Source organism: Murimonas intestini (assembly GCF_024622195.1).
In the GTDB taxonomy this organism is placed as follows: Bacteria; Bacillota; Clostridia; order Lachnospirales; family Lachnospiraceae; genus Murimonas; species Murimonas intestini.
Genome location: NZ_JANKBI010000009.1, coordinates 1 through 57,671, shown reverse-complemented (window position 1 = coordinate 57,671; position 57,671 = coordinate 1). Strand labels below are relative to the sequence as shown.

The window sequence follows — 57,671 nt, the reverse complement described above, 5'->3', positions numbered from 1 at the left end:
ATTATGCTACCAACTTCAGCGGGGATAAATACCTGAAAAATTTCTATCTGTTTTCCATGATGCAGGACAGATATGAACCTAAGATCTGGCTGGCCTGCGCAGGCGTTGTGCTTATATGCGCGGGATTGGGGGTCAGACAGATCAAGAGATGAGATAGTTAAAGAGAGTGCCTGGAGAGCTGCTGCCCTCCGGGCATTTATTTTTTAGAACTGCCGTTTTTTTCTATCAGACTGCTGATCCCCATGATCTTGGCCAGGTTTGTTATGCCCTTTGTGGCATATGTTATGATTGAGACCTGCATGACAAGTAGCGGGGTGATGCCTGCAGACGATAAGTCGATCATAGAAAATACGTAGGCAAAGCCAATAAATGAACCTGCCACGATCAACGCTTTTAAAATCCCGTTTAACAGTTTTTCTTTACTGAAACGGAAGTTTTCGATTTTTATAGAATTGTATATGCCAAGCAGAATATTTAAGGTGATCACCACTGCAAGAACAGGCATCAGCCGGAATATTTCACTCATTTTTTACCTCCTCTCCAATCAGGTCTTCCTCTACAAGTACAGGAAGCTCCATACATTTCTTAAATTTGGCATCTCCCGTATGGTTGCCGTCCACTCCATTATAGGCGTCATGGAGATTTACAAATTCTTCGAATTCATCTTCAGGGATATACCCTTTTCGCATATAGATCTTATATTTCTGATTGATCCTGTCAGCAAGGGCCTCCCGGTTAGCTGCGCAGAGGCAGTTCAGAGTCCGGTCGATCCTGTTGAAGTTTTCCTCATGCTGAAGGATCATCTCTTTTTCTGTTTTTTCCTCAAGAGAATACCTGGACTGGATGCCGAAGCGCGTCAGTATCCAGTCAATCAGCCGGATAATCTCCTGAAAGGCGAACAGCACGCCCAGGAGGATCATGATGACTGATGGGAGTCCAAGGTTCAGGAGTTCTTTGATGTGGTCCATGGGTCACCGTCCTTTAGGCCTTACGTTTCCAGATATAGCAGGTCTGGTAAGGCGGCAGGATACTCTGGGCAGCGCTTAGCTGAGAATTAGTGCCAGGAGCAGAACTGCCAGTATTAAACGCGGTGCTGTTATTTGTAGTAAGACCGACGCTGTTAGTTCCGGGAGCAGTGTTTCCTGTATTTCCCGAAAACGCAGATGTTCCAGGCGCTGAACCGTCTGTATTAAGTGCAGTAGCTGACGTACCTGGAGCTACTGAAGACGTATAATCAAATGCTCCGGCCCTGGACGCCGCTGATTTTACATCCCAGTAGCCAACAGTACCATTTTGGTTCAGCTGGCCATTAGGAGCATCACATCTAAAGTAAAAATAAGATGAATTAGATCCCATAGTCTGAAGGTGTTTATGACTATTAACTGTATGGCTGTGTCCCTGGACATAATGAGTATGATTATTTACTGTATGACTGTGTGAACCCATAGAATGCCCGTGATTATTTACTGTATGGCTATGCCCGTTTATAGAATGGGCGTGGCCGCCAACAGAATGGGCATGGCTTGTAACCGTATGACTGTGGGAAAGGCTGACAGTCTTGGCACCGCCAGTCTTAGCCGGGGTATTAAATTCTGTCTGGTTTTCATCAACGCCCATAAGAACCTTTCCATTTCCATATCTTTCCCATGTGCCCCCTAATAGAGTGCCTGGATTAGTGTTAGTCACAGTCAGATAAAGACTTCCCACAGGATGGAAACGGTTTAGTGTCTGCTGCATAATTCTGTCTGAGAATTTTTCCAGCAGCTGGGAAATCTGGCCATATTGTGTTGTAGTGCTGTTTTGGACTAAAAATATATCGGAATCGTTAATGGAGGCGGCTTTTGGAAGTTCCGCCAGTGTTTTTACCGGAACAGTATCAGAAGCAGGGGCGGCTGCATGTGATGCTGTATTTTGTGTTTGGCTTAAAAGTATATCGTCAGGCATTTAGATCCTCCTTATAATTGTTAATGTATATCGGTTTTGTTTACACAGGAAAGCCATAGTGCAACCCAGCCATCTTTCAATTTTTCATAAGACTTTAAAAGTCCCCAGAGTTGGCTGCTGGCATCTCTGGCTTCATCTACTATAGTGAATGTCCCAATCCCAGTAAACCCTGTTGGATGATAAGATATCCCAGGGCCTGAGCGTATATAGACATCGGGGGCAGATATTTTCACTGTATAAGGTTTGAAAGAAGTTGGCGGTGATATTTTATCTTCTGTATATGTATGAACAATTTCTCCATCAGATCTATATACGTTATATGAGCTTCCGCATGCAGATGCAAAAGATCTTGCATTATCCAATATGGTAAATGCTCCTTTTTGGTTTACACAGCGGCCATTCTGCCATCCTGTCCCTACACGGTATAGATTATCATATGCAGAGCTGCCAGAGTGGTTATTTTCAAGTCCGGGGGCTGAATCATTGCCTGAGCCAGCATTTGCGTCAGAGGTATTAAGATATGATAATACTTTTTTTAAGAATCCATCCCAGGTAATTTTACCAGTATTATAGACAAATGGGTTTGGACAAATTTTAGCGTTGACGTCATAATGGCGTATAACGTGATCAATATTAATATTTAGCTCGTTCATGAGCTGGGCGGTTAACTTTGCCGAGGATTCGATTGTTGCATCCTCAAAGTACCAGTCTTTGTCAGTAGCATTCATGGTTGCTGTGTTCCTCTTACGGACGCACATCTCTATACTGACGGAATTACTGTTTAATGCTATCTGATACCATGGGTGGGGGCCGGAGCCCTGCAGACCACCGCCGATGGCCCAGGAATAATAGTTATGGTAGTCATTACCCTGCCACACATCCCCGTTAAAGCCAACCCAGAAATCCGCAGAAGCTCCTACATACTGGCTTTTATAGTAGTCAGTGTTTGCTTTTGCATCACCCAGGGCACCTACGTAATGGATGACGATAAACTGGATGTCGGATTTGCTGCGTTTTAAAGGGGTGTGATTGAGGGACATGAGGTTTTTGTTAATAGTCATTATTTGACCTCCTTTGTCTTCAAAATGTTAAATAGTCATTCATTTGCTTATGAAGCAGCAACGACTTTGCGATTATGTTGAACTATGTAAGTATCAGAGAATTTCATTGCTGTTCCAAAAGCCTTTGATTATTATGCATCCGCTCATTTTTCCAACATTTCCATACAGATTCATGTTTCCGTCTGTTCGGATAAAGACTGCGCTGGTTACATCTGTATCGGTACACAAAACGTGTACAAATTCATTTCCATCGTTTGGACGGTAAGGTGAGGGGATGTTGGCAATAACGACCCCTTCTGTTTTGGTACCGGGAATAAATTGAGCGTTGATAAAAACCATATGTCCTAAGCGGCGTAAACAAAAATAAGAAACAGCATTGTTTTCACGAATCGTCCATCCATTACGCATATAACTGCTCTGTCCAACAAGTGAATGGGTTGTAAGATTTGCTATATCTACATTTCCGTCAATATGAAATGCTATAGGGGTTTTGTGGGGATACACCCCGTCTTTGTAGGAATGGAACCATGCATTATCACTGTTATAATGAAGCCGAAACCCTCTTGTTTTTTCTGCATTATAAAAGAAGATGCCACAATCATTTTTTTGGACAGTTAAGTCACCAGTTAATAATCCTCCAGATTTATCTAATTTATTGCTGGATAAGCTGGTGATTGATGCAGACATTGGTGACAATTTATTGTTGATTTCACTTTCTGTAAAATAACGGTCATCATGTGTGTGGGTTGAAGCAGCTTTGCCATTAGATAAATCGTTGATCTGCGTTTGGATGTTTTTATTAACAGAAGATAAGTAGCTAAAAGGACTGATGGTTAACAGCCAGGATTTGATTTTATTTAACAGAAGAGATATGGTGGCTTTCTGAGTTCTGGGAGTACTGCCGGCAGTTTGAACAATAACAAGATCCGATTCATTGATGGCGGAAGAATCAGTTAATTCATTTATTTTTTTTGTTGGTAATTCTGACATTTTAATGTCCTTTCTATATGTGTATCAGACCCCTGATGACTGTTTACAATTTTTCTTCATAGACTATGTGGTTTCCTTCTGTATCTGTAATGATGTACCCATCGGAAGTCATAATATGGATCTTTTCAGGTTTTAAAGATACACTGATGATAAATTTTTCTTCTGCTGCAACAGGATTTCTGCTATAGGAGACATCTTCTATTCTGATATTAGCGGCGGCCATCAGCTGACCACCACCCTTACAGGATCTACCCATGTCTCGTCAGCAACTTCATATATGAATCGGAGCGTATAATCGCCGGTTCCTTTTGGAGCAATAAAGACATCCAGTTCATGGGTATCGATGTGGCAGTTACCGGAAGCCTCCAGCCTTCCGCTGCCGTCAAGGAGTTCATAAGTGGCATTTAGTATTTTAAAGGGCAGGTCTTCACCATCCTTGATTTGTACCTGGGTTCTGACATGCCTTTTTTCCCCTTTGTCAAATTTAATTTTCTGAGCCATAATATTCACCTTCCTTTCAAAATTTAGTGTGTCATGAGGGCATGTTCAGCCATATATGACTGATATGAATCAGACTGAAGTATGGCGGTAAACTCACCTGATTTGAGATAAGCATAGTATTCTGTATACTTGTCCATACTGAGCGATGCCGCATATCCAAACGGGATCAATATTGCCTGCATAGTATGTTTACTCACCATATATAACATTTTAGTAATATAGCTTATATTATCGGCATCATCATGGGCATAAAGTTCCAGGACATATTCCCCCCATGTGTCAGGTGGGACAGTAGCTTCCCACCTGTTTTCACCAGTTTTTTCAAAAACCAGTTCAAATTTATCTGCCTTTCCAATTACTTTAACAACCATTATGTAATCACTCCTTAGGCATCGGTAACATTTACAGTAATTTTGAAAATAGTTCCTGTTGGCACTGGATTTGGAGTAATAACGATATCACCAAAAACAGGCGGTATAGTATCCAGGGTGACTTCTCTGGAGACAACAGTGATTTTTCCGGCTACATCTGTTGCCTGGATCGTAATAGTGTTTTTACCGTCAGCCAGGGTGACTTCTTTACTAAAATTGCCATCTATTACTTCTGCTTCCTGAGCAATACCAGAGTTTACTTTTATAGTAAGAGAAGCAAGTCCACTGGTAACGTCACTTGTGGTACCCGATACGAGGCAGCTGATCTTGTTTGTAATAAATCCTACAGCAGGTGTTGTTACAGAAAGTGTGGGAGGAACAGTATCGATAGTAAAAGTGCTTGATGAGGCAGCGGCGGCATTTCCATCAAAATCTGCAGCGGCAAGTCTGATAGTATGAATTCCGTCATCTAAAGCTGATGTAATTGTATAAGAACAATTGTAGCCGTTTGAGGTGGCTGTTTTGGTGATACCTGATGTCACAGGTGTATTATTATCAATAGTAAGGCTGATAGTATCAGGATTTACACCGGAATCATTGTCTGTAATAGTCCAGGTGATAACAGGAGTACTGTTAGTTATCAGGGCATTAGCAGTAGGTGCGGTCACTGTTGCAACCGGTGCCACCTTCTCTTGGACAATAAGGCGCAGTTTAGCACCAAGTGCGGCGTCGGAAGCATCTTTAACAGTAGAATTGCCGGCATCATCGACAGCTGTTATCTTAACATTATAATAATGGCCATCTAAAGTATAACTGGATTTAGATGGTGCAGTGACAGATGCCTCATATTTTCCGGTAGTGTTATTTAAGGCCAGATCATAGGTCTGCCCGTTAATAGTAGCCTGTACAGTTTTTACACTCATTGTTTTACCTCATTTCTTATATGTTTTTTTAATAGATAATATATAAATGCCTGTAGGGAATATTTAGGTTTAGTGAAGTGGTCCAGATGCATCACATTTTACAATTTAATATTCCATACAGGCAGAAAATAGAAAAAAGCAGCTTACCCATAAGTGAAAGGGAAAGCTGCAGAGACTGAAGCAGTTATGAATCTGGACGATCAGAACCATTTATAGTGAGGTTTATCTCCATGGAAGAACCAATAGCGGAGATAGTCGTCCAGAACGATTGCTCCTAAACAAAGCGGCAGGAATAAAAGCGCAAATGGAAGGCAGACCTGTCCCGCTACATTTGCAGGCATATTGGAGTAGTCCCAGACGTTCCACTTAAGCCATAAATTTACAATGCAGCCGGTAAGGAATTCACCCATGAGGACAAATAGTTCTACCTGTATAACCTGTAATATCAGCGGCTTATCCCAGTTTGTAAATTCGTTTTGGAGACCGGCATACAGAAAGCACAGACCTCCAAGCAGAAACATTGACCAGTGGCTATAGCCCCGGAAGAGTATTTCACCTGTATAATAAAGGGCGCCGCCTATGGCGAAGAGGAATAGATATTTACTGGTCAGCTGTAAAGTCCTTATCATTTTATGCTCCTTTTGACTTGCTGGATAACGGTCTGTCCATTTTCCAGAACAGAATTCATCTCATCAAGATATTTCTTTGGTAAAGTAGTTTTTCCATAAGAGACAGACTTTATAACGTCCAGGTCTGATAAATCTTCAATATATCTATTCAGCGCATTGATATAAGTAGTATGGTAGAGTTTATGATTTTGAAGAGATGTATAAATATGGATAATATCGCTGGAAGGATAGAGTGTACAGCTTTCACCGTCAGCGTGATATGGTATATCAAGTCCTGTGAGGATAGCGATATTGAAGAGTGATTCAAGGTTTCTTTGGTCTTCGGCGGTGTAGCTGAAATGCTGGGAACCAATAGAAGTCTTGATTATAATCCCCTCGTAAATAGATTTTTTACACTCAGCCTGTAAAACAGATTTTTTATAAGTTTTTAATTCAGAGGCAGACATCATATCCATATCTTCTTCTATAGGCAAGTCTGATTCCAGTCTTGAAACTTTTGTGGTTAATGTGTTGATCTGATGTTGTAAAGAGTCGCTTTCAACTAGATTTACCAGAATCTGTTCTTTTTCATTAGAAAGCTTAAGCTGAATATCATAAAGCGAATAATTATTAATCACCCTGACGAGTTCGCCCTCTTCATTTATAAGTTTTATTGAATTAATAGATGAAGGACTGGTGAATGCTGATTTAATGGAATCAAACGAATAATCTTGGAATGTTATTGTGAATCCACGTTTGTTTGTTCCAATTATGGGATCTTCTACTGCTTTTATAACGTAGAATTCTGTTGCATCTGTTAAAATAATTTTTCTCACTTAGTACCCCCTACTTATCTGTCATGAATGATAGTGCTTTTACATCAAGTACTGATAAAATGTCAAGTTTCCGAAATTCTTCAATTGGTATTAATTGAATATCAACTTCCCTCATAATTTCCAGAAGTTCCTGAATAGATGATGCATATTCAGAGAAAAATTCTGGCATTATTTCAACATTTCCGTCTTTCGTTGTGGTGGTTTTACCTGCATCAATAAATTTTTGGCCTATAAGTGCTTGTTTTTGGCGGAACTTATCAGTTACTTTTTTTAATTCATCAAAGTTATCACTGATAATCCAGGAAAGTCTGCCGGGCATAGATAAATCTTTTTTGATTAAATTGTCTAATAATTCCGTCCTTTGTAGTATCTCTTCAATGGACATGTTGATTTTCATATTCTTCTTCTCCTTTTGCTAAATTGCTTAAAATACTAATTAATACAACTGTTTTGCTTTAAGTCAGCTATTTGGGCTTTTAAAGATTCAACTGCAGCTAATAATTCTTGATATTTTAATTCCAGGGAATCCGTTTCACAATATAATTCCTGTATTCCCTTACAAAGAAATGCGTCGATATTATAACCCAGGACACCTTCACCCGATTCGGAAATAAATTTTTCTGAAATAGAGTATCCTCCTCCAATGATAAAACCATAATTTTTCTGATAAATGCCATCCTTTAAATCACATTTTAGATTATAACTGCAGACATCCGTTTTCATGATTTCTTCCCGGGCGGATTTAAGTTTTTCAATATTAGTTTTGAGGTCATAAACTGATGATGTGTCAACACCTTTAAGTGTCCAAACTTTATGGATTCTAAAAGAGGCGCTGCCGTATGAGAAACCAGCATTGTCACCGGCAGGTTGAGTGGGTCGCAGATAACCGGCTCCATCAACCATTATGCTGCCGTAATCAGTATCCACAGGATTAGGGCGTAATATAAGATTATTCATACTACTAATTTGACCACCATTAGAAGCGTTAATCCCTAAACCTTCACTGGTACACATTATGGAACCTGCACTTAAACTATTACAAGTAATAATTGGTGTATTTACGCCACTCAATATAGTAGTATACTTTCTTAGTTCAATATGCCCAGCTTCACTTAGGCCTTCACCAATATAAAGCATATCATAGGTACTAACGGGTACAAGACGTAGCATAGAACTATTTCTTTGGGTATAGTTTGAATACATTGATATTTTATCTTTTATATTTATGGAAGTAGCGTCAATTGTACCTGTAATGGTAGCGTTTGTTGCTATAAGGGTACCTGATTGATTTACAGAAAATCTCCCATTACCCGCCCAAAAAGCCCATCCACCACCATAAGCACCCATTCCAGTGGAGTTATTGTTTTTAGCACCTGTATAAGCAATACCGTTATAGATATGGTCACCATCAATGGTCCAAGTTGCAATTTTTCCACTGCTTGCAGTGATATTTCCAGAAATTGTAGCGTTAGTAGCAGTTAAGACGCCAGCATTTGTTACTTTGAAGGCAGTACCGCAGCTAATGCCATTATTTCCTAAGTACACACTATTATTTGTACCTCCCAGAGAGGTGGTATTTTGGGCTATATAAGTACTGTTAATATTAAAACCAGCTATCTTTCCGGCTGTAGCAGTTACTGTACCATTTATGCTTAACGTACTTCCGTTCCATGATAATTTGCCAGAACCATAGTTAAAAGTTCCGCTATGCAAATTGATCCATCCGTTTGTACCAGCTATATTTCCAGTGGTTATTTGGGCAGCAGTAATGGCGTTAGTTTTTATTCGGTCAGCAGTTATACTGTTAGTTTTTATCCTGTTGGCATCAATGCTTCCTGTTTTTATTGCCCCACCATCTATCACGGTGGAACTTCCACTCTGTGATGCATTCATAAAGGTAGTCAGTGCACTGATCTTAAGATCCCTGGTAGCTACGGCAATCATTTGATCCGTAAGAGCCAGATTGGAGGCACCTGTATTTGATTTAACAACTAAATCTATTCTCTTGGCGGTCTGCTCGATACTTGAAATATGCGAATAAACAGAGGTGCCACTGGTGGGATCCCCCGGATTTCCAATTTTGGAATCTGTTTCTGACACTGTCTGGCTTATCTTTTCAAAATCCTGATGGATCAGTGAACCCAGATTTTTTAGCTCGTGCTTAACGGGATCTCCATTTTCATCATAATAATCAATTGTGGTATTCAGCCATACGGAATTATCGATGGAATTCTGAACCTCATCTACTTTGGTGGAGACTCCGGAAACAGTATTTTTCAGTGTTATCAGTTCGCCTTCAAGCTCAGCCGCATCTGCCAGTTTGCACCAGCTGAATTCTTTTATATATTCAGACGTGCTATCGGAGGAATCTGACGGCCTCACGGGAATAGTCAGTACACCGCTGCTGCCGGTAAGAGATGGAATAACATCTATCTGTAGATATGAGGTCATGCTGTCATTATTCTTTACTGTAACAGTCATGCCGGGAGGAATATTTCCAATTTTGCCCACTGTGCATGCCACGGCTTTAGTTCCTTTATAGCAGCTTATGCTGACTATGATACTGGTTGGAACGGCCAGTCCGTTTGCGGCTGCCAGGAATGAATGGCTGTCTCTTGAGAGGAATACTAAGACAGGTGATTCACCGGGTTTCCCCTGCCTGACACAGTAAATTGTGTGTTCGTCATATAAAGTTTTATCCTGATTTTCACAGCGGATATGCAGTGACTGTTTATTTGTGATAGCAGAGGAGGGAATGGTAATGGAAGATTTGTCTTCAGAAATACCGGATGAAGTTTCTATGCCATCCAGCAGCCATCTGGAGATAACGGCATTATTTCTTGCTATTGCATGTACAGTTATAGATGAAGGGGTGATGATATTATCTGCCTCCGTAAATACCTGGCCTCCGACTATTGTGATAGAGTCTGTCATATATGAAAGGTGTTCTATTTCCTGTTTTTGTGTTTCGTACATAACTGAAAACTCTTGATCGTTAAATTTCATTTTACTGACATCAAATATTGTATTGCCGTCTTCATCAAGCCACTCCCGTATCCCGGTGGTGTCGATATTGCGCTGTTTAATCTCGCCGTCACCTACCATGTCAGATTTTATAAAATCTTTTGGTACTATTGAGTCGTGCAGTCCGGAAGCGTCCAGCATTATATTTCCTGTGGAATCACAGATCAGCAGGCTGGGATGCCCTGCAGCATCATATCCTATCTGAATTCCTACTTTGCCCAGACTGTCATAGAACTGCAGAGTATTACCAGCCAGCTTCATTCCTGCGTCACCTTCATCAGACTGTATGAGCAGATCATTTGAAGTGATTTTAGCTGATGTGAGTACTAAGGCAGTAATTTTGCTGGCTACAAATTCGCGGATAAAGGCTTCATCCAGATGAGCATTTTTGGCGGTAAAATTGAATACATAACCATCTTCTACCAGAATATTCCCTGCAACCATATCCTTAAATTTCGCAATCTCAGCAGAAAGATCCTGGAATACAGCAGAATCCGCTGTAAGGAACTGGGCAGTCAGATATTTAATAAAAGCACTGTCAGCCTCAAGTTTTCCCACCTTGGCGATTTCCGCCGCAAGTTCCTCTGTCTTTAAATAATTTGTCTCGATATTGGCGAATTGGCGGAGGGTATCGGAGTTTATACTGCTGATCTGGGAATTGAGTGCATTTTCACCAGAATACCGGTCAAATACTGTCCGCAGGAATTTTTGTATAGCTGAATCAGTGGCAGTACTGGCTGCGGCCTTTATGGTATTTTTGCCGGAACTGGAGATTTTGTCCACCAGGTTCAGAAAATCACTTTTTTTCCCATAAGAGGTAGTGACTGTGGAGAATTTAATATCCAGGTCTTTGTCCCACTCAAGGATTGAAAATGTCATTTCTGATATCCGGGCTTTTTCATAATAGTCTGGAGCTGTCTCCACATAGATGAAGTTTCCAATGTCCATTTCTTCACGCAGATGGGAGAATTCTTCCATATAAAAGGGATTATCTGTACTGATGGAAAACTGCAGCTGCGGCTGGGATTCAATTTCCAGCTGGTCCTGTGCCGACTGCAGAAGCTCTTTTTGTTTTTCAAGCCTGCCATTCACACCGTCAAAATCAGATAAAATGATATTGCTGTCTGTATAATCCGTATGACGATAAAGTGCTTTGATTGCTGCGAGTTCTTCTTTTGAAAAGCCGTAATCAGGGTGATCAGGACGGCCTTTTTTTGATAAAGTGTCCATTTCACGTTCGCTGGCATCCATAATTGATTTCCAGGAATCCGCCTGTGCCTGGCGGTTCTTAAGCGCAGCCTGCGCCTGTTTCAGGTAATCCTTGTATTTCTTATAGGATTGCTGACGGGATTTCCAGAGGGCTTCTGTACCTGTCCCTGTACCTCCTGGCCAGGGCTTGTCATAGCCATTTTGCTGGTAGGAGGCGATCAGCTGTTCATAGTTACTGATTTTAGCTTCCAATTCATTGACACCGTAGAGATCCCACATGATTTCATAATCAGTTTTTGGGGCTTCCTCCACAGCCCCGGATTCTTTTCTTGTGATCTCCGCCTGAATATCTGGAATAACTACATTTTTAAAACTCAGATACATACCCAGATCAGGGGAATTTGACATGTCCAGGGTTCCGTCCGGCTTCTTGTTCCGCTCCTCAATTTTCACAATAAGCTTTTTATAGATATCCAGTTCCGTGTAGAGCTGGGGAAGGTCATAGGCTGCCCAGTTGTTTGTGACAGCATCTTCAGGCACCCGGTTCAGGATTTCTGACTGTCGTTCAAGTGCATCGGCGTATTTTTTATAGGGTACCAGATACTGGGCGGCGAGAGAGCTGCGGGCAGCCAGATATGCATCATATTTGTCTATTACTGACTGTGGAAACTGCCGGTGGAGGAAATAATTGATATTGACAATATCAGAGCTTCCGAGATTTACAGGATTAATAAGCAGGTCATCCTCCCCTTCTACTGTAAATACAGTATAAATCTCGTCAGAATCTGACTGTATGGAACAGTTATTCAGGATGGTATCATATGTGAGGCAGATGTTTGTATTTTGGCCGTAGGTACTAAGATCGTAAGCATTTACCTCCATGTGTTCGGAATCAAACTGAAAGATACAGCGGAACGCTTTGCTCATTTTCTGAAAAAATGACAGGACATCCACAGAGTCTTCCTCGAAGGAACGCCGCAGAGATCTCAGAGAAGTATCTATGTGGCCAGGTTTCCAGGTACGGCTGACATTGGACAAGACCAGATTGATGAGGCTTAAGGAAGGCTTGTCAGGATTGTACAGGACAATCTGTTCTTTCGGAATTCCATCCACGTCTGTATTTTCCTCATACATCTCAAGGGAGCCTTCTGTACCGCAGTTAATTTTGAAACCAACCAGGTCATCATTTTTTAAGGTATATTCATAGGACATGGCTGTAAGGGATTTTATTTCCTGGCTGGCCTCTTTTTGTATGCGTGGAGGTTCTTCGATATAAAACCAGCCAAATTCCGGGATATAGAGTTCCATAAAGGAGTCTATCTCATCATAAAAATTTGAAACTTCCCCACCCTCTATACGGGCAACTTCCAGCTCCAGGGTGGAGGGTTCGCACATTCTGGGGGTGAGATCGGCGCGCTGCACGCCATTTAATGCTCCCAGGATCCGCTTGCCGGAACGTGCCAGATAAATATCACAAGGCCGGGTCCTGTCCCAGTAATCATATTTTAATTTCATATCAGATACCTACCTTTCGCGGAAATTCACATCGAATCTCCAGGTCAAAATTTCCGGAGAGCAGCAGTTTATTCTTGCCTGGGATAAGCCGGGGCCACGTCAGGTTAAAATATTCAAAGGAATATGGCTTTCCGTTAATATCTGTAAGCTTTTTTCTGCGGCTGTCCAGAGTGATAACGTTATTTGCTATACAATTCAGAGTACATGGGCCTTGAGTGGTATCTGTCTGATTGTCTATGGATATAAGACCGGATGAATGGGGAGTGATCCTCAGAACTGGACTTAATGACATTTCCAATTCATCACTGGTATTATCTATAGTGACAACAGCAGTTGTCTGACAGGCAAAGCTGGCAGTATATGGTTCAAAGGGGTAGGGAGCATTGCAGGTAAAAGTAGCAGTAAATCCACATTTAACCCCGCCATATTCAAAATAACTGAACTCATCATCAAATACCCCGTAATAAACCAGGTTTTCATAGACTTGTTCATCATCCCCGGCCAGGCCTTCTATGGAGAAGGCCCTGGGAAAACTGGGGCTTGTCAGTACAGCAGTGATCTGGCGGATCTCGTCACGTGTAAGGCGTCCGGCATCTGCCTTCATGAAGGAAACAGGAAAACGCAGAACGTCTGTGTATTCCATTCCTTTATAATTCTGATAGGGGCGGTATTGGTTCATCTCACTTGTGATCCCCTGCCGTTTTACTATGGCAGGGGAGTTGTTTTCAGAACCAAAGGCGCACAATACCAGATCTAAATCTTCAGAGGAAAAACCATTATAGATAAAGGAGTTTCCAAAAGCTTGCATGTAATCACCTTCTCTTTCTTTAGCGTTTCAGGCCAGTCAAGGACTGCAGGCCCTGATACATATTTTTTTCAAAGGACTTCAATTTCTGGTCCATTATTTTTTCAAGCCCGGGCAGGGCATCTTTTGTTACGTTGCCTTCTACTGTAATTAAACTGCCGAAGTTCTGGGATATACTGACTGCTTTTTGAGAAGGCAGAGCGGCAGCGGGAAGAGAACTTGCGGCAGCGGACAGGGAGAGGGGAGCACTCAGCTGGCTCAGCTCCCAGAGACGTTTTGTCTGTTCATTGCTGAATATCATTTTTGCATCATCAAGTCTCACAAGCTGTCCGCCTTTAGTAGCAACAAGCTCGTCGCGGCCCCCCTCACCAATGACACCGTAGCCGGTAAGGGAAGAGATATCTCTGGCGCCTCTGGCAAAGTAACCCAGCCAGCGTCCATTTCCGTCAAAACGTGAATTCTTTCCGTCTATGACGGCATTCATATTTGCGTACATGATACCGTCCGGCCCCACATAATACCAGTCTTTTCCATTGGCTCCTTTGATCCACTGGTTTTTCTGGACGGCACCGCTGGCATTGGCGTAGTACCAGGTGGCTCCAAGTTTAAACCATCCTGTCTTCATTTTTCCGCCGGCAGCCAAATAGTAATCTTTACCGTTGGAATTAATCATCCCGTTTTCTACCATTTTGCCGTCGCTGCCCAGATAGTACCAGTCTTTGCCATTAGCGGCTTTGATCCATTTGTTGACTGCCATATCTCCGCCCGGATTCAGATAATACCATGTCTGTCCGTCTTTGACCCAGCCCTTCTGCATGTAACCTTTTCCGTCAAAATGATACCATTTGCCGTCTATCTGTTCCCAGCCGTTTTTTGTATAGGAACCGCCGTCATGTTCATACCACCAGCCTGTGTTGTTCTTTTTCCACTGTCCGCCGGCTTTGGCCGCGGCAGTTTCTTTGGCAGGCGGCACGGATGCAGAATTATTTGTGGCCTGCTTCTGGGCATTTGTATTAATATCAGCCACATTGCTGCCAACGGCTGATTGTCCGGCTGCAGTCTGGGAGGCTGCTGCTGCCGCTTTTTTGTAAGTCTCTATGGCAGTGACAGCGTTTTTCCAGGGATCGGATAATTCAGATGACAGGTGGATCCCGTAGGCTTCCGCCATACTTCCAAGCTCTTCATAGACAGCTGCATAATTATCCTGTGCCCCGGCGAGCATTCCTGCAATGGCTTCTGACTGCGCTGTAAGGTCAGTATCGAGAAGTTCTTTCTCTTTATCTGCTTTTTCCTTTAAAGCATCCAGCTCTTCATCATATGCCTCTTTGAGCATATCGGTTTTATGATCCTTCTGATCTTTAGCCAGTTTATCTTCCAGCTTCAGAAGTTCATCATTCAGAGACTGGCGTTTTGCTTTTGCAGAACCGGAATCATCCCCGGACATGGAAGCCAGCTGTGCCCGGATAGAGTTGATCTGTTTCTGAGTTTCATTAACCCTTTCCAGATAATCTTCGTACCGTTCTTCCTGAGATATGGCCTCCTTCTGGGCCTTGATATATTTTTCCATTGCATCGGTCTGTTTATCGATGCCTTCTTTTACAACATCTATGACTGCCTTTTTATATTTTGACAACTCATTAGATGCCTTTCGCTGCTGTTCTTTATACTCTCCAAGCTCCTCATTATACTGGCTTTGGGAAATTACTCCATTTGCAAGCTCACGGTCCAGGGCCTTAATAGCCATATCATAATCAGCCACTTTAGTCCGTGCGTTAACCATCTGCATGGAGAGCAGAGCAATTTTTGTACTGCCTGCGGATGTGAGTTTGCCGTCCTCCGAGAAGAGAGCAGAATCTTCGATTTTATCGGAAAGAAAATCTAATTCATCATTCAGGTCATCCAGTTTATCGATGCCGTTGTTGAAGCCCTGCCACCGTATATCACGGATTGAGTCATTCAGGTCTTCTATATCAGACCTGGCACTGTTCAGCTCCTTCTGGATGGATTCTATATTTCCTTTCCACTCCCACCAGTCATCTGTATTTTCAACAAGAACACCACTGCTGGTCAGAGAATCAAACTGATTCTGCAGCTCCTGTCGTTTTCCATTCAAGTAAGAAATGATCTGGTTTTGGGCGTCAATCATCCCGTCATAATCAGAGACAGAGGCGGAGCCGCCTTTGGCATCCTGCAGATCAATAAAACTTTTCTGATTGCTGATGAGCTTTTCCTGATAGGAGATGAGGTTGTCAAAATCATCTTCGATATTATCGAGTTTTGATTTATTCAGCTCAATAAGTTCCATCTGCAGATCTCTTGCTTTGTCAGAGCAGTCCTGGGCTTTTTCGTAGAGATCCTGGAATTCCTTTATTTTTTCACGAAGGTCTTCATCCTCTATATCTTCAATGTACAGCTGGCCCTCACGGATTTTCTTCTGCAGACTATTATCGATCCCGACAGCAGATGCTTTTTTTGTATAATACACAGAGGCGTCCCGGAATGTCTTAACGTCTTTATTGCCCTTTGCCAGGGCAGTATCTATAGCTGCGTTTTGGTTCTGGTAAGTCTGATATAAGTCCTCCGCATAAGATTTCAGAGCGTCAAACATCCGCTCCAGGCTCTTTGTCAGGCGTTCTATCCAGTCAATTGTGGTGTCGGCCTTTTTAGAAGAATCGGAATTGCCATCGGCCAGGGCGGTGCCGGAGACGAAAGCGTTGCCAGAGTTAGTCTGTGTATTTTTAGGGATTAGAGCAGTACCATTTACCATAGCAGCCCCTCTGCCCGCTACGAATCCTCTTTCTAACAGAGCCTCTGTTTGTTTGTGATTAAAGACAATTGCACCAAAAGGCAAGTTTATAAATTCAGCGCCATTGTCACCATAAGTTCGCCACTTTCCAGTATTGGGATTTACCACGATTTCTCGTCCAAGCTCACCAATTAATGTTGTCCCAGACCTTCTGGATGCCCAATTACCAGTTGCATAAGCTAAACCGGTATAAGCGGAGGCCCATAATGTACCATTAACATGAGCAGTACCATTAACGGTATGTATACCAGAAATCGACGGTTTTGAATCATTACCAGAAGTAGTATTACCTATTGAAGGCAGATTGAGGGTAGAATTGACTGTTGTTATATAGACAGTTTTACTTTTAATAGCATCTAATTCTCTGCGAATATTATACAACTGCTGCCTTGCATCCCAGACTTCTGCCGAAACAGTAATTCTCTTAGGCGTAAAGCTATCATTTTCTATAGTATTCTTTTTTTCAGTATAAGTATTAGAATTTAATTCCACAGTACAAGATAGTTTTGCGGTCTCTTTATCAGCTTCAGCATTGGAGATTAATTGTTTTAATTCACTTATACGCTCTTCAGTTCCAGGTTCAATAGCAACGCCTAAATGCATTTTTTTCTGCTCTAAAGTACTTAATTCTTGCTGATAAATTTCAATCTGACTATCTAGTTCCCCTATGTATGTTTCAATTTGTATTTGAGTGGGAACTCCTAACTGTTCTTTTTGTGCTATTAGATTTGCAATTTGGGCTTCCGCTTGAGCGATTTCATCTTCACTAATTATACCATCTTGTTTGTAAGCATTTAAAATAGATGTTCTTGAACCTATTTCCTGCTCAAGGCCAACGTATTCAGATACTTTTTGGGAACCAAGGTTGTTTTGTAATTCATAAGCCATCTGAAGATCTTCAAGAAGCTGATGTAATTCTTCACTTTCTACTTTCGTATGATACGGCTTTTCATTTAATTCATCAATTCGTGCTTGGATGATATCTATATTCTCTTGTGTAGAAATTATCTCATCATTAATAGAACCAGTATTGTAATTTTCAAATTGTAAATCTATCCCAAAATCTTTTTGAATACCGAACATCGCCTGTATTGTTTCAGGTTTCCAATTAAATGCAGCAGCATAGTCCTCCATAGTTTTCCCGGCTGCAATTTGTAAAGTGCCGTTATCTGGGGAATACTCCATTAAACCTTTGTCAAGAGCCTCTTCGATAAATTTTTCTGCGCCTGCTTTATCTTTAAAATAAGTTTGGAGATTCTCCACATATGACTGAACTTCTTCTTCAGGTATTGTGTCAGGGACAATAAATTCCATAGCTGCTTTATACTTATTTGTACCTATTCGGCCATAACTATCAGAATTTTCGTCAGCGACATCCCGTATAGCAGTAATAGCATTTTCTACATCAGTTCCCATATCGCCGGCCTCAGGTCCGTTTTGGTTATCCAGCCATTCCTGGTATGCACCTGTTGCTTGCCTGATAGTATCTGCCATAATTTGATATTGCTGAGAGTTTGATGAAATAAGCGATTGTTGTGATTCTAAAAATTCAAGACGAGTTTTCTGGGCTTCTGTTAATTCAAGATCCGAATTGCGCAGCTGTTCTATTTCTTCCATATTCCGAATATATTGATTCTTAGCCTGCGCGTCATTTGCTTCTAATGTTGTGAGGGTCTCTTTTGCTTTAGCTTTTGAAAGTTCTTCTACTTTATCTTTATTTAACTGAATAACCCCATTAACATTCTCAAGGGCAGAACGATAATCATTAAGACCTTCAGTATTATATATATCCATTGAAATTCCGGTTCCAGCTGATTGGGATGACAAAATATCAGAGATAGATGAGAAGGATGACATAAATGAATTAAAGCCTGATTCAGCATCATCAAATTTGGCTGAGATTTTGATGGTGGATTGTTGTGTAATGGCATCGACCTGGTTGAGTACATTGCTAAAAGTGTCAGAGAAGTTATCTTGGGCAGTTATCTTATAGATAAGTTGTATCTCTTCATCGGAAAATGTATTTAATATATTATTATTAAACGAAGTGTCCTTTGAAAAGGTGGCGCTGATTGAATCGCGCATAGACTGGATAAGGGAATCAGTTTCCCTGACATTAGCGATTGTGGGTTCGAATATGACGGATATTTTGTTTGCCTCTTCTTCGCCGAATTGCTTCTGTATATCTGCTATCATATTATCGTAGATATCCATATAAGCTTTGGAACTAAGAGAAGATGGGTCAACCTGGAGGAAATCCAGCAGCATGGATTGCATTGAACCTCCGCTGTCGCTCAGTACTGTTTCTTTAAAAAGAGGAATAATGTTGTCCTGGATATATAACTTTGCATCACTGAAGTCAGATACTCCGTCAACTTTATCCCAGTTTGTATTTGCAATGATATTGTTGACTGCGTTTTTATCTTGATTGGTCATATAATTAAAGTCATCGGATTCTTGTTGGAGCCAGGTATAAAGTGAAGCATCCAGTTCTCCCCAGGATTCTTTATCCTGCTCAAGGACAGCTAACATATCCAATGTATTATTAACATAATCCCTCATGGTATCTGTGTAAGCATCAGATGAAAATTTGGAATATACTTCTTGAAATAGCTGTCGGTTTTTATTTTGTTCTTCAGCATTAACGTCTACCTGTGCAAGCCAGGAAACAGAAGTATTGTCTAAAGAGGATATTTCCTGAAATTTGGGCTGTTCATATGTGATATTTGATTCATCTAATAACTGTTTAAAAGTATTGGCAAGACTGGAGGCATCATCCCAACTGCTGCCAGAGAAAACAATGCTGCTGTTGTTGGAGAAGCTGTCTGCAATGCTAAGTGGATCGTGATTCAGCTGTGACATTATCAGAGCTCTTTGATGCCTTAATTCCTCTAATTTATGGTTAGATTTATTGACCTCCTCAAGAGTACCATTAAAAGCATCCGGCAGTTTTTCTACAATTGCTTTACTGTTCTCCCTGCCCTGTAATTCTAAAATATTATTTAATGAATCAGATAGGGTTGAAGCATCCCCATTGAGACGTACCATGGCGTTTCCATTGCTGTCATATACGCGGTCAAGTGATGGGAAGAGTTCCAAAAGCTGCTGGTTGACAGAGAGGAATTGCCGGTAATCATCGTCATTGAGGGAAATGTTTTTTCCATTTAAGGTATCGACGCCCCTTGCAAGTGTGTCGTATTGAGAGGCTAAAGAATGTGCATTATCTACCTTAGATGAGAATTCTCTTTTAAGGTCATTAATTGTAGATTTAGCTTGTTTACCCTTTTCAATTAGGCGTTCACTTTTATGAATCTGGTCATCAATAAAACTTACGACACCAGAAACAGCTAGATTTGCAAGCGTCATAATGCCAAAATTGACAAAAGAGCTGGCAATGCCGCTCAAGGCCGAACGGATGCTGGAACCGGCACCGGATGCCATAGCACCAAAGACAGACATTTCAGAGGCACTGTTCTGGATAAATTCAGAAAATTCATTTATATCCATATTTCCTTTATCGAGCTCAGTAAAAAATCCTTCTAGTTTATCTGAAGGAAGATTATTTAGAAAATTCTTTAAACCGAAAGGGTCACCAGAAGCTTTTATAGTCTGGTACCTACCATATAAATTTTTTATATCAAAACCATTTAAAGAATCTTGAAATGATTTTTTTCTACTGCTTAATGATTTTATTATTGAATCTAGAATCAAAACTATATTATTGGGAAGTTGATAGAATTAAAAAAAGATGTTAAAATAAAAATATATTAAATATGTAAGGAGATTAATATGTATAATTTTTTACAACCTAAAATTTTTCGCTACTGTAAACGTTGTGGATTTTCTCCTGATAATGGGAAAAAGGGTGGAAGCTGCAATTTCTGTAATATACCATTTAGTGAATATGAATTACAAAATTCACAAGAGGAAATAGACAGCTGGAGTTTTGAGGAATATAATAATGCGCGAAATGAAATAATAGAAAATATTATAAAAAAGTCCCCCGAATATAGCCAGGAGGCATACGATAGCCGAAAAATAAAGCAAAAAAAAATAATGAAGGAGGTTTTTAAGAATTCTAAGCCTAAAGTGACTTGCCCATATTGCCATAGTAATAATACGGGAAAGATTACAGGGGGAAGTATAGTATCTAATGAATTTTTTGGCATTTTTTCTAAGGGAATAGGTAAGCAGTGGCATTGTTATAATTGTAATAGTGATTTTTAAGTCCTATCATTTCCCAAACAACCGATAGGGGGTTGTTATAACTTTTTCCATATAGACTTACATTTAAAATCTTATGGTTAGTTTTGGACTATCCCTTCATGATTTCTCCGTGCATTCATGTATTTTATGATATAGATAAAGAAACCATGCAGCCGTTATAGTCTCTGAACGTTCAGACCATTAAACTGTTTTAATACCTGATGATATGTACTATACTGTCATCAGGTTTTTATATGTAGTAAACGAAAACGCCGGTCTGCGTCGCTGCGGATTGGCTTTCGCTTTCCCGTGCAAGAGTTATATGAACTTGCAGCCGCAGATGCGGCCAGTTTAGGCTGTTTTTCTTAACCGTCCCTTACCAGTGTGAATCTAGCTGGTTCGTTCCGCGTCACCGCCGGACGGTTCGTGGGCATCCTGAGTGTCACCCTACATTTTGGGTCAACCCACGCTGGGTATTACTGTTTTAGTTGAATAAGAAGAAGCTTCCGACAGGAAGGAGAGAAAGCCGTTTTTCTCGTTTGACGGAGGGGCAGGCGTTTTAAGTTCTATAGGTACCTTAACTGGGATTTTGAGAGCTGTCTGAAGCTGTCGCTGCAGTTCCGAAGAGTCAATATCAAGCTTGAGTTTGCCCGTGTAGTTCTGCAGCTGGGCAGTGAGGCTCTTGGTATCCAAATGAGGAATGACTGTTATATTCTGAGAATTTTCCATTATACATATCCTTTCTTTGTGATGGAAATCGGTTGATGGTTACTATATCTAAACCCTGCTTGTTAGAAAATTGCAAGGATAGAAATCGAAATAATAAAAGATAATATGGTTTTAATTTAATAAAATATTTGTTAAACTTGGTACTCCACTGTTTCAACGAACTAAAAATGGGCAGATTACTCAGAGTTTTTTCTGCACAGCCCACGGATAGAGTTGATCTGTTTCTGAGTTTCATTAACCCTTTCCAGATAATCTTCGTACCGTTCTTCCTGAGATATGGCCTCCTTCTGGGCCTTGATATATTTTTCCATTGCATCGGTCTGTTTATCGATGCCTTCTTTTACAACATCTATGACTGCCTTTTTATATTTTGACAACTCATTAGATGCCTTTCGCTGCTGTTCTTTATACTTTCCAAGCTCCTCATTATACTGGCTTTGGGAAATTACTCCATTTGCAAGCTCACGGTCCAGGGCCTTAATAGCCATATCATAATCAGCTACTTTAGTCCGTGCGTTAACCATCTGCATGGAGAGCAGAGCAATTTTTGTACTGCCTGCGGATGTGAGTTTGCCGTCCTCCGAGAAGAGAGCAGAATCTTCAATTTTATCGGAAAGAAAATCTAATTCATCATTCAGGTCATCCAGTTTATCGATGCCGTCGTTGAAGCCCTGCCACCGTATATCACGGATTGAGTCATTCAGGTCTTCTATATCAGACCTGGCACTGTTCAGCTCCTTCTGGATGGATTCTATATTTCCTTTCCACTCCCACCAGTCATCTGTATTTTCAACAAGAACACCACTGCTGGTCAGAGAATCAAACTGATTCTGCAGCTCCTGTCGTTTTCCATTCAAGTAAGAAATGATCTGGTTTTGGGCGTCAATCATCCCGTCATAATCAGAGACAGAGGCGGAGCCGCCTTTGGCTTCCTGCAGATCAATAAAACTTTTCTGATTGCTGATGAGCTTTTCCTGATAGGAGATGAGGTTGTCGAAATCATCTTCGATATTATCGAGTTTTGATTTATTCAGCTCAATAAGTTCCAGCTGCAGCTCTCTTGCTTTGTCAGAGCAGTCCTGGGCTTTCTCGTAGAGATCCATCTGTAGTGTCTTCTCCAGTGATTTGTTCATTGAATTTTGAAATTTTAGCAGAAGAAGTATCAAGCGAAGCTGTGACTAGGTCAAATATATTTTTATATTCTGGGAATTCTGTAATAACATTGTTGACCTCTTTGGAGAGCTGTTTGAATTCCTCAGATGCGGCTTTTATAGCAGAGGGGTCACCGGAGAGAAGGGCGGCATTGTAACTCTGTACAGCTGCCGTATAGCGGTTTAAGACACCGGCAGGATCATTTTCACCCATACCTCGGGAGAAAAGATCAGCTTTTAAATACTGGTTGTATAGGTCTTGATATGTTGCGAGGATGGATGCGTTTTCTTGTAATGAGCTTTCGGCGTTCTCCAGGATAATTTCTGTTAAATGACTATCGCCAAACTCATTTTGAAGATTGCGAACATCAGTTGCAAAGGAATTAAGAACTTCCTGTGCCTGGGATGCATCACCGGTAAATTGAATATGGTAAGCAGAACCATCTGGATACAAAGGAATCAGCTCCATACCTTTCCCTGTATATTTCCTGGCAATCTCTACCAGATTTTTTCCGAGGTCCTCAGACACAGAACCGGTACTCCCCAGACTGTATTCCCGCTCTTTATTCATCTCATCTGCCGCTTTTTGCATACCGGTACGGTTTTCATTTAACAATTTATTAGCATCATCTGCGGAAAGCTGGTTCAAAAGATCTACCTGTGATTTTAAATTCCCGTTTACAAGATCGATCCCTTTTGCCTGTTCACCATACGTGGCGATAATTTGTTTCTGGAGATCGAGAAGCTGCTGCTTTATTGAGACGCTTTCCTGTTCGGAGAGGGAGCCTGAATCTAATAATGTTTTTAATTGTGTGTATTGTTGTTTTTGCGTCTGGAGAGAAGTATCTTTTTGTTCCCACTCTTGGCCAGCAGATTTTGCGGCGTCTACAAGTTTTTGAGTACGCTGGAGACGCTCGGCAATGAAGTTTATACCGAGGTCAATGGCCGATGTGATGAGTGTGCCGGTGAGTGCTCCTCCAATTAATGAAAAAGCAGAACTCATGAGATTCCCAGTTTTTGATGCTGTAGTACCAGTTTCTGCTAAATTTTTATTAAGATTATTAACTACACCGGATAACTCAGAAAGATGAGCTTTACCTAAATAAGCATTATTTAGAAAATTTTGAATATCGGTTGAATTAAATAGTGATTTATAATTAGTAAGAGCCTGAATATCTTTAGACTCTACTATTTTACTAAACTCAGTTTGTACCTGTGGTATACTTTTTCCATTCAGTACATCTTTAGTTTGAACGGTATTAGGCGATAAATATGAAGATTTGTGACTTTTCTCTAAAGCTTTATCTAAAATCAAAACGAAATTTAATTGTCATTTTTAAACATTTATGATATATTTTTGGAGGAGGTAGATAATATGGATTTTGGGAAATTTCTTATGTGTAAGCATTGTGGGTTTATTTCAGATGGTCCTGCGGACGGAAAATGTCACAAATGTCATTTTTGTGGATATCCATTGGAGGAGTGTGAAACGCAATATACTCAGGAAGAATGGATTAATATGGAATTTGATGAGCGTAGTCGGGTGAAGGAATCAATAGCTGAAAATGTAATAAAAAACGCTCCAGAATTTAGTGAAGATGCCATGCTTCATAGACAAATACAGTCTGAAAAGGAAATGGCAGAATTCATAGATCAAGCGGTAAATAGAATTAAAAATGCCCAACCTAATCAGGTAAAATGTCCGTATTGTGGTTCTGGCTCAGTTCAAAAAATTTCATTAGTTAAGCGTGTACTTTGGTCGGGGATTTTTGGTATTGCATCCCCAACCATTGGTAAAGAGTGGCATTGCAATCAGTGCAACAGTGATTTTTAGTTTAATGTTTAAAAATGAACTTATAACTTTTAACTTGTGATAACAAGCTCGTTTTGGACTATCCCATCATGATTTCATTTTGTTCGTTGAATGAAACCATGCAGCCGTTATAGTCTCTGAACGTTCAAACCGTTAAACTGCTTTAATACCTGATGATGTGCATAGTGCTGTCGTCAGGTTTTTATTTGCATTAGACTAGATGCCGGTTTGCGTCGCTGCGGATTAGCTTTCGCTTTCCCGTGCAAGAGTTATTTAAACTTGCAGCCGCAGATGCGGCCAGTTTAGGCTGTTTTTCTTAACCATCTCTTATCAGTATATTTTATGATGCTGACTCGTTCAGCGTCACCGCCAGATGGTTTCGTGGGCATTTATTGTTGTCACCCTACTATTTGGGTCAACCCACGCCGGAAGCAGATAAGAATTGAGGTAAAATTGTCTGAAAACTACTAACTGCCGAAGAAGCCATAGAAGAAGCAGGAGGCATAGCTAACTCAAGCTGTATAGGGATTTTTGCCGCTTTAGCAAGCTCGCTCTGTAATTGGTTCTGGAGGCCCGCAGTATCAATGCTAAGTGAGATTTTACCATGATAATTCTTTAACTGGTTATTCAAGATAGAAATATCTAACTGGGGGACTACCTGAATATATTGTGTGTTTTCCATTTTATACAACCTTTCTTTGTAATGTAAAGTTATTGGTGCTTACTTATCTAAACCCTGCCTATGAAAGTGGCAAGGATAAAAAATCAAATATTGTAGCTATTCCCTCCCCTTTATCCCGAGAAGCTAAAATTATGCAGAATGCATAATTTTGCGAGGGTTTTCAGCGCCAAAGCACAAGTTTTTGTGTTTTATGTGTATCCGAAGCGGTAACTGGTTAAGTACTGAACAGCTACCAAATATTTTAAAATAGTATTAAAGACTTATTTTGTCCTTTTCCACATATAACAAGTAATATACGGCTGCAGATTTGTTATATTTCCAAGTGAACTGGAAGTACCAGGACTGGCAGAACCAGTATTCCCATGATTGTGGGCTGCGCTGTTACCTACATATTGAGAAGTTTCGGGCAAAGGATATCTTGTACCTGCCTTTACTCCTGATACAGATGCATATGTCTGCTCGGTAGGTGAAACAAGCTGATTGCTGGGAAAGGAACCAGGAAGTACTGTCCATTCTGTCAGCACGTCATGTCTGTGTTGAGGCATCTCGCTGACTGTTAATACATGATTACCCGTTACATGTGTATGACTGTTAACTGTATGGCTGTGAGCAGCACTGACAGTTTTTGCGCCACCTGTTTTTTCGACAGTATTGAAATCACTATCGCCTGTACTAACCCCTACTGGAACCCTTCCGCTGCCCCATAATGTCCATGTGCCAAAACCAAATAATTGTTTGGGATTCGTACTGACAGTTGTTAAGTAGAGGGATCCAATTGGATAAAATTTCTGTATCACCTCTGAGACTTGAGCGGAAAGGTTTTGAACTGTACTAGTTAAATGTCCTGCAGCCTCATCAGAAGCATCCAATCGGGTTTTTAAATTATTTATCTGGGCTTGGATATTGCCGGTAATTCCATTAAGGTAAATAAATGGCATGCTTTGCATCAGCCAGGATTTTATATTGTTTAATAACTGGGCAAATGAAGTTTTATGGGTAGTATTAATAGGAGAATCAGTTGTCTGAGTAATAAATATATCATTTTCTTTAATTTCTGCAGAGGCATCCAGTTCATGAATATATTTTGCCGGGATGTTTTCTTTATCTGATAACATCATACTTCTTTATTTTCAGGCATGCCCACTGCCCTGAAGAATTCATTGATATCCAGACCGCTGACATCTATATCATTTATTTTATTTTTTAAAGTATCCAGCAATTCAGAAAGAGCGTCTCTCTGTTTTGAAAGCAATAGTTTCTTTTCAAAATCCACCATATCTTCTACATCTTTGCGTATATCCATCAGCTGTGCAGTGAGAAGCGGATAACGGCTGTCAGGAGAATGGACATTTTCGTAGGAAGCCATAAGTTCTGTATCATCCTTAACTGCATCATATATGGATTCTATACCAGACTCTGCATTATTAGTACTTTCTTCAGGGCTTTCTGATAAAGGCTCAAAAGTCAGTCCTTCCACACAGTATGTAAAGAAGGCTGTTATTTCACTGAGTTCTTTCAGATATGGTGTATAACTAAAAGTGTTATCCCCATACCCTTCCGGTGTAGTGAAATAAGAACTAAATAAGAATTTTGTCATACTTATTTTCTCAGGCAGTGTAAGGCTGGGTTTGATTGTAACGTTTTCTTTTCTCATGTTAAAAATCTCCTTAATCATTTTATTTATATATTTAGTTTCTGTTATGTGTTTAAGTGTGTATTTCTGCTTATTCTATATTTGCTGGAATATTTGATAAATTAACAAGAATCTGATTGAAAACTTAAATGGCAGGACCTATAATGAAGATAATTATAAATACCATTCTGAGAGGATTCCATAAATGACAAGGGAAAAGTTAAAAAAATGGTGCTGCTATTATCTGCTGCTATGGCTGGGAGCCTTTATCTGCATAGGTGTTACACAACTGACCGGATTATCAATCCGGCCAATCGTGGAGTTGGTTTTCAGGCTTACTGCTTATTTTTATCCGGTCAGCATCATGGGCTATTCTATATGGAATATGAAAGATGAAGAAAGTTTTAGAAATATTTGTTTTGGCATATATCTGGCAGTTTTCTTTCTTATAACGGTAGTGTTTATTTTATTCCTGATTTTACCAATGAAAATGGAAAGGCGGATGGATTGTGGGTATTTACAGATAACAGACAGCAGCAATTTTCCGGATGCCGACAGACATTTTTTTGCAGAGCCAAAGGCCCTTTTGTTTATGGAATATTTTGATTGGGATGTAGAACATGATATATATATATTAGAATATAAATATAATACTACATTTACAGTGGCAGAAAACAGAGGGGATGGCATTAATCGTTATTCTCCTTTTGAGCATCCAGAAATAGCAGTCAGAGTCTATTTTCGTGATATTTATGGAATAGTAGACGATTATCAGTATCAACTGACATCGAATATAGCTCTAAAATATTACAGAGAAAAAGGACTATTATGGGAGTATAGGTATGTGGATGATTATGAAGGGAATATTGGGTTTATTGTGAAAGTTGACGATAATCTTGAACAATACGCCCAGGATTTAGCTGCTATGGTTGCAGAAGCTTTGAAAGATCCTTTTTATAAGGATAATGTAGGATGGCTTAATATAGGAGTTGCTGAAAATACTTGGAAAATGCTTGCCTTTGGGGACTATCTACCATTTAAAGAAAATGGGATTTCTCCTGATTTTTATTCCGATGATCAGAACGTTTTAAATGAATTAAAAAAGTGGACAAAAAAAAGATAGAATCATTTTAGATTGATAACCAATTACAGTCATCTTAGCCACAATAGAAATATTGTAATATTTCCAACGGACTATGCATATATTATTGCCTTTTAGGGGCTAGAAGTTTCAGATATTTTTGTTAGATTGATGTTTCGCACAACAGATAGTGGGCAAATGCCAGGCAGCAATCCATATTTACTTGTGAGTCAGGGTTTCCGCCAAAGCTTGGAAGCAAAACTAAAGTCTCATCTATACCGTTCATTTTGGAATAAACGCTTCTGAGTATAACTTCCAAATCATCATCATAGCTGCACTCTAAATCACTAAAAATATACTTAAATCTGTCTAAATATAGTCCATTATAATATGTTTCAAGTATATCTGCGAATTCAGTTCCAGTCACAGATTGATTACTTCTATTTTTGTCTGATTCCATCTCAGATATTAACTGAGCAATTTTTATGGCATCAAAATCACAACAGAAATCACTGAAATTGCATCTGCTGGCGACGTTTCCAATTGTTTCGTATGCAGTCTGAGTTATAAGATGGTTATTTAATGAACTTTGAAGATTAGTCAGTTTTGCTGTTGTATCCGCCATACCGGTTGCAAGATCTATGACACCATTGCCAGAATCTCTTAAATCTGTACTAAATATATTTTTATCTGCATCTTCATAAATATACTTATCTAAAAAAGAGTATAGACCTTCGTTTTTGTTTTGGACATACTCAACAAAAGCTAATTCGATTGGATTTAACAGTGATGCGCACCATAAAACATTAGAATACTTTGATTGGCGTAGATAATTGCAGATACCAATTATTGTACTTCTGATAGTTGGTTTAATAGCTTCTGTGTCCATTTTGTAATCTACATAAAGAGTACCTAAAGACCGAAGGTAACCAAATAAAGTTGAAATATTCTCTAATCCAGAATTATCGGGTTTTGCTGGCTGTAAATAATTTACTGGAACCATACCACCTTCACGAATTATTTACGAAATAAAACTAATTTCTATCCTGCTATACTCTGGATTTGATGCTTTAAAATCTTTTTTCATCATCCCTAATTCTAAATAAGATGCCATATACTATACCTTCATAAATAAAATCATGATTTACGTGTTAAATAAAATATTTGTATTCTAATATAATGGCGCCGAGGTTGCAAATATCCATTCTCTATGCCAGTTTATGATCACACCACAGCTCATAAGCTTTAAAACTCTGTATCTTATTAAAAACAAACACAAGGCTGTCTCTGGACCAGAAAATGTCCACGAGTGGAATTCCATTTTTTATGTAAAGTCCTGCCTGCTTTGTATTCACCAGATTTACTACGTCTTCAGAATTATAGTAACGGTTGAATTGTTCACTGTATATTCGCATGGTTGTACCTTTCTGGTATTTTGCCCGCTGCACGCGTAAAAAAATGAGCTGCATGTTTCACACTATAGTGATTTCATGCAGCCCATAGCTGTTATTATGAAATTTTCCGGCAGCAGTCCAGCAGACTGGAAAGCTGCCATTTGCGCAGCACACTGGCTCTTTGAGAAATTCAAAGAATTTGCATAGGACATTTAAATGTCAGCATTTAGTTATGCATATGCTATGCCTGATTTTATGAGCCAGGGCTGCAAGGACAAAGGTCCGCATTTAATCACTATTGTTTTGGTTGGATGGAGCGGCCAGTATTTCTTCTATGATTGCTCTGATTTCCGGGACAAATTCTGTCAGACCGGACAAATCACACTCTTTTAACTGACTGGCGGCTTCCTCCCTGTCCAGCCTTCCATAATGGTATGCATGGATCAGGGTATATATCTTGAAATGTCCGGGAGTATCAGTAACAGTCCTCCAGGACGAAAATGTTTTTGTGCCCTGGCAGGATTTACAGATATGGTAACCTTTTCCGCAGATTGCACAAATGGTATTGATATAATCAGACATATGATTTCCTCCCGGACAGGGATTAGTGCTTGCCCATTTCAGGCAGAAATGAGCAAGCGTGCCTAATTGGCGGATGCTGCAGGGGATTTATTATTTCTCAGATACGATGATATCAAAGAGTCTGCCGTTTGCATCGCAGTACGGTTTCTTCAGTTTGTAGCTGAATGCATGTTTTCCGTCTGATTTAAGACTCAGTTCCACACTGGTCGGATCCAGCTGTGCTCTTGGGCATGCGATCACACCGGCATATACCAGGTTTGCGTTGCAGGGATCCCTGAAGATTGCATGAATGAGCAGCTTCTGTGTTGCAGGAACCTTATCTGTCTCTTTAGAGATCACAGCGGCGCTGTCACTTTCATATTCGTAGTTTACGAATACAGTTCCTTCAGTCCCTTCTGGCATAGTAATGGTCTTTGCGGCAGCATCGATTGTGAATTTTCCGTCACCGGCTGTCGGGCTTACTTCATAAGTCTGTCCGAATGTATTGTTTTCATTGATTACCTGGACATATTTGACTTCTGCTCCGGATTCACCAGCAGGAACATGCTGCAGAACAATTTTTCCGCCTGCTCCGATCGTGATAGTCTCAGATGCCGGAACAAGGACTTTATCATCGGCAGTAGCCATTTTCTTCTTTGAACCGAACTGTGATGCAGCCAGATCCAGAGAGAAGAGAGAGTTTGTACCGTCAAAAGTAGCCTGCTGGTTTTTGTAGAATGTGTGGATCGGTGTGCCCATAGCATCCACTACGTCCAGACCTTCAGCAGATGTCTTGAGGCTTGGCTCTTCAATCTGTGTATAGCGGCCGATCAATGTGTTTGTTGCCGGGTCGTATGCTTCTACAGAACGTACCCTTTCAAGAATTAATTCGTTTGGATTAAATGACATATGTTTGTCCTCCTTAAAATATATGTTTTTATTTCTCAGAACTTATTTATTAAGTTTTTGAGATTTATATATAAAAAACACCTCCATTTTAATTGTGAATAAAAGAAGGCGTTCTTTATTTTAATTAGATGATTATTTAGCAGGTTATTGGCTGTTATTGGAATTTTGTGACACTGTTTACCCGCAGATATTATGTCAAATCCCCCATATAATCCAGCTGCTTTTTATCAATCTTCTGTAAATCAACTCCGAAGCCTGAATAACCGCTTTGCAGCAGCAGGCCGGCATTCTGGATCTTGCTGATTCGTTTTACACTGTCCATGAAAGCATAAATCTTCATATCCCACACAGAACTGTCGTCCCTCTTAAATCCAGGCATGTTTGTCATTGTGGAGATCAGGGGAAGGAGCAGAGATTTGAATGGTTTATCTTTGCTGAGAAGATATTCTTCCCTGGCATCCTCTATCAGGATCCGTCTTGTTGATTCATTGGCAGGGATCTGGTCGTTGCGCAGGATACCGTGCATTCTGCGGAGACAGGGGATGCAGGCATCGTAGGCCTCCTTTGTGAATACTGTGCCATTGGGCTGCAGCATTACTACTTGTTCTGTGTCTTTCTCCATCATCAGTTCCATGCTGGAAAAGTCCAGTGAGTCACCAAAGAGTATAGAAGTCTGTTCTGCGGAGTAGTTTTTAGAAAGTATGGAATAGAAGAGAGTATAATCGTCGATTTTTGTATAATCAATACCGGCAGAATCGAGCTGCCACTTGAGATCGGCGCCCACTGAGGTCAGGGTATAGACCATCTGGTAGTATTCTCTTTCTCCGTAGTCGCAGATCTCGCCAAGAGTAGGCTGCCTGATGGATATGCCGTCCGTAAAGTCAAAGGGCAGTCCGCGGTAAGCCTTCAGTTCATCATAAGCTTGCATGGTTCTGCCTCCGGGTATCCAGATTGAGGTCTTTGCATGTAAAGCTGAGTTCACGGCATAAGTAGTCTTTGCCGTAGCATTTTTCTGTGCTGGCTTTAAAAGTCAGCCTTTCCAGGCCGAAGTCCTCACGGCCGTTGAATTTTAAATCAAGAAGCCGGGACAGGTGATCGATTCTGGATACTTTACTTCCTGATGAAGCTGTCATATCTGCACAGCTTATATGTGAGATAATGCTGATTTTCAGGACAGGGCTTACCAGAGCTGTGTTTTTAACAGGTTCTTCTTCCGGTATCTGTACCTGGATGCAAAGACGCGTGATCGGGCCTGTGACAGCATCAGGATGCTGACGGTAGCGGAAGATGTGTGTACCATCCAGTCTTCCTGAATCGTTAAAATCTGTGATGTCTGGACTGTCTATTGCCCGGAATATCTCTTCATCATCAATCAGCTCCTGAATGACTTTTTCTTTCATAGATAAAATAATAGAACTGTTTGCCAATCCTGCACCTCCTGTAAAAATGATATATCGCTGTTCACGGAAAAAAATCTTAGTATCTTTGTGCACAAAGAAAAAGGCGTCTGCAGTGGCAGATGAGGGGTAACATGTCAGCAGCTATGAAGATACTGAAAAGTTATCTTTGACATTAAAATGCCAGAAATGGCAGACGCCGTTGCATATGGGAGGAGAGAAAATAGATTGAATTAAACAAACGTATGTTCTCTCCTAAAGTCCATGAGTACGGTATGTGAAAAGCCGCAGAATATAAGGGTTTCAAATGAAAAACGAATATATGTTCTGATTTCAGGGGCGCATTTTTGTGTTTTTTTGTATCTCCTGTGCAAAGTGAATCCCATACAGGATGATATCGCCGTCGCTGTTTTCATATAAGTAGGGAACGGGTTTCTGGCTGCAGCGCAGAAGCTGGAAGAAGTCGGCATTTGGATATGAGAAGAGAGCAGTCACAATAGTTCTGTAGTTGGCGGCCTGTTCCTTTGTATCACAGAGCGTAAGCAGGCGGATCACAGTGCTGGGATTGATTTTCATGCTTCCGAGGAATTCATTGCAGCGAAGCCTTGCTTCTCTGGCGGCAGTATATTTTTCTTCAGGTTCCATAAACTCATCTGCATAGATGGCGTTGATCTCAGCACGTGTCTGTGTGATCAGATCCAGGATACGGCTGATCTGACGGCTGGACACTTCCCGGCAGTTATACATATCTTTATTTAATACAGATGCCAGAGGCAGAAGTTCCGTCTTGCAGGGTCTGCCGGACCGGGATCTCTGGTAACTGTTGATGTGTTTTTGAATATAGTCCATTGTTGTATCATGGCGCATATATACTTTCTTATCAGTGTCGTAATAGCCTTTCTGGCGGGCAATATATCCAAAAAAGTTAGGTTTGACGCGGCGTCCGCTGCTGTCAGTGCGCTCATATTTTTCCTTCAGCTTCCTGAGCTCCAGTCCGTTATCGATGGGGTACTCCTTTTTAGCCTTATCTATTTCAATTCCGGACATGATGTCCAGCTGACAGATATCGCAGTATAAGTTTTCCAGTTTTTCATATGGCTCGCCGTGATTGAGCTTATCCCAGAAAAGGGAATTCAGTTCCTGGGAAAGATTTATGATCTCACCTATCTTATTTACACTTGTTCGGATATCCAGATCTGCCTTTTCACTGGCTGTAAACCGTCTTGTCCGCTTGTCTGCGGCTACATGATTGACAGGGACTGCAAACCTTCTGTAATTTTTTTCTGCTGCTTCAATCAGGATGTCGTTGTCAATGAGCATAACCGTATCAGAATCAAAATCTGCTCCGCTCAGCCGGTCCAGTACGCTTTCACCGATGCTGTTGATACAGACTATCTCTTTTGTCAGATTTATATACCTCTCGATCATTTCATTATCCCGGTTTACAGGCATCCAGATATTGGAGATCGTTACGTGGGGAGACCGGCTTCCAAGGAGGACCTTGTCATAAGGAAAATTCCTGCTGTGTATATTGCCTGTTCCCAGCTCGGAAGTCCCGTCAAATGTCCCGATGCTCTGCTTAAGCATTTCAATGGGATTACCAAGCATTGTTGAATAATTTCCTTTGACAAGGATATGGCCCATCCTCATATTCGTGACCAGGGAGCGCACAAGCTCTGTGCGGAAATCTATGTAATATTTTGTCCTGCAGAATTCCTCATTAATGCCCAGAAGGCGGTAGGTGATGTCATTCTTTGTGTTCAGGGATTCATCAGTAATGCCTGACTCCTCAGGATAACGGATATGCCTGCGCAGCACGGCGGGATTGGTTTTCAGCTGGGTGAGATAGTCAAAGGAGGGTTCCAGAAAGCGCCCTGTTGTCTCATAGTCCATCTGTAAAGTGTTCAGAAGCTGGTAGTGGGCCTGGACAAGCCGTCCGCCAAAGAAGGGAGTGGGCTTTTCGTACTTGACAATTCCGAAGGATGGTTCCAGATTGTCCAGCCATTGTTCAAAGCTTCCAAACTTCAGATATTTGATGCTGCTTGGTGTGGTGATCAGCAGGATATCTTTAATGCTGGAGGCGCATGTCCTGCCATTTAGCTGGGAAATTTCCGTGATGCCCATATCCCGGAACCACTGCTGTATGTTGGCATTAAAGCAGCAGGATTTAAAAAAGCGGTTCCGGAGCAGCAGCATTCCTTTATCTTCATAGGGGCCGAAGAGGGAGATATCCATCAGGGACTGACCGTCAAATATACTGTTAGATACCTGGCAGTTTGTCTCATGGGTGTTCAGCCATCCGTCTTCCATAACGGTTTCCAGCACGCGGTCCTGGAACGTGCTTGTGTAGTCATCTGTGAGCAGGATATTTTCCGGCCGTATTTCCAGGGTGCCGATAATAGAAGAGGACGTCAGGGAAATATACGATTCCCAGGCGGCCAGGTCCATGACCTGCCCCTCTTTTACTTTAAGACCGCAGCATTCCCATTGATGCATCTGCCGGTAAAGGCGTTCATCGATGAACAGGCATTTTCCCACTCTGGCAGAACCGCTGGAGCGTTTGAAGCGGACGTAATGCAGGCCGTCACACCAGAAGCCTTCCCTGTAAAGGATCTCTCTGAGCTGTGCCACCGTGTGAAGGGTGGGAATATGCTCCTTAGCTTTATAGACACCGTCTTCCAGATAGAAATATTTGCCCAGGACTGAAGCGGGTGCCGGTGAAGCAGCTTCACAGCCTGTCCGGATGGCAGCCAGTTTGCCTTCCTCATCCAGACAGATATTGTCAGTGAAGGTGAGCCTGTTGAAATCATAGCCGGACCGGACATAGATATCCCGGCGGACTCTGTTAAATTCCTTATTGCTGTATTTAAAGGTCACATTGATTACCCTTGTGGTGTATTCATGGCCGTTTTGCGTAAAAGAAAATTTTTTGTTCCTGTACACTTTCTGGTAGACCTGCCGGAGCTTTATCAGATCCAGACTGTAATCGAGAGAATTGATGAACCGGGAGGTATTGATTTTTCCCTCGTCCGGGCCGCTTCTGTAGCGGATGCAGTAGCCGTCCCTCTCCTGACCCGGGTCTGCAGGGTCATAGAGGTAATGGTTGGAAATGTAGAGATCCTTAGCGTCAATAGATAAAATGTCAATATTTTTGTTACTCATAAATGCTCCTCCTGAATATGTCTGACGCTCTTCCGTGACAGCAGACAATGCTGAAGGAAGATAGACAGTTTAATTATTTTTGGATAAGGTGTAGTCAGAGTAATACAGAACAGGTGTTCTGTCAATTGTGATTTTGGATATAAATACCATCCTGAATTTGGTAATAGTTGCAGTTGGAAATAGATTATGCGTAGTGAAAGTATTTCAAACACAAACAACAATACTAACGGAGGTAGCAGAAATGAAAGAAAGGTAAATTTACAAAGATTAAGAACAAAGTAGTTCCAGCAGTGTCTGGAGTAGTAATGGGGGCAATGCTGATGACTTCAAGGCAGCATGTCTCTATATTAAATTGTCAATAGCGAAAGACTTCCACTTATACTTAGACTTAATAAAATGATTTACATTCGCGCTTTATATGTGCTATGATTAAAGCACGAATGTATGATTAAAACAAAGAATAGAAATGAACCATTCAAGACAAAATATATGGATAGAAGACATTAGTTATTACATTTGTACTTTAAATTGGTAAAAGTTAAAGTACAAATGTATGAAGAGAGGCAAGTGTGAAATATGGATGAGATATGGAAGGAAATAGAAGATATTGCTACAGAAAATGGTGGATTTATCAAGACTTCACAGATTGAAAAAATCGGGATCAGCAGGCAGAAAATTAAAAAATATGTAGATGAGGGTGCTCTGGAAGTTATTAAAAAAGGATTGTATGCTATTGCAAATGATGTACCTGACGAATATGTAAAGATTCAAATGCAGAGTACAAAAGTGATTTTTTCCTATGGGGCAGCATTATTTTTATGGGATATGTCTGATCGTGTACCACATCAGATCGATGTAACTGTTCCGCAGGGAACAAATATGACACGAATAAAGAATAGAAATGAAAATTTACGTTTTCATTATGTGACTAAAGATTTGTATGAAGTAGGGATTACCCAGACAACATCACCTCAAGGAGGCACAGTATGGCTATATGATAAGGAACGCTGTATCTGTGATCTTATTCGTGATAAGGAAAAGACGGAAATGCAGTTGTATAGTCAGGCAATTAAGGAGTATTTCAAAGGCAAACCTAATTATAGGAAACTTTTGAAATATGGAAAAATGTTTGATATTGAAGATAAAATTAGGACCTATATGGAGGTATTAACATGAAAACACCAGAACAGTTAAAAGGCAAAATTCGCAGCATGGCTGAGAAGAGAAACTTAAGACCACAAGAAGTTTTGCAGATGTATTTGTTTGAACGTATTTTGGAGAGATTGGCAAATTCGCCTTACAGCGATAACTTTATTCTAAAGGGAGGATTGCTGATATCATCAATGATTGGAATAAGTGAAAGAACTACAATGGATATGGATACTACGGTGCGTGGTATCACAATGGAGGAAGATGAAATTGTAGAAGTTATCAAAAACATTCTTTTAAATTCGGTTGATGATGGTATTGAATTTAAATTTGAATCTATCGAACCTATTCGAGATGACGATACATATAACAATTTCCGTGCTCATATTAAAGCAAAATATGGGAAGATTAACGCACCAATGAAAATTGATATTATAACTGGGGATAGTATTATACCAGGAGCAATACGATATGAATATCAACTGACGTTTGAGGAAAAGAGCGTTGGAGTTATGGCGTATTCATTAGAAACGGTGCTGGCTGAAAAGTATGAAACAATTATCAGAAGAAATATTGGAACAACAAGAGCCAGAGATTTTTATGATCTTCATATCTTATATCAACAGCATAAGAATGAAATTCGTATGAATATATTCAAAGAAGCTGTTTTGCACACAGCTCAAAAGAGAGAGTCATTAGAAGATATTCATGATTGGAAAGATATCTTACGAGATATTAGGGAAGAGCCTGCATTATATTCATTATGGAATAAATATAGGGAAGAAACTCCTTATGCCAGCGAGTATGAATTTTCAGATGTGTTAGAAACAGTAGAGACAATCGCAAAAGAAATAGACTTATAATTTGATAGTTTACATAGCCAGTGAGGCAGCAATACCGTGATGGCTTATTTGGATAACTAAAATGCGGATCTCACAGACATAAGTCCCGGGAAATCCGCACAGTAATATTAAAGGTATGGGTAGGGATATTTAACAGTTACAGTCAGCTCAGTTCAAACTGTCCTGTGTACAGCTTGTAATAGCGCCCTTTTTGTTCTACCAGCTCGTCATGGCTGCCGCGTTCAGCAATCTCGCCGTTTTCAAGGACGATGATGGCTTTGGCGTTGCGGACCGTGGAGAGTCTGTGGGCGATGACGAAGACAGTACGGCCTTCCATGAGCTTATCCATTCCGGATTCTATCAGTTTTTCGGTATGCGTGTCAATGCTGCTGGTAGCTTCATCCAGAATGAGGACAGGAGGGGAGGCGATAGCTGCCCTTGCTATTGCCAGCAGCTGGCGCTGTCCCTGGCTGAGGCTGGCGCCGTCACCTGTGATGACCGTATCATACCCTTCTGGCAGGCGGCGTATGAAGGAATCTGCATTTGCCAGCCTGGCAGCCTCCACCACCTGTTCCATAGTGGCATTCTGGCGGCTGTAGCGGATATTGTCAGCGATTGTTCCTGTAAACAGATGTGTATCCTGCAGGACCATGCCCAGGGACCGGCGCAGGCTGGCCTTATCAATATCCTGTATGGGTATGCCGTCGTAAGTGACAGACCCTGAGTCGATATCATAGAAACGGTTGATCAGGTTTGTGATAGTAGTCTTGCCGGCGCCTGTGGAGCCGACAAATGCTATTTTCTGCCCGGGTTTTGCATAGAGGCTGACGTCCTTAAGGACAGGGTGGCCGGGAATATAGGAGAAGGTCACATTCTTCAGGCGGACATCCCCTCTGAGCGGTGTGAGCTTTGCAGAGCCGTCGTCTGTCATCTGCTTCCAGGCCCAGAGCCCTGTCCGTTCCTCACATTCAGTCATGACCTGGTTTCCAAGGGGGTCTGTCTCCTGCTTAACTCTCACAAGAACAGCCTTTCCGCGGTTTTCTTCAGGTTCCATTTCCATAAACTCAAATATCCGTTCTGCACCTGAGATGGCAGCCATGACCAGATTGATCTGCTGGGAGAACTGGTTTACAGGCATGGCTATCTGACGGACATAGACAAGATAGGAAGCCAGGCCGCCCAGGTCTATCAGGCCGGCTATGGCGAAGAATGCGCCGACACAGGCTGAGATTGCATAATTAAAATAAGAGATACTGACTACGACAGGTATGATAAGACGGGAAAATGTAAGTGCCTTAGTGCCCGCCTGCTGAAGATTTTCATTTCGCCTGTCGAATTCCTTCAGATTTTCAGCCTCATGGTTAAATATCTTGACTACCTTCTGCCCTTCTATGCTCTCCTCCACAAACCCATTTAGATTTCCCATGTATTTTTGCTGCTGTGAGAAATAAGCGTGGCTTTTTTTGCCGCTGTAGCGGATAAAGAGGAACATGCCGAAAAAACAGAGCAGTACAATGACAGACAGCTGAAAGTTCAGCATGATCAGCACGATAAAGGTGCCTGCGATCAGGATGCTGTTTTGTATCAGGGCCGTGAAGCTGTTGTTCAGTGCATCTGAAAGGGTATCTATATCGTTAGTAAAGCGGCTCATCAGTTCCCCGTGTGTATGGCTGTCAAAGAAAGAGAGTGGGAGAGACTGTACCTTAGAGAACAGAGCGCCGCGGATCTCCTGAATAACCTGCTGGGCGGTTTTAACCATCAGCTGTGTATAGCCGTAGGATGCCAGAGCGCCACAGCCATACATTGCAGCCATAAAAATGATAACACGGATAAGTCCGGGGATATCAGCAGGCACAATGTAATTATTTACGATTGGCTTTAACAGGTAGGTCCCGTAGATATTTGCCAGTGTGCTGACAATAATGAGCAGGAATATGGCCGTGACTGCAGGCAGATGTTTTTTCATATAATGTCCGAGCTGTGCAAGGGTTTTACGCATATTTTTTGGCTTTTTGTATCCGACATGCGGCATCAGGCTTTCGCTCCTTTCTTCTGGGACCAGTACATGTTCTGGTATATTTCATTGTGATCCAGGAGCTGCCGGTGTGTTCCTGTCTCGTTAATATGTCCGTTGTCCATGATCAATATCTGGTCTGCGTGCTGTACAGAAGAAATACGCTGGGAGATAATGATCTTGGTGGTATGTGGAAGATCATGTGCAAGTGCGTGCCGTATCCTGGATTCTGTGGCAGTGTCTACAGCGCTTGTAGAATCATCAAAGATGAGGACCCTTGGCTTTTTCAGGAGTGCCCGTGCGATACACAGCCTCTGCTTCTGACCGCCTGACACATTTACTCCGCCCTGATCCAGCACGGTGTCCAGACCTTGGGGGAGGCGGCTGATGAATTCATCTGCGCAGGCAATACGGCAGGCCCACATCAGCTCTTCGTCTGAGGCAGAACTGTTCCCCCAGAGCAGGTTTTCACGGATGCTGCCGGAGAACAGAGTATTTTTCTGCAGAACCACACCGATGGCATCCCTCAAATGTACAAGGGAATATTCTTTAACATCATGGCCGTCAATTAAGACATGACCTTTTGTCGCTTCATACAGCCTTGGTATGAGCTGGACAAGAGAAGTCTTTGCTGAGCCGGTGGCGCCCAGGATTCCCATGGTCTGTCCTGCGCCCAGATTCAGGCTGATATCTGACAGCACGTATTCAGGGGCATCTTTGTCATATTTAAACCATACATTTTCAAATGTGATATCCCCCCGGGATACTTCAAGTCCTGGCTGCAGATCTTTCACAGTGCCGTCAGGATCACGGGAAACGGAAGCATCTTTAATATCTATAGGTTCATCCAGGACCTCCAGGATACGTTCACAGGAAGTGACGGAACGGGTAAGCATCATGAAGACATTGGAGATCATCATGAGAGAATTCAGAATCTGAAGTACATAGCTTAAAAATCCTGTCAGCTCACCCACCTGCATGGAGGAGGAGATGACCATATTTCCGCCAAACCAGAGGATACATATTATGGTAGAATACATGACGAGCTGGAAACATGGCATATTGAGAGCAGCATAGTGGAATGCGCCTTCAGAAGTTTTTCTGAACCGGGAGTTTACCTCTGCAAATTTTCCACGCTCGTAGTCTTCAGTCACAAAGGATTTAACTACCCGGATGGCGATCAGATTTTCCTGGATCGTGCGGTTGACCTTATCCAGAGCTTTCTGCATCTGGCCGTACATTGGGCCCAGCTTCCTCAGGATGAAGTACAGGAACAGACCCAGGATGGGAATGGCTGCCAGAAATATCAGGGACAGCTTTGGATTCAGGATAACTGTCATAATAAATGCAGCAACCATCATGAAAGGGCCTCTGACAACAGGACGTATCCCGTTACAGATAGCATTCTGGAGCACAGTGACATCATTAGTCAGACGGGTGACAAGGGAAGATGTGCTGAAATGGTCTATGTTTGAAAAAGAATACTCCTGCACTTTCTTGTATTCTGCCCGGCGAAGCTCGGCGCCAAAGCCCATGCCTGCGATAGATCCGAAATGCGCATAGGCGGCTCCAAGTGCCAGGGCTATCAGTGCGCATACTACCATTTCTGCTCCCCGTATGAGTATATAGGAGGTATCCCTGGCAGGGACTCCCACGTCGATGATATCCGCCATGAGTAGCGGTATCACCAGCTCGAAGATACTTTCGAGTATGACACAAATACAGCTGATAATGAGGGGGCGCTTATAATTGCTGAAGTACCCCCAGAATCGTTTTAACAATCCGTATCCCTCCCTTTTTGATTAAGCATGACAGCGTGGTCAGCCATTTTTTCCAGCTGCCTGCTGAGCAGTTCTTTTTCCTCATCGTCCATACCGGCCATCAGCTGTTTCCACCAGCCTCTCACCTCGCGACGGAATATGGGAACCAGCTTCCGTCCCTCTTCAGTCAGATAGACACAGTAAGAACGCTGATCCAGCGGATCACGGTCCCTTAAGATCAGTTTTTTTTCTTCAAGCCTGCGCAGTTCCCTGGTAGCAAGAGATTCATCCAGTGCCAGGATCGTGCACAGCTGTTTCTGGCTCACACCTTCATTCCTGGCAATATACAGAAGAAAGTTGAAAGAAGAAAATCCAAAATCATATTCAGAGAGCAGGCCGCTCATATATTTCTGCTCCTGGCGGTACAGGATCGAGATGTATCTTCCAATAAATGGCTGCATGTAATTCCTCCTTTGACAAGTATACTGACCTTAATGTAAATGTTCAGCAGTCTGTATGATAAAAGATTGACTTGTCAAGTAATAGTATATGCCTGATTAGAAAAAGTTGTCAATACTCTCAGCGTAAAATATTTAAGCGGAGAGTAATAAGTTACTGGTCACGGAGTGAACAGTAACAGTAATAAGCAGGGCGTGGAACTTGATTGAAAGCATGTTGCAAACTAGCCGGGAAATGTGATAGATTTAAGTCAAATAGAGTCCTGTCTTAACAAAAATGGTTAAAAAATATGTGACAATGAGGAGAAAGCATGGTTCAGAAAATAAGATGGAATAATTCAGTAAAAACAAAACAATTTTTATTGCTGCTGGTATTTATACTTGTAAATGTTATTTTTTCAATAGGGGTCTATGAAGGTGCATTCTCTTCAGCGCGGGATGCAATTTATGAGAAGATGAGTGCACAGGCACAATTTTATCTGAGCAGTATCGACACTCAGATATCAAATACAAGAAAGATGCAGACAGACTTTTTTACAGACCGTAAATTAGCTTTTTTAGTTTATCCAAATACAAATATGTCTGATTATGAAAGGCGTGAAGCCCTCCTTACAGAAGAAGAACGGCTTTTGTCGATCAAAAACAGCAATCTGTTTATTGAACAGGCAGACATGTATCTGCCGTATTCTGGTTACAAGATTACTCTGAATGGTGTAAAGAACATTAAGGAAGAAGATTACATAGTTATTGAAGAATACAGCAGATATACACAAAAAAGTATTTATTATAAAGAGGGAGAACTGTTTATGGTATCTCTCGGAAACAATAATTATGTTGCAGATGAGATGCCGGAACAGCTTTTTTTTATCTCATTGAGTATAGATAAGATCCGCGAGAGCCTGGCGGGTTTCAATTCAATTGAAGGAAGCGGTTCTTTTTTGTACAATGAAGAGAATGATATGTTGATAGAAAGCGCAGGCGGTGAATTTTTAGGAGAAGAGATAGTTTCCCAGGTAGATCTCTCAGGAAATATGGATCATAAAATGCAGATCGTTAAAATTGAAAATAAACGCTATCTGACATCCGTTTCAAATTCCGAGTATCTCGGAGAATTTGTCCAGTATTATCCTGATGATGCAGTTTTAAGCCAGCTAAACGTCTATAAAATATATTTGTCTGTTTATATAGCCGGGACTTTAGCTATAGCAGTCTTATTTTCATTTTACACGGAGAAATTTGTACATAGTCCTCTTAAAAAGCTGCTGAGGGCATTTGGAAATGTGAAGGCCGGGAATTTTGATGAGCAGATCGGACACAGGCGTGAAGATGAATTCAGCTATATCTATGATGGGTTTAACCAGATGACAAAACGTATAAAAACGCTTATCGAAGAAGTCTACATATATAAAAACCTGAAACAAAGGGCTGAACTTAAGCAGCTTCAGGCGCAGATCAACCCGCACTTCCTGTATAACAGCTTTTTTGCGCTGAGCCGGAGGGTAAAAAGGGGAGACTTGGAGAATGCGGAAGAATTCGCAAACTATCTTGGTACATATTTCAAATTTCTTACAAGAAATGAGTCAGATGAAGTAGCCTTGGAAAAAGAGGTGGAACATGCGAGAAGTTATACGAATATACAGGCTGTACGTTTTGCAGACAGGATTAAAGTGGAATTTGCCCAGCTTCCGGAAGAGTATTCTGGTTTCCTGGTGCCAAGGCTGATACTTCAGCCAATAATAGAGAATGCCTTTCAGCATGGGCTGGAGAATAAAGAAGGAGAAGGGATACTGCGTATTTTCTTTTCAGAGGATGGACTTTATCTGTATATCCATGTGGAAGATAATGGAGAAGAAGCGGATGAAGAGTATATTAAAAAGATGCAGGAGATCACTGAGAATACAGATGAGCGGGAAGTCACAGGAATACTAAATATACATAAACGGCTTCGGATCTATTTTGAAATGGAGGGCGGTCTGAAGATAGGAAGAAGTGAACTGGGTGGAGTCCATATACAGATCGTGATTCCTAAAAATAAAGGGGGAGAAAATCATTAATAATTTATTGATCGTAGATGATGAACTGGAAATACTTGAATGGCTTAAAGAATTGTTTTGTTATGACTGCGACAGGAAGCTGGATGTCTATGGGGCGAATTCAGGAAAGAAGGCTCTGCAGTTATTAAATGAAGTAAGCTTTGATGTGGTATTGACAGATATTAAGATGCCTGGGATGGACGGAGTTGCTTTGTTCAGAAAAATTAAAGAGAACTGGCCGAAATGCAAAGTGATTTTCCTGACAGGTTACCGGGATTTTGATTACATTTATGAAATAATACAGAATAAGGATGTGCGTTATGTTTTAAAAAGCGAAGGGGATCAGGTGATTATGGATCATGTGCTCCAGGCTTTCGGAGAAATTGACGAGATGCTGGAAATGGAGAGAACCAGGCAGGCTGATCAGGACAGACTGGAAAGAGCCGCAGTATGGCTGAGAAAAGAATTCTTTCAGAGGATCATTTACGGAACAGGGCCTGTTGATATTACACAGGGACAGCTTGAAGAGCTGAAGATTCCATTTAGCCTGGATGTGCCGGTGCTGACCTTTTTATGCAGGATCAATGACGTGCATGTTCCGGGATATGTGGTAAATGAATATGAGATCTTTGAACAGATTTTTGAAATGTTTGAATACTATATGCCGGGGCATCTGTGTGTATATGAACAGATAGTTGAGCCTGGCTATGCAGTGATACTGGTGCAGCCGGCGGCCGCAGATAAGCAGGTCTGCTGGGAGAGGATATTCAGGATAGCGGCTGGTGCCATTGAGTATACTCAGAAAAACAGTGAAAATACATTAAAGCTGAGTACACTTTTTATAATCGGCAGTACAGCTTCCCCGATCAGTGAGCTTGGGAAACGCTATGAAAAACTGAAGACGATCGCTGTTAACCAGAAACGTCTGCCGGAATCAGTTATCATAAAAGAAGATAAGCTGTCTGATCATATGGAAGAGGAGCATGAAAATTACGGATATATGATAAGCCAGATACAGCTGCTGGAATCTTATCTGGAGTTGGGGAAACAAAATGAGTACTACTCATCCCTGCAGGAATTAACGGTATGCCTTATGAAAGATGGAAGCATGCATTCTAATTATTCACTGGAGCTGTACTACAGTATCTCTATGGTCATACTCAGGTTTATAAATAAAAATGATCTGGCACAGCAGATGGCCTTTAAGATTGGGGTGTATAAACTGACCAGGGCGGATGAACATCTCACATGGGAGGAGGCCGCCCGCTATTTATTTCAAATATCTGAAGTTGTATTTACCCTGTTGGAGGCTAGAGAAGAAGAAAGAAACGATAATACTGTAGTGAAGGTACAGGAATACATACGGGAGCATCTGTCAGAGGATCTTACACTGACAAGGCTGGCAGAGATCGGCTGTTTTAACGCATCCTATCTGTCACGCCTGTTTAAACAGGTTTATGGATATAATATTTCTGATTACATAATGAAAATGCGTATTGACCGCGCAAAAGAACTGCTTATTGGAACGGATAATAAAATAAATGAGGTATCTGTCCGGGTTGGATATCTGTCAGCCCATTCCTTTACAAGGACGTTTAAGGCGGCAACAGGCATGTCGCCTCTGGAATACAGGGAAAAGTATGGAAAAGTCTGAAATATGATATTTAAACTATCTAAAAAGTAAAGGATTGATACGGATGTAAAATTTTGCACATAGCTGCACGGACAGGTTGAATCTATAATAGAGATATCAAAAAACCTGTTGATAATAGATGGAGGGATAAACATGAAAAGAAAAGGTTTAAAGTGTATAGCGGCAGCTATGGCAGTGACAATGGGCATTACAGCGGCAGGATGCCAAAAAGAAAGCAGTCCGGCATCCAACCAGACGGATGAGCAAAAGACAGAAGAGACAGTACAGGCAGGAGAGACGGCACAGGCAGCACAGGATGAGTCAGGAGGAGCCCTGGCGGATGAAGAGAATCTTTATGGCTATTCCCAGCCTGTATCTATTAAATTTGGTTTTTCTTATGGGAGTGATTTTAAATACAGGGAAGGGGAATCTGCTGTAAGTAATCCATGGAATGATCTATATCAGGCAAATGGAATCAATGTAGATGTGCTCTACGAGGTAGACGGTACCCAGGCGGTGACAAAGTTTAATAACGCAGTAGCTTCGGGCACTTACCCGGATGTATTTTCTGCAGGGGCTACGGATCTTAAGACTTACGCAAAGACAGGAGTTATTGCGGATATAACGGAAGTGTATGAAAAATATGCTTCTGATGAGTTAAAAGAATACATAAATTCTGACGGCGGTATGGGGCTGTCATCTGCTATGGTTGATGGCAGGCTGTATGGTATCCCTAAAATGGGGAATGGGTACGATAATGTCATGATGATGTTTGTACGTCAGGACTGGCTGGATAAGCTGAACCTGAAAATGCCGGAAACTATGGATGAATTGGTGGAAACAGCCAAAGCTTTCACTGAAATGGATCCGGACGGGAACGGGAAAGCAGATACTTATGGCTTAGGATTTAACGGGAAAAATGTATTTGATATGGTTGGGGGAATACAGGCATTTTTTGAAGGCTATGGTGCGGCCCCGGGTTACTGGAACGGACAGTTTACTTTCATTGAAAAAGAAGGCAAAGTCCTGTGGGGCGGCAATCTGCCTGAAGAAATGAAAGAGGGGCTTACCGTCCTTCAGCAGATGTACAAAGACGGCTCTATACCAAAAGATTTTGGAGTGATGGATTCTAACGCACTTACAGAGGATCTGAGTGCAGGACGCTGCGGCATCTTTTTTGCACCTATGTGGGGCGCCATGGGACCTTCAGCAAATGCAGTAAAAAATGATATAGACGCTCATTTTACTGCCGCGCCTATTCCTGACGGAAATGGAGAAGGCTCCAGCAAAGCGTATTTTGCCAGCAGTGTAGACAATGCATATTACACGGTGAGCAGTAAATGCAGTAACCCTGAAGTATTAATTAAACTGATGAATTTAAGCGTGCAGAAGCTCTGCCATCCAAAAGATGAGGATGAGTTTAAAAAATATTATGTAGATAACGGATATCAGGTATGGAAATATTCACTTACACAGACCACACCCCCTCTTAAGAATTATGATAACTGGAAGAAGGAATCAAAAGCTGTAGAAACCGGAAACACGGACGGCTTAAATACAGAACAGATGTCAGATTATACAAACATGAAAGCTTATCTTGATGCCATGGCAGGCGGCAGCCCGGATTTAGATGACCCCGCATTCCAGGCTGGGATCGGTCTTTATACAGTATTTGGTGACCCGGTTGGAGGATATGCTGCGATCGATAAGATGATTCAGGAAGATGCGTTTAACAAGTCTGTATATAATACAGTCCCCACAGAGACAATGGCGGCCAAATATCCTACACTTAATAAAATGGCTATGGAGACGATTGTGAAGATTATTTCAGGAGATTCTGTGGAAGATTATGATGCTTTCCTTGAGACATGGAATAAATTAGGCGGCGAAGATGTGACAAAGGAAGCTCAGTCGTGGTATGACTCACAAAAATAGAACAGGTGGCAGAGATGAAGAAAAAGAGAGGAAGAGTTTCTACTAATAAACGCAGCCTTACTTATCATTTGATGCTTCTTGTGCCAGCAGTTATAGTGTTTATATATTGTTATGTCCCTATTATGGGAAACATTATGGCTTTTCAGAATTTCTATCCCGGTCTTGGCTTTTTCAAGTCAGACTGGGTAGGGTTGGAAAATTTTAAGATATTGTTTATGATGCCGGATACACTGCCGGCAATACGCAACACTCTTTTGATTGCCGTTGCAAAAATTATCGGGAATTTAATAGTGCCTGTGACGTTTGCACTGCTGCTGAATGAAGTGAGGCTGAGGTGGTTTAAAAGAACAGTTCAGACAATTACGTACCTGCCGTATTTTTTGTCGTGGGTAATCCTTTCCGGTATTTTAATTAATTTTCTTTCACCGGGAAGTACTGCAGACGGGGCAGGGTTCTTCAATTCACTTCTGATGAAGGCAGGTTTTATCAAAGAGCCTGTTTTCTTCCTGGGAAATAAACAAACCTTTCCGGCGACTATAATTATCAGCGATATCTGGAAAAATTTTGGGTTTAATACGATCGTTTACCTGGCTGCATTAACAGGAATCGATCCCGGACTGTATGAAGCAGCCTCAGTAGACGGGGCGGGCCGTTTCAGTCAGACTATCCATATTACGCTGCCGGGAATATCACAGATTATTGTCCTTATGACGATACTTTCTATTGGGAATGTACTTAATGCAGGCTTTGACCAGATATTTAATCTTTACAGTCCTGCAGTATATGAAACAGGTGATATTATTGATACACTGGTGTACCGGCTTGGATTAGTAAATCAGCAGTATTCTCTCTCGGCAGCTGTGGGCCTTTTTAAGTCAGTGGTCTCCATGATTTTGATTGTGGCATCTTACAGGATTGCAGACAAATATGCCGGCTATAAAGTATTTTAGGAGGCATGAGAACACGGCAGGTGCAAAACGGAAAGGGGTTAAGTATGAGGAAAGCTTCTGTGGGCAGGAGAGTATTTGTAATATGCAACTATGTGTTTATAGCTGCCATTACAATAAGCTGTCTTGTACCGATTTTAAATGTTCTGGCCTTATCATTCAGTGATTCACAGGCAATTATTGAGAATAAGGTTGGTCTGATGCCTGTAGATTTTACACTGAAGGCTTATGAATTTGTCATGAAAAGTAATGAATTCTGGACCTCTGTCTGGGTAACTGTAAAGCGTGTGCTCATCGGTGTGCCGGTGAACCTGGTTCTGACAGTTTTAGCTGCTTATCCGCTGTCTAAAAGTGAGCAGCAGTTTAAAAGCAGAAAATTTTATGTGGCATATTTTTTAGTAGTTATGGTCTTCAGCGGCGGATTGATCCCGACCTATTACGTTGTATCCAGAACAGGGCTGATGGATTCTGTCTGGTCCCTGATATTGCCGGGGGCTGTACCGATTTTTAATGTGATACTTGTTATGAATTTTTTTCGCAATCTTCCAAGAGAGCTGGAAGAATCCGCTATGCTGGACGGAGCGGGACAGTGGAAGATCCTTCTGCAGATTTTCCTCCCGCTGTCTAAGCCTTCAATTGCTACGGTTACCCTTTTCAGCCTGGTTAACCACTGGAATTCCTGGTTTGACGGTCTGATTTATTCTAACTTTACCAGTCATTATCCCCTGCAGTCTTATCTGCAGACATTGATTGTAAGTACGAATCAGGCCCTGATGGAAGGGGATCTGAGCCAGATCATGAACAGGATGAGCGTTAATGATACAAATCTGAAAGCGGCACAGATTTTTATCTCAATCATTCCGTTGCTTCTGATATACCCTTTCCTGCAGAAATACTTTACCACAGGCCTTGTCCTGGGAAGCGTGAAGGGGTAGCGTTATGTCTGATTTGATTTTAAATGGTACAGTAGAATACAAAGAGAGTCCGTCCGGGGTAGATAAAGAGAGTCCGCTGTTCGGGTGGCAGCTGAGCTCTGAAAGAAAAGGAGCCGGACAGAGGGCATACCGAATTATGGTTTACAGGGAAGAGGAGCTTGTATGGGACAGCAAGAGGGCAGAAAGTGCGCGAAGCTTTTCCATACCATATGCGGGCGTGCCATTAGAGGAGCAGAGTGTTTATACCTGGCAGGTGCAGTTATGGATGGAGGAAGGCTCCAAACTAGTAAGTCCTGTCTATAGCTTTGAGACAGGCATAAAAGAAGGCTCATGGGTGGGCAGCTGGATCGGCTACAGCAGAAGGGCGGATGGAGTAATGCCGGTTTTCAGGCGCTATTTTACTGTTGCCGGAGCAGTTAAGAGAGCGCGCCTTTATATATGCAGTAAGAATCCGTATGAAATATGGATTAACGGGAAACGGGCCGGGGAGGAATATCTGGAACCAGCCTGGACCTCGTATGAAAAAACATTATTTTATACAGTCTATGATATTACCGGTTATCTGAAGGCTGGTGAAAATGGCCTTGGTATTTTTCTGGGAAACGGAATGGAGCATATAGAAGGCAGGCGTTACGCAAAATTTACGGTCACGGGAGGAGCCCAACAGTTTATAGTTCAGGTGAATATGGAATATGAAAATGGCATTATAGAAAAATGGGGCAGCGATAAGAATTTTCACATGTCCCCCGGACCTGTAACGTATTCCTGTGTCTATGGCGGAGAGGATTATGACGGAAGAAAGGCACTCCCCGGATTTTCTGAAGCACATTATACAGAGGAAGGATGGGAGGAGGCAGCCGTATATGAAAAGCCTGCTGCCAGAATTATCAGCAGGATAAACCCTCCTGTCAGGATCAAAGAAAGGTATCATCCTGTAAGGGTGGTGAAGATATCAGACACTTCTTGTGTCTGTGATTTTGGAACTAATTTTTCCGGCTGGGTAAAGCTGGAAGTCAGAGGAGAGAGGGGATGTACAGTCAGAGTAGTTCCGGGAGAACTGCTTAGGCAAAACGGTGAAGTCAGCCAGGAGTTCACAGGAGAGCCTCATTATTACCAGTATATACTGAGAGGGAACGGGACTGAGACTTTCGTACCGAAATTTACCTTTTATGGTTTGAGGTATGCACAGATAGAAGGGGCCTTGCCTGAGGAATTCGGGGGCGGTCATGGGACAGCCTGCATAACAGGCATTGAGGGGCAGATGCTGTACACAGATATGCAGGCGGCGGGAAATTTTGAATGTTCTGTGCCGCTGTGGAACAGTATCCACCAGATTATCCTCCAGGCTATGAAGAGTAATGCTAAGAGTGTACTAACCGACTGTCCGCACAGAGAGAAGCTTGGCTGGCTGGAGGAGACGCATCTGATGGGACCGTCTCTTATGTACAATTTCCATATGCATGGTTTGTATGAGAAACTGCTGAGCGATATCAGGGATTCACAGTGTGAAAACGGTATGGTACCAAGCATAGCGCCTGAATTTACGGAATTCAGAGACGGGTTCAGAGATTCACCAGAATGGGGAAGCGCCGCTATAGTTGTTCCATGGTATATCTATAAAAAGTATGGAGATATCCATATATTAAGGGAATCATATTCATCTATGGTAAAATACGCAGAATATTTAAACAGCCGTTCAGAATACAATATACTTCATCACGGACTTGGAGACTGGTGTGATTTTGGCATTAATCCGCCATTTTCACAGAATACTCCTATTTCTGTAACTGCCACAGCCGTCTATTATTATGACCTGCTGATCATGGAAAAGGTTTCAAGGCTTCTTGGAAAAAATAAAGACCTGGAAAGATATACAAAACGCCGGGGAAAAGTAAAGGCGGCGTTTAACAGGGAATTTCTTGATAAGCAGGGACAGCGCTATGTAAATGGCAGCCAGACAGCAAACGCTATGGCTTTGTATCTGGAGATCCCGGAACCGGATTACTCGGAGGGAGTCTTGGACTGTCTCATAAAGGATATACGCATACGTAATAACCATACGACAGGAGGTGATGTCGGATTTCCATTTATACTGCGCGCGCTGGCAAAACACAGAATGGACGGCATAGTGTCGGATATGGCTGTGCGGACAGATAATCCCAGCTATGGTTTTCAGGTCGTCAATGGGGCAACGTCTCTCTGTGAAGAGTGGGATGGAAATATGCCCGGTAAATGCAAGAATTCCCAGAACCATTTCATGATGGGAAGTATTGAGGAATGGTTTTATGGAAGTCTGGCAGGTTTTAAAAAGATGGACTTTGATACAGCAGTACCTGTTCTCCATCTGGAACCATTTTTTGACAGAAAAGCTGAGTGGGTAAATGCCTGGCATGAAGTCCTTCAGGGCAGGGTGAGGGTCCGCTGGGAGCGGAGAGAAGGAAATATAGAGCTGAAACTGAGTATTCCGGCTAATCTTAGAGTAAAGCTGGTGCTGAGACAAACAGAGAATACACAATTAACAGAATCTCATGCTCCATTAGCAGAAAATCACAGTATCCTGAGCTGGAGGGAAAATGAGCAGGACGTGATTTTGTATCTTGACAGCGGGAGTTATGATTTTGAGATACAGGAATCTTAAATTTATCCTGAAAGCAGATAAAAATTGCTTTGGAATGGGCATAGGCCTTTTCCAGAGCAATTTTGTTATTTCAAATCAAAAGTGTAATGAAGTAATAGACTACTTCAAAAATCCCGCAGAGCACCATAACCTTTACAGGGCTCATTTTTGTCTTCCGCAGGAGCAGGAAGGCTGCCAGAAAGTACAAGATTGAGCGCACAGAAATATTGGAGGCCTGAAGATCCACTGCTCCGTTAAAGAAAAAGGCGGAGATCAGGACAGTGACGCCGGCAGTGGCTATCATGGCCACTACTGCGGGGCGGAGCATTCCGAGCACTCCCTGAAGCATCGCCATCTTCCTGTATTTCATATAGAGCCAGGCGAGCAGTGTTACCAGGATACATGATGGCAGGATACAGCCAAGGGTGGCTGTGACGGCGCCTCCAAGTCCGGCTATCTTCAGACCCACAAAGGTCGCGGAGTTCACGGCGATAGGCCCGGGCGTCATCTGGGAAATTGTGATCAGATCGGTAAATTCAGCCGCGGTTAGCCATCCGTGCAGATTTACTACCTGATCCTGGATCAGGGGCATAGCCGCGTAGCCGCCTCCGAAGCTGAAAGCGCCTATCTGTAGAAAGCTTAAGAAAAGCTGCAGGTATATCATGAAGCAGCCCCCCTTTTCTGATTAATAAGTGTCGTAATCACACCAAGCACGGCTACGGTTATGATGATCAGGACTACATTCACATTCAGCCAGTAATTGGCGATAAAGCTGGCAAACATGATAATGATGGGCAGAACCTTCTTTTCCTTAAAAACACCGCTGCCCATATCCCAGACAACAGACGCTATCACTGCGCCCACGCCTGAACGCATCCCGTACAGCATGGCAGAGATCACGGCATTGGAAGAAAAAGCCTCATAACAAAATGAGATGGCAGAGAGGATCACCATAGGCGGCAGGATCGCTCCCAGTACGGACACAAGGATACCGGGGATCCCGGCAAGCTTGTAACCGATCACGATGGCGCCGTTCACTGCGATAGCGCCCGGAGCAGACTGGGCGATAGCCACCAGGTCCAGCATTTCCTCTTCTTCGATCCAGTGGAGCTTATCCACAAATTTATCCTTTAGGAGGGTCACGATGACATAGCCGCCTCCAAAGGTAAAGGTACTTAAATACAGGGTGGAGAAAAACAGTTTCCCCAATACATTTTTTTTATTCTCCAAAATATCACCTCCGCATATCAGTATACGGCCACTTGATATATAAGTAAAATAGTATTATATTATATAATATATAAGAAAAATATTATGCAACTGTGAAGGTACCTGACAGTTAGAATATTATGAATCGTACATCCTGGAGCATGTCTGAAAATTATTCCGGGTGATAAGTTATGGAGGGTGAATTATGACTTTGCGTCATCTGCGTATTTTTGTGACAGTTTATCAGGAGCTGAGTATGACGAAGGCATCGAAAAAGCTCCATCTGGCTCAGCCTTCAGTCAGCCTGGCTGTAAAAGAGCTGGAGCAGTATTATGGAATCTGCCTGTTTGACAGGATTTCCAGGAGGCTGTATCCGACACAGGAGGGTGAAATGCTCTATGATTATGCGCTGCATATTGTCTCGCTGTTTGATGAGATGGAGGAGAATATCAGCGATAAGGGGAAGTCAGGAATCATCAGGGCAGGCGCCAGCGTCACCATCGGCAATTTCCTGATGCCAGGGCTGGTGGACAGATTCACTGCCGAATATCCAGAGGTCAGGGTGCAGGTGACAGTGAATAATTCAGAATTCCTGGAGACGGCAGTTTTAAATAACCAGCTTGATTTTGCGTTGACTGAGGGGCGTATAGAGCATCCTCAGATAATAAGGGAAGCTTTTCTGGAGGACTCTATCTGCTTTATATGCCATCCTGCCCACCCGCTCACCCAAAAAGCAGAGGGGGAGATCAGCTTTGACATGCTCGCTGACTGTCCGTTTGTACTCAGAGAGAGGGGCAGCGCAGGGCGTGAGATTGTAGAAGAAGCTATGAAATACAGGCAGCGCCGTCTGAATATTGTGTGGGAGAGCCTGAGCACCCAGGCTATTGTGAGGGCCGTGGCGAAAAATATCGGGCTGTCAGCCCTGCCGTACATGCTGGTGGAGAAGGATATACAGGAGGGTAGAGTAGCCAGGATCCCGTTCGATATGCCTGCCCTGCACCGGGAGTTTGCAGTTATCTGCCATCAGAATAAATACCTTTCTGCCGGCGCAAGAGAATTTATAAGAATGGCCAAGGAATATACCGTGGAGTACCCTGAGGGATGCCAGGAGGATATACCCCGGGAAGGCTCATCTAATACATGTAAAGCAGGGGGAAAAGAGAATGGGAAAAGGTGATGCAGGAAGAGGAAAGATCCCACGGTTCAGGGACTGGTCTATCAGAAAGAAATTTATGATGAGCTGTCTGCCGGTCATGGTGATTTTGGTGGCGGCAATTCTTATTATATCATATCAGATGCTGTACAACTCCAACATAACAAAGACAGAGGAGATAGCCAGGGACGAATGTGAGATGATAGGCATCCGTCTGGAATCAATGAGAGAAAATGTGGATACCTGTTCCAATATGCTGGCCCAGAATATCAACAGAGTATACTCAGATGTAAATGTGGAAAATGTAGACCAGATTGCTTTTATAGATATCAAAAATGATATTTACACGGCCCTGGATTATGCGCTGCGCTGCTTTCCCGATGTGAGTTCTCTTGTGTTTATTGATAAGAAGGCAAATATGTCAAGTGCCGGCACCAGGGGGACTCTGGATTATGAAGAGCTGCGGGCGGACTATCTGGATCAGATCCCGGATAAAGGAATGGCGGTTACCATGCAGTTCCCTATGGGAGACGGGAGCTGTTTTTTGGCAGATTCCCCCACGCTGACCTTCGGAAAGCGGATCATCAGCATGAGTAACGGTAAAATACTGGGCTATATCCTTATCAATATTTCTGAGGAAAGGCTTTCTTCCGTATTTCCTGAGCAGGAAGAAGAAGTGGTTGCCAGGGACTATTTTCTTGTGGATGGGGAAGGGATAGTGAATGTCTCCAGGCAGAAGGAACGTCTCCTGAAGAAAGTGGATAATGAAGAGATCATGGCATTCTTAGCAAAAGGTGCGGAGGGGAATGGCGCACAGAGCGGCGGTGCGGCAGGCAGTATTGTGACGGACAGCGGGAAACTGACGGTAAATGGAGAAAAAGCGCTTGTCCTGAAGGAAGCGATACCGGGTTTTGGCTTTACACTTGTCAGTTCCATATCTATCTTTGATCTGACAAGGGATATCAGGGCCACAGCCCAGGTGATCTTTATACTGGGGGCGGCCGGCATTGTCCTGGCGCTGTATCTGACTGTGATTCTTTCAAAAAGAATCTCAAAACCTGTGCAGGAGCTGACTATTGCAGCTGAGAAGCTGCAGAACGGGGATTTCAGTGTCCGCTGTCCGGCAGTATCAGAGGAGGAGGTGGGGGTTCTGGCCAGAACCTTCAATGTCATGGCTTACAAGGTAGACTGCCTTTTAAAGGAGGTAGAGACGGAGCAGCGCCGGAAAAGGGAATATGAGCTGGCCCTGATACAGGCTCAGGTGAAACCACATTTTCTGTATAATACACTGGACCTTATTTATGTATTCTGTCAGAGCGGTATGTCAAAAGAAGGCGCCAGAATGACAAAATACCTGGCAGATTTCTACAGGGTCAGCCTGAGCAGCGGCAGGGAGATCGTGACTGTGCAGGAGGAAATAAAAAATGTGGAAGGGTATCTTTCCATTCAGAGAGAGCGTTACTGTGACCTCATGGATTTCTCAGTTGAATGTGAACAGGAGATCAGGGCTTATCCGATAGTAAAAATGACTCTGCAGCCGCTGGTGGAAAATGCGATCTACCATGGCCTGAAGGAGCAGCAGAAGCCCGGAACTGTCCGGGTGAGAGGATACCAGGAAGGAAATATGCTGGTATTTATGGTAGAAGATGACGGTGCAGGGATGACGAAGGAGCGTTTGGAGGAAGTTCTTTCCCGGGAGGAAGCAAAGAATCATTTTGGCCTGAGAAGTGTTATAGAGAGGATCAGCCTCTATTATGGAAAATCAGGCTCTGTGGAAGTAGAAAGCAGGCCTGGCAGGGGGACAAGGGTGACTGTGCGGGTGCCGCAGAAAATGGAGGAGAAGCCATGCTGAATGTGTTAATAGCAGATGATGAGATGCATTTTAGAAACTATATGAATTGGGTCCTGGACTGGGAGAGCCTGGGAATGAGGATCTGTGCATCCTGCAAAAATGGAGAGGAAGTTTTAAAAGCTGTGCAGGAGGAGCATGTACATATTGCCCTTCTGGATATTAATATGCCGGGGATGGACGGGCTGACACTGGCAGAGAGGCTGAAGCAGGAAGATCAGGAGCTGCTTGTCGTATTTGTGACGGGATATTCGGAATTTGAATATGCCAGAAGAGCTGTGAAGATGGGGGCGGATGAATATATACTCAAGCCCTTTTCACCAGAAGAGCTTATGGAAGTGATGGGAAAGCTCCGACTCAAGCTTTTGAAGCGCCAGGAGGAGGACGAGCAGAAGAAGATTGATCATGCCATAGTCAGGGATGAGCTTTTAAAGCGGCTGATCCGGCTTGAAACGGGAGAGAGCCAGGGTGAGCTGTCGGGCATGCTTGAAAACCTGGGGGTATGTTTTCCAGGCAATTCTTTTCTTGTAAGCGTGATGGAGATCGATAATATATATCAGATGAGAAAAAATCAGGAGGATATCTCCCTGCACAAATTCTGCATAAAGAATATGGCGGAGGAGGTGCTGGAAGGAAAGGGCAGAGCGCATCTTATCTTTTCAGAATATGAGGACAGGATGGTCTCCATTTTTAATTATGATGAAGGATTTCCGCTGGAAGAGGAGGTGTTTCCGGCCTGGGAGAAGCTTCTGGTCCTGCTGGAAGAATTCTTTTCTTTTACAGTCACCATCGGGATGGGATGCACGAAAAAGGGCGGCGGACAGATTGCGCAGGCATACCAGGATGCAAGAAAAGCCCTTGGGGAGAAGTTTCTTCTGGGAACAGGGCGCAGTATCCTTTATGATAAAGAGAGAGGAAAGAGGACGTCAGCGGACTATTACAGGGCGGAATTAAATGACAGGCTGCTCCATGCACTCAGAAAACAGGATAAAGCAGAGGTCTGCACTGTCCTTGGGGAGATGGCGGCCACTGTCAAGGAAAGGCATCTGGCCCAGGATTACGCCTGCATGGCTATGAGCGGCATGATGTCTATCTGCCTGTCATATATCCTGGAAATGAACGGAAATATAGAAGAAATCTATGGAAAGGGTTTCCAGCCTTATACTAACCTGTATAACCAGCCGTCTCTGGATGAAGGGATAGCCTTTTTAAAAGAAAGCTTGGAAAAGGCGATGGATGCATTTAAAAATACATATTCCAGGAGGGGGATAGAGATCTCCGGACAGGTGGAAGAATATATACAGGAGCATTTTTCAGATCCGGAGCTGACTGTGGAGGATGTAGCCGCGGGGGTCTATCTGGACAGCAGTTATATCCGGAGGGTCGTATCCCGCCAGCTGGGGTGCACTGTATCAGATCTCATCTTAAGGGTACGCATGAATGAGGCCAAAAAGCTGTTAGATAAAGGAGATGTGACAGTATCTCAGGCAGCTGAGCTTGTAGGGTTCGGGGAACCGGGGTATTTCAGCAAATGCTTCAAAAAGAGTTTCGGAGTCTCGCCCAAGGCTTATCGGGAAAAATGAATTTCTATCTTTCTGTGGTGGATGCCCAGCTCAAATCTGAGTCAGATAATCCATCTATAGGACTAATTCTATGCAGGAAATACCTGGATAATGTAGAATAAAAATTATAGAAACCGTCTGCAAAATTCCTGTTTAATGGAGTAACAGGACGCTTTGCGCGGAAGGAAGTGAGCCGTCAGGAAGGGGAGCGGTGGGGTTCGTTGTTCTGTCCGACCGCTGCGGAGTGAAAATCTAAGGCTCCGT

49 protein-coding genes (1 of these 49 running past the window's edge) are annotated in these 57,671 nt (G+C 42.3%); 16 read left to right on the top strand and 33 right to left on the bottom strand.

Annotated features, from left to right (window positions below):
- A protein-coding gene (locus NSB28_RS13805) for a hypothetical protein (protein ID WP_109747415.1) crosses the window boundary here: on the top strand, nt 1–152 show its end. The gene continues 466 nt to the left of window position 1, outside the view; 152 of the gene's 618 nt are visible here — the last part of the coding sequence; its start codon lies off the left edge, out of view; it ends in the stop codon at nt 150–152.
- A 44-nt stretch (nt 153–196) separates the two neighbouring features.
- Here the strand turns inward: NSB28_RS13805 and NSB28_RS13800 are convergent, their stop codons facing one another.
- The 15 genes from NSB28_RS13800 to NSB28_RS13730 form a co-directional block, all read right to left on the bottom strand.
- Nucleotides 197–526, bottom strand: coding sequence for a hypothetical protein (locus NSB28_RS13800; protein WP_109747416.1), 330 nt, complete (start codon nt 524–526; stop codon nt 197–199).
- The gene (locus NSB28_RS13795) at nt 519–968 is read right to left on the bottom strand and encodes a hypothetical protein (protein ID WP_109747417.1); all 450 of its coding nucleotides are present in this window, start codon (nt 966–968) and stop codon (nt 519–521) included. Before NSB28_RS13795 ends, NSB28_RS13800 begins: the two co-directional genes overlap by 8 nt.
- Before the next feature lie 13 nt (nt 969–981).
- Nucleotides 982–1,944: a phage baseplate protein gene (locus NSB28_RS13790; protein ID WP_109747418.1), complete on the bottom strand. Its 963-nt coding sequence runs from the start codon at nt 1,942–1,944 to the stop codon at nt 982–984.
- Nucleotides 1,945–1,964: 20 nt separating this feature from the next.
- Entirely contained in the window at nt 1,965–3,005 is a 1,041-nt protein-coding gene (locus NSB28_RS13785; RefSeq protein ID WP_109747419.1) for a peptidoglycan recognition protein family protein, read from the bottom strand.
- A gap of 93 nt (nt 3,006–3,098) precedes the next feature.
- A complete protein-coding gene (locus tag NSB28_RS13780; RefSeq protein ID WP_109747420.1) occupies nt 3,099–3,995 on the bottom strand; it encodes a hypothetical protein in 897 nt (298 codons plus the stop codon).
- 43 nt (nt 3,996–4,038) lie between these two features.
- A complete protein-coding gene (locus NSB28_RS13775; protein ID WP_109747421.1) occupies nt 4,039–4,218 on the bottom strand; it encodes a hypothetical protein in 180 nt (59 codons plus the stop codon).
- A complete protein-coding gene (locus tag NSB28_RS13770; RefSeq protein WP_109747422.1) occupies nt 4,218–4,496 on the bottom strand; it encodes a hypothetical protein in 279 nt (92 codons plus the stop codon). Before NSB28_RS13770 ends, NSB28_RS13775 begins: the two co-directional genes overlap by 1 nt.
- A gap of 23 nt (nt 4,497–4,519) precedes the next feature.
- Nucleotides 4,520–4,867, bottom strand: a complete 348-nt coding sequence (locus tag NSB28_RS13765; protein ID WP_109747423.1) for a PF13754 domain-containing protein — start codon at nt 4,865–4,867, stop codon at nt 4,520–4,522.
- A gap of 14 nt (nt 4,868–4,881) precedes the next feature.
- Nucleotides 4,882–5,790, bottom strand: coding sequence for an Ig-like domain-containing protein (locus NSB28_RS13760; protein ID WP_109747424.1), 909 nt, complete (start codon nt 5,788–5,790; stop codon nt 4,882–4,884).
- A 200-nt stretch (nt 5,791–5,990) separates the two neighbouring features.
- The gene (locus NSB28_RS13755; RefSeq protein ID WP_109747425.1) at nt 5,991–6,419 is read right to left on the bottom strand and encodes a putative ABC transporter permease; all 429 of its coding nucleotides are present in this window, start codon (nt 6,417–6,419) and stop codon (nt 5,991–5,993) included.
- Nucleotides 6,416–7,234 carry a hypothetical protein gene (locus NSB28_RS13750; protein WP_109747426.1) on the bottom strand — a complete coding sequence of 273 codons (819 nt, stop codon included), beginning with the start codon at nt 7,232–7,234 and terminating at the stop codon, nt 6,416–6,418. Before NSB28_RS13750 ends, NSB28_RS13755 begins: the two co-directional genes overlap by 4 nt.
- Before the next feature lie 10 nt (nt 7,235–7,244).
- Nucleotides 7,245–7,631 carry a hypothetical protein gene (locus NSB28_RS13745; protein ID WP_109747427.1) on the bottom strand — a complete coding sequence of 129 codons (387 nt, stop codon included), beginning with the start codon at nt 7,629–7,631 and terminating at the stop codon, nt 7,245–7,247.
- A 35-nt stretch (nt 7,632–7,666) separates the two neighbouring features.
- Entirely contained in the window at nt 7,667–12,982 is a 5,316-nt protein-coding gene (locus NSB28_RS13740; RefSeq protein ID WP_109747428.1) for a hypothetical protein, read from the bottom strand.
- A 1-nt stretch (nt 12,983) separates the two neighbouring features.
- Nucleotides 12,984–13,790: a phage tail domain-containing protein gene (locus NSB28_RS13735; RefSeq protein ID WP_109747429.1), complete on the bottom strand. Its 807-nt coding sequence runs from the start codon at nt 13,788–13,790 to the stop codon at nt 12,984–12,986.
- A gap of 19 nt (nt 13,791–13,809) precedes the next feature.
- Nucleotides 13,810–20,304, bottom strand: a complete 6,495-nt coding sequence (locus NSB28_RS13730) for a hypothetical protein (protein ID WP_257497836.1) — start codon at nt 20,302–20,304, stop codon at nt 13,810–13,812.
- Nucleotides 20,305–20,382: 78 nt separating this feature from the next.
- Here NSB28_RS13730 and NSB28_RS13725 point away from each other — a divergent pair, with 78 nt between their 5' ends.
- Nucleotides 20,383–20,820, top strand: coding sequence for a hypothetical protein (locus NSB28_RS13725; RefSeq protein WP_109747431.1), 438 nt, complete (start codon nt 20,383–20,385; stop codon nt 20,818–20,820).
- 438 nt (nt 20,821–21,258) lie between these two features.
- Here NSB28_RS13725 and NSB28_RS13720 read toward each other — a convergent pair whose 3' ends face one another.
- From NSB28_RS13720 to NSB28_RS13710, 3 genes are all read right to left on the bottom strand, one after another.
- Nucleotides 21,259–21,528, bottom strand: a complete 270-nt coding sequence (locus NSB28_RS13720) for a hypothetical protein (protein ID WP_109747432.1) — start codon at nt 21,526–21,528, stop codon at nt 21,259–21,261.
- 176 nt (nt 21,529–21,704) lie between these two features.
- Entirely contained in the window at nt 21,705–22,631 is a 927-nt protein-coding gene (locus NSB28_RS13715) for a hypothetical protein (protein ID WP_257497837.1), read from the bottom strand.
- The gene (locus NSB28_RS13710; protein ID WP_109747434.1) at nt 22,597–23,994 is read right to left on the bottom strand and encodes a hypothetical protein; all 1,398 of its coding nucleotides are present in this window, start codon (nt 23,992–23,994) and stop codon (nt 22,597–22,599) included. Before NSB28_RS13710 ends, NSB28_RS13715 begins: the two co-directional genes overlap by 35 nt.
- 60 nt (nt 23,995–24,054) lie before the next feature.
- Between NSB28_RS13710 and NSB28_RS13705 the strand changes: the two genes are divergently transcribed.
- Nucleotides 24,055–24,513 (top strand): hypothetical protein, encoded by a 459-nt coding sequence (locus NSB28_RS13705; protein WP_109747435.1) that lies wholly within the window; start codon nt 24,055–24,057, stop codon nt 24,511–24,513.
- A gap of 394 nt (nt 24,514–24,907) precedes the next feature.
- Here NSB28_RS13705 and NSB28_RS13700 read toward each other — a convergent pair whose 3' ends face one another.
- The 3 genes from NSB28_RS13700 to NSB28_RS13690 all read right to left on the bottom strand — a co-directional run bounded on the left by NSB28_RS13700 (nt 24,908) and on the right by NSB28_RS13690 (nt 26,828).
- Entirely contained in the window at nt 24,908–25,174 is a 267-nt protein-coding gene (locus NSB28_RS13700; RefSeq protein WP_109747436.1) for a hypothetical protein, read from the bottom strand.
- Between the two features lie 260 nt (nt 25,175–25,434).
- Nucleotides 25,435–26,292, bottom strand: coding sequence for a phage baseplate protein (locus NSB28_RS13695; protein WP_257497838.1), 858 nt, complete (start codon nt 26,290–26,292; stop codon nt 25,435–25,437).
- Nucleotides 26,289–26,828 carry a hypothetical protein gene (locus tag NSB28_RS13690; RefSeq protein WP_109747438.1) on the bottom strand — a complete coding sequence of 180 codons (540 nt, stop codon included), beginning with the start codon at nt 26,826–26,828 and terminating at the stop codon, nt 26,289–26,291. The genes NSB28_RS13695 and NSB28_RS13690 overlap by 4 nt, the downstream gene beginning before the upstream one ends.
- A gap of 184 nt (nt 26,829–27,012) precedes the next feature.
- Between NSB28_RS13690 and NSB28_RS13685 the strand changes: the two genes are divergently transcribed.
- Nucleotides 27,013–27,930, top strand: coding sequence for a hypothetical protein (locus NSB28_RS13685; protein WP_109747439.1), 918 nt, complete (start codon nt 27,013–27,015; stop codon nt 27,928–27,930).
- Nucleotides 27,931–28,051: 121 nt separating this feature from the next.
- On the opposite strand, the gene NSB28_RS13680 is transcribed toward NSB28_RS13685, so the two are convergent.
- The 7 genes from NSB28_RS13680 to NSB28_RS13650 all read right to left on the bottom strand — a co-directional run bounded on the left by NSB28_RS13680 (nt 28,052) and on the right by NSB28_RS13650 (nt 35,311).
- Nucleotides 28,052–28,891 carry a hypothetical protein gene (locus tag NSB28_RS13680; RefSeq protein WP_109747440.1) on the bottom strand — a complete coding sequence of 280 codons (840 nt, stop codon included), beginning with the start codon at nt 28,889–28,891 and terminating at the stop codon, nt 28,052–28,054.
- 205 nt (nt 28,892–29,096) lie between these two features.
- Nucleotides 29,097–29,303: a hypothetical protein gene (locus NSB28_RS13675; protein WP_109747441.1), complete on the bottom strand. Its 207-nt coding sequence runs from the start codon at nt 29,301–29,303 to the stop codon at nt 29,097–29,099.
- A 267-nt stretch (nt 29,304–29,570) separates the two neighbouring features.
- Entirely contained in the window at nt 29,571–29,864 is a 294-nt protein-coding gene (locus NSB28_RS13670; RefSeq protein WP_109747442.1) for a hypothetical protein, read from the bottom strand.
- Nucleotides 29,865–29,954: 90 nt separating this feature from the next.
- Nucleotides 29,955–30,752 (bottom strand): hypothetical protein, encoded by a 798-nt coding sequence (locus NSB28_RS13665; protein WP_109747443.1) that lies wholly within the window; start codon nt 30,750–30,752, stop codon nt 29,955–29,957.
- A gap of 190 nt (nt 30,753–30,942) precedes the next feature.
- The gene (locus NSB28_RS13660; protein ID WP_109747444.1) at nt 30,943–31,680 is read right to left on the bottom strand and encodes a hypothetical protein; all 738 of its coding nucleotides are present in this window, start codon (nt 31,678–31,680) and stop codon (nt 30,943–30,945) included.
- The gene (locus NSB28_RS13655) at nt 31,667–32,179 is read right to left on the bottom strand and encodes a hypothetical protein (protein WP_109747445.1); all 513 of its coding nucleotides are present in this window, start codon (nt 32,177–32,179) and stop codon (nt 31,667–31,669) included. The genes NSB28_RS13660 and NSB28_RS13655 overlap by 14 nt, the downstream gene beginning before the upstream one ends.
- A 303-nt stretch (nt 32,180–32,482) precedes the next feature.
- On the bottom strand, nt 32,483–35,311 hold the full coding sequence (locus tag NSB28_RS13650; protein WP_109747446.1) for a hypothetical protein: 2,829 nt from the start codon (nt 35,309–35,311) through the stop codon (nt 32,483–32,485).
- A 576-nt stretch (nt 35,312–35,887) separates the two neighbouring features.
- On the opposite strand from NSB28_RS13650, the gene NSB28_RS13645 reads away from it, so the two are divergent.
- Both NSB28_RS13645 and NSB28_RS13640 read left to right on the top strand, forming a co-directional pair.
- Nucleotides 35,888–36,487 (top strand): type IV toxin-antitoxin system AbiEi family antitoxin domain-containing protein, encoded by a 600-nt coding sequence (locus NSB28_RS13645; RefSeq protein WP_109747447.1) that lies wholly within the window; start codon nt 35,888–35,890, stop codon nt 36,485–36,487.
- A complete protein-coding gene (locus NSB28_RS13640) occupies nt 36,484–37,323 on the top strand; it encodes a nucleotidyl transferase AbiEii/AbiGii toxin family protein (RefSeq protein ID WP_109747448.1) in 840 nt (279 codons plus the stop codon). The genes NSB28_RS13645 and NSB28_RS13640 overlap by 4 nt, the downstream gene beginning before the upstream one ends.
- Nucleotides 37,324–37,465: 142 nt before the next feature.
- Here the strand turns inward: NSB28_RS13640 and NSB28_RS13635 are convergent, their stop codons facing one another.
- The 3 genes from NSB28_RS13635 to NSB28_RS13625 are packed head-to-tail and all read right to left on the bottom strand — an operon-like array spanning nt 37,466 to nt 41,537.
- Nucleotides 37,466–39,337, bottom strand: a complete 1,872-nt coding sequence (locus NSB28_RS13635) for an ABC transporter ATP-binding protein (RefSeq protein WP_455565430.1) — start codon at nt 39,335–39,337, stop codon at nt 37,466–37,468.
- The gene (locus NSB28_RS13630) at nt 39,334–41,097 is read right to left on the bottom strand and encodes an ABC transporter ATP-binding protein (RefSeq protein ID WP_109747450.1); all 1,764 of its coding nucleotides are present in this window, start codon (nt 41,095–41,097) and stop codon (nt 39,334–39,336) included. Before NSB28_RS13630 ends, NSB28_RS13635 begins: the two co-directional genes overlap by 4 nt.
- A complete protein-coding gene (locus tag NSB28_RS13625) occupies nt 41,091–41,537 on the bottom strand; it encodes a MarR family winged helix-turn-helix transcriptional regulator (protein ID WP_109747451.1) in 447 nt (148 codons plus the stop codon). The genes NSB28_RS13630 and NSB28_RS13625 overlap by 7 nt, the downstream gene beginning before the upstream one ends.
- Before the next feature lie 308 nt (nt 41,538–41,845).
- Between NSB28_RS13625 and NSB28_RS13620 the strand changes: the two genes are divergently transcribed.
- The 6 genes from NSB28_RS13620 (at nt 41,846) to NSB28_RS13595 (ending at nt 51,655) form a co-directional block, all read left to right on the top strand.
- Nucleotides 41,846–43,588: a sensor histidine kinase gene (locus tag NSB28_RS13620; RefSeq protein ID WP_109747452.1), complete on the top strand. Its 1,743-nt coding sequence runs from the start codon at nt 41,846–41,848 to the stop codon at nt 43,586–43,588.
- Between the two features lie 7 nt (nt 43,589–43,595).
- A complete protein-coding gene (locus NSB28_RS13615) occupies nt 43,596–45,221 on the top strand; it encodes a response regulator (protein WP_109747453.1) in 1,626 nt (541 codons plus the stop codon).
- Between the two features lie 132 nt (nt 45,222–45,353).
- Nucleotides 45,354–47,135, top strand: a complete 1,782-nt coding sequence (locus tag NSB28_RS13610; RefSeq protein WP_109747454.1) for a type 2 periplasmic-binding domain-containing protein — start codon at nt 45,354–45,356, stop codon at nt 47,133–47,135.
- A 14-nt stretch (nt 47,136–47,149) separates the two neighbouring features.
- Nucleotides 47,150–48,085 (top strand): ABC transporter permease, encoded by a 936-nt coding sequence (locus NSB28_RS13605; RefSeq protein ID WP_109747455.1) that lies wholly within the window; start codon nt 47,150–47,152, stop codon nt 48,083–48,085.
- A 44-nt stretch (nt 48,086–48,129) separates the two neighbouring features.
- Complete coding sequence (locus NSB28_RS13600) at nt 48,130–49,017, top strand: carbohydrate ABC transporter permease (protein WP_109747473.1); 888 nt, start codon at nt 48,130–48,132, stop codon at nt 49,015–49,017.
- A gap of 4 nt (nt 49,018–49,021) precedes the next feature.
- Nucleotides 49,022–51,655: a family 78 glycoside hydrolase catalytic domain gene (locus NSB28_RS13595; RefSeq protein WP_109747456.1), complete on the top strand. Its 2,634-nt coding sequence runs from the start codon at nt 49,022–49,024 to the stop codon at nt 51,653–51,655.
- 70 nt (nt 51,656–51,725) lie between these two features.
- Here NSB28_RS13595 and NSB28_RS13590 read toward each other — a convergent pair whose 3' ends face one another.
- Together NSB28_RS13590 and NSB28_RS13585 are read right to left on the bottom strand one after the other, a co-directional pair.
- Entirely contained in the window at nt 51,726–52,298 is a 573-nt protein-coding gene (locus NSB28_RS13590) for a chromate transporter (RefSeq protein WP_109747457.1), read from the bottom strand.
- The gene (locus NSB28_RS13585; protein WP_109747458.1) at nt 52,295–52,864 is read right to left on the bottom strand and encodes a chromate transporter; all 570 of its coding nucleotides are present in this window, start codon (nt 52,862–52,864) and stop codon (nt 52,295–52,297) included. Before NSB28_RS13585 ends, NSB28_RS13590 begins: the two co-directional genes overlap by 4 nt.
- A 184-nt stretch (nt 52,865–53,048) precedes the next feature.
- On the opposite strand from NSB28_RS13585, the gene NSB28_RS13580 reads away from it, so the two are divergent.
- The 4 genes from NSB28_RS13580 to NSB28_RS25145 are packed head-to-tail and all read left to right on the top strand — an operon-like array spanning nt 53,049 to nt 57,529.
- Nucleotides 53,049–54,020, top strand: coding sequence for a LysR family transcriptional regulator (locus NSB28_RS13580; protein WP_109747459.1), 972 nt, complete (start codon nt 53,049–53,051; stop codon nt 54,018–54,020).
- Nucleotides 54,007–55,848 (top strand): sensor histidine kinase, encoded by a 1,842-nt coding sequence (locus NSB28_RS13575; RefSeq protein WP_109747460.1) that lies wholly within the window; start codon nt 54,007–54,009, stop codon nt 55,846–55,848. The genes NSB28_RS13580 and NSB28_RS13575 overlap by 14 nt, the downstream gene beginning before the upstream one ends.
- On the top strand, nt 55,842–57,428 hold the full coding sequence (locus tag NSB28_RS13570) for a response regulator (RefSeq protein WP_109747461.1): 1,587 nt from the start codon (nt 55,842–55,844) through the stop codon (nt 57,426–57,428). The genes NSB28_RS13575 and NSB28_RS13570 overlap by 7 nt, the downstream gene beginning before the upstream one ends.
- Entirely contained in the window at nt 57,377–57,529 is a 153-nt protein-coding gene (locus NSB28_RS25145; protein ID WP_109747462.1) for a PDDEXK nuclease domain-containing protein, read from the top strand. Before NSB28_RS13570 ends, NSB28_RS25145 begins: the two co-directional genes overlap by 52 nt.
- The last annotated feature ends 142 nt before the right edge of the window (nt 57,530–57,671 follow it).

Excerpts from the sequence above, each read along its gene's own strand:
- NSB28_RS13800 (WP_109747416.1), bottom strand. The coding sequence starts at position 526 with ATGAGTGAAATATTCCGGCTGATGCCTGTTCTTGCAGTGGTGATCACC.
- NSB28_RS13795 (WP_109747417.1), bottom strand. The coding sequence starts at position 968 with ATGGACCACATCAAAGAACTCCTGAACCTTGGACTCCCATCAGTCATC.
- NSB28_RS13790 (WP_109747418.1), bottom strand. The coding sequence starts at position 1,944 with ATGCCTGACGATATACTTTTAAGCCAAACACAAAATACAGCATCACAT.
- NSB28_RS13785 (WP_109747419.1), bottom strand. The coding sequence starts at position 3,005 with ATGACTATTAACAAAAACCTCATGTCCCTCAATCACACCCCTTTAAAA.
- NSB28_RS13780 (WP_109747420.1), bottom strand. The coding sequence starts at position 3,995 with ATGTCAGAATTACCAACAAAAAAAATAAATGAATTAACTGATTCTTCC.
- NSB28_RS13775 (WP_109747421.1), bottom strand. The coding sequence starts at position 4,218 with ATGGCCGCCGCTAATATCAGAATAGAAGATGTCTCCTATAGCAGAAAT.
- NSB28_RS13770 (WP_109747422.1), bottom strand. The coding sequence starts at position 4,496 with ATGGCTCAGAAAATTAAATTTGACAAAGGGGAAAAAAGGCATGTCAGA.
- NSB28_RS13765 (WP_109747423.1), bottom strand. The coding sequence starts at position 4,867 with ATGGTTGTTAAAGTAATTGGAAAGGCAGATAAATTTGAACTGGTTTTT.
- NSB28_RS13760 (WP_109747424.1), bottom strand. The coding sequence starts at position 5,790 with ATGAGTGTAAAAACTGTACAGGCTACTATTAACGGGCAGACCTATGAT.
- NSB28_RS13755 (WP_109747425.1), bottom strand. The coding sequence starts at position 6,419 with ATGATAAGGACTTTACAGCTGACCAGTAAATATCTATTCCTCTTCGCC.
- NSB28_RS13745 (WP_109747427.1), bottom strand. The coding sequence starts at position 7,631 with ATGAAAATCAACATGTCCATTGAAGAGATACTACAAAGGACGGAATTA.
- NSB28_RS13740 (WP_109747428.1), bottom strand. The coding sequence starts at position 12,982 with ATGAAATTAAAATATGATTACTGGGACAGGACCCGGCCTTGTGATATT.
- NSB28_RS13735 (WP_109747429.1), bottom strand. The coding sequence starts at position 13,790 with ATGCAAGCTTTTGGAAACTCCTTTATCTATAATGGTTTTTCCTCTGAA.
- NSB28_RS13725 (WP_109747431.1), top strand. The coding sequence starts at position 20,383 with ATGTATAATTTTTTACAACCTAAAATTTTTCGCTACTGTAAACGTTGT.
- NSB28_RS13720 (WP_109747432.1), bottom strand. The coding sequence starts at position 21,528 with ATGGAAAATTCTCAGAATATAACAGTCATTCCTCATTTGGATACCAAG.
- NSB28_RS13715 (WP_257497837.1), bottom strand. The coding sequence starts at position 22,631 with ATGGATCTCTACGAGAAAGCCCAGGACTGCTCTGACAAAGCAAGAGAG.
- NSB28_RS13705 (WP_109747435.1), top strand. The coding sequence starts at position 24,055 with ATGGATTTTGGGAAATTTCTTATGTGTAAGCATTGTGGGTTTATTTCA.
- NSB28_RS13700 (WP_109747436.1), bottom strand. The coding sequence starts at position 25,174 with ATGGAAAACACACAATATATTCAGGTAGTCCCCCAGTTAGATATTTCT.
- NSB28_RS13695 (WP_257497838.1), bottom strand. The coding sequence starts at position 26,292 with ATGATGTTATCAGATAAAGAAAACATCCCGGCAAAATATATTCATGAA.
- NSB28_RS13690 (WP_109747438.1), bottom strand. The coding sequence starts at position 26,828 with ATGAGAAAAGAAAACGTTACAATCAAACCCAGCCTTACACTGCCTGAG.
- NSB28_RS13685 (WP_109747439.1), top strand. The coding sequence starts at position 27,013 with ATGACAAGGGAAAAGTTAAAAAAATGGTGCTGCTATTATCTGCTGCTA.
- NSB28_RS13680 (WP_109747440.1), bottom strand. The coding sequence starts at position 28,891 with ATGGTTCCAGTAAATTATTTACAGCCAGCAAAACCCGATAATTCTGGA.
- NSB28_RS13675 (WP_109747441.1), bottom strand. The coding sequence starts at position 29,303 with ATGCGAATATACAGTGAACAATTCAACCGTTACTATAATTCTGAAGAC.
- NSB28_RS13670 (WP_109747442.1), bottom strand. The coding sequence starts at position 29,864 with ATGTCTGATTATATCAATACCATTTGTGCAATCTGCGGAAAAGGTTAC.
- NSB28_RS13665 (WP_109747443.1), bottom strand. The coding sequence starts at position 30,752 with ATGTCATTTAATCCAAACGAATTAATTCTTGAAAGGGTACGTTCTGTA.
- NSB28_RS13660 (WP_109747444.1), bottom strand. The coding sequence starts at position 31,680 with ATGCAAGCTTATGATGAACTGAAGGCTTACCGCGGACTGCCCTTTGAC.
- NSB28_RS13650 (WP_109747446.1), bottom strand. The coding sequence starts at position 35,311 with ATGAGTAACAAAAATATTGACATTTTATCTATTGACGCTAAGGATCTC.
- NSB28_RS13645 (WP_109747447.1), top strand. The coding sequence starts at position 35,888 with ATGGATGAGATATGGAAGGAAATAGAAGATATTGCTACAGAAAATGGT.
- NSB28_RS13640 (WP_109747448.1), top strand. The coding sequence starts at position 36,484 with ATGAAAACACCAGAACAGTTAAAAGGCAAAATTCGCAGCATGGCTGAG.
- NSB28_RS13625 (WP_109747451.1), bottom strand. The coding sequence starts at position 41,537 with ATGCAGCCATTTATTGGAAGATACATCTCGATCCTGTACCGCCAGGAG.
- NSB28_RS13620 (WP_109747452.1), top strand. The coding sequence starts at position 41,846 with ATGGTTCAGAAAATAAGATGGAATAATTCAGTAAAAACAAAACAATTT.
- NSB28_RS13610 (WP_109747454.1), top strand. The coding sequence starts at position 45,354 with ATGAAAAGAAAAGGTTTAAAGTGTATAGCGGCAGCTATGGCAGTGACA.
- NSB28_RS13605 (WP_109747455.1), top strand. The coding sequence starts at position 47,150 with ATGAAGAAAAAGAGAGGAAGAGTTTCTACTAATAAACGCAGCCTTACT.
- NSB28_RS13600 (WP_109747473.1), top strand. The coding sequence starts at position 48,130 with ATGAGGAAAGCTTCTGTGGGCAGGAGAGTATTTGTAATATGCAACTAT.
- NSB28_RS13595 (WP_109747456.1), top strand. The coding sequence starts at position 49,022 with ATGTCTGATTTGATTTTAAATGGTACAGTAGAATACAAAGAGAGTCCG.
- NSB28_RS13590 (WP_109747457.1), bottom strand. The coding sequence starts at position 52,298 with ATGATATACCTGCAGCTTTTCTTAAGCTTTCTACAGATAGGCGCTTTC.
- NSB28_RS13580 (WP_109747459.1), top strand. The coding sequence starts at position 53,049 with ATGACTTTGCGTCATCTGCGTATTTTTGTGACAGTTTATCAGGAGCTG.
- NSB28_RS13575 (WP_109747460.1), top strand. The coding sequence starts at position 54,007 with ATGGGAAAAGGTGATGCAGGAAGAGGAAAGATCCCACGGTTCAGGGAC.
- NSB28_RS13570 (WP_109747461.1), top strand. The coding sequence starts at position 55,842 with ATGCTGAATGTGTTAATAGCAGATGATGAGATGCATTTTAGAAACTAT.
- NSB28_RS25145 (WP_109747462.1), top strand. The coding sequence starts at position 57,377 with ATGCTTCAAAAAGAGTTTCGGAGTCTCGCCCAAGGCTTATCGGGAAAA.